This window comes from Nonlabens sp. YIK11 (assembly GCF_001413925.1).
Taxonomy (GTDB): domain Bacteria; phylum Bacteroidota; class Bacteroidia; order Flavobacteriales; family Flavobacteriaceae; genus Nonlabens.
The window spans coordinates 1,763,015-1,820,685 of the sequence record NZ_LBMJ01000001.1 but is presented as its reverse complement, the minus strand read 5'-3'; the positions used below and the strand labels follow the sequence as shown (position 1 = coordinate 1,820,685).

Below are 57,671 nucleotides of genomic sequence, written 5' to 3'. Positions count from 1 at the left end.
ACAGCAAGGAGCCCATTGGTTCCATGGGTAGCGATACTCCTATTGCCGTGCTTTCACAGCGATCACAACTCATCTATAATTATTTCAAGCAGCTGTTCGCACAGGTGACAAATCCGCCGTTGGATGGTATAAGAGAGCAACTCATTACAGACATAAGTTTGACCTTAGGGAAGGACGCTAACATCTTTGAAATTAGTGAAGCACACTGTAAAAAATTAAAGATTCAGAATCCCGTAATTTCTAAGCAGGATCTGGACAAAATAAAAAGTTACCAAAATCCAGATATCAAGATCACCGAGATCCCAATGTTGTACGACATCAAACGTGGCCACAATGGATTGGAAGATGCCCTTGAAGAGATGTTGCAGACCGCTTCCGCGAAAGCGAAAAAAGGATACAACATTATCATTTTATCAGACCGTAATACAAGCAAAGAACTTGCACCTATTCCTGCCCTACTTGCTTGTTCCCATATCAACAGTGGATTACAACGATTGGGGCTTAGGTCAAAGATTAGCATCATCATCGAATCTGCAGAACCTCGAGAAGTACACCATTTTGCATTATTGTTTGGTTATGGTGCGAGCGCTGTCAATCCTTATATGGTCAATGAAATTATTGAAGAGCAGCTTGAGGAATTGAACGATACTTCCATCACACCTCTTGAAGCAATAGAAAATTACAATAAAGCCGTTGGTAAAGGAATCTTGAAGGTGATGAACAAGATTGGGATATCCACTCTCAATTCTTATCGTGGTGCGCAATTGTTTGAATGTATAGGTATTAACACTGAGGTTGTGAATGCCTATTTCCCTAAAACCACCACGAGAATTCAAGGTGTAGGATTGCACCAGCTGGAAAAGGAGATCAACAAACGCTATAAACAAGCTTATGAGCGTCAAGAAATCGATGGAAGTCTAGACCTAGAAATGGGCGGTGAGTATCGCTGGAGACGTAATGGCGAGCACCACATGTTCAATCCTTTGTCCGTGGCTAAACTGCAGGAAGCCGTTCGTACGAACAAGGCAACTACCTACAAGGAATATTCTGAAATTATCAACGATCAATCCAGACGATTGATGACGATACGTGGTCTTTTTGAATTTACAAATTTTGATCCCATACCATTAGAAGAAGTAGAGCCTTGGACCAATATTGTGAAGCGATTCAAAACAGGCGCGATGTCCTACGGATCTATTAGTGCAGAGGCTCATGAAAATCTAGCCGTAGCCATGAACCGTATAGGTGGTAAAAGCAACAGCGGTGAAGGCGGTGAAGATGAATCACGCTTCTATAAAGATGCCACTGGTGACTGGAAAAACAGTGCGATCAAGCAAGTGGCTTCTGGTAGATTTGGAGTAACCTCTAACTACTTAACCAATGCCTCAGAGATTCAAATCAAAATGGCGCAAGGTGCAAAACCTGGAGAAGGTGGCCAGTTGCCTGGACCTAAAGTAAATCCACAAATTGCCAAAACTAGGAATTCAACACCTTACGTTGGTTTGATATCTCCACCACCACACCACGATATTTACTCGATTGAGGACTTATCCCAATTGATTTACGATTTGAAATCGGCTAACCGTGAAGCTCGTATTAATGTGAAGTTGGTAAGCGAGGTTGGTGTCGGAACTGTTGCAGCTGGTGTGGCAAAAGCTAAGGCCGATGTGGTTTTGATCTCTGGTTTTGATGGTGGTACTGGTGCATCGCCGCTTACGTCACTCAAACACTGTGGTTTGCCTTGGGAACTCGGACTAGCTGAAGCTCAACAGACTCTAGCCATGAATGATTTACGCAACCGCATCGTTGTAGAATGTGATGGTCAAATGAAAACTGGACGTGACGTTGCCGTCGCATGTTTGCTGGGCGCCGAAGAGTTTGGGTTTGCTACCGCACCGCTGGTAGCTTCGGGCTGTATCATGATGCGCGTTTGTCACTTGAACACTTGTCCTGTTGGTATCGCCACACAGAATCCAGAATTACGCAAAAAATTCAAAGGAAAACCAGAGCACGTGGTGAACTACATGTATTTCATTGCACAGGAATTGCGTGAGATTATGGCTCAACTAGGATTTAGAACAGTAGATGAAATGGTGGGTCAGGTAGGAAAGCTAGATCGAAACAAAGCTATAGATTTTTATAAAACCCGTGGTATAGACCTCTCACCTATTCTGCACAAAATTGATGTTCCAGCTGGAACTAAACTTTACAATACAGAAAAGCAGGATCACCAGATGGAGGATGCGTTGGATTTAGAAATCATAAGTAAAGCGCACCCAGCATTGTTTAGAAAAGAGAAAACCATTTTAGATTTTAAGATAACGAATGAAGACCGTGCGGTTGGAGCAATCCTTAGCAACGAGATCTCTAAGATCTACGGCTCTCAAGGATTACCAGAAAACACCTTGAAAATCAATTTTTCAGGATCTGCAGGACAAAGTTTTGGAGCATTTGCGACGCATGGCCTTACCTTATCAGTTACTGGAAACACAAATGATTATATAGGTAAAGGATTGTCAGGTGCAAAACTGATTGTGAAGGTACATGAGGAAGCTACCATCAAGCCAGAAGAAAATGTCATTATTGGAAATGTGGCCTTATATGGCGCGACAGCTGGTGAAGCCTACATCAATGGTAAGGCCGGCGAGCGATTCTGTGTACGTAATTCGGGTGCTACAGCGGTTGTGGAAGGAATTGGTGATCATGGTTGTGAATACATGACTGGTGGTGTTGCCGTTGTTCTGGGACCTGTTGGTCGAAACTTTGGAGCAGGAATGAGTGGCGGTATTGCTTTCATATATGATAAAGAAAAAACCTTTGAGCGTCAAGTGAATGCCGAAGGATTAAATATCGATCCAGTAACTGATGCTGAAGACATCAATAAGTTAAGGGACTTGATAGAACAGCATTACAATGCTACATTCAGTCCGCTAGCTCAACGATTACTTGAAAACTGGAAGCAGGAACTACCACATTTCCTTAAAGTATTGCCAGAAGAATATCGACAAGCCTTGCTGAGATTGGAAGAAGAAAATTTAATAACTACGTAGAAGGAGAACATGGGAAAGATCACAGGATTTTTAGAGTACGAACGTATTGATGAGCCAGCGGTGCAGCCGGATGAGCGTGTCAAAAATTACAAGGAATTTAAAATACCACTTGAAGAAGAAAAATTAAAGAGCCAAGGAGCTCGCTGTATGGATTGTGGGATACCATTTTGCCATAGTGGTTGCCCCTTAGGAAACCTCATTCCAGATTTTAACGATGCCGTATATAAGGGTAAATGGAAAGAGGCATCGCGCATATTACATTCCACAAACAATTTTCCAGAATTTACGGGACGACTTTGCCCTGCACCTTGTGAGGAAGCTTGCGTATTAGGTATCAATGAAGACCCTGTAAGTATTGAAAATATTGAGAAAAATATTGTTGAAACAGCCTTTAAGGAAGGTTGGATTGAAGCCCATCCACCAAAAAATAGAACTGACAAAAAAGTGGCTGTCATAGGTTCTGGTCCTGCAGGACTTGCTGCCGCACAGCAATTGAATCGTGCTGGACACGATGTCACCGTTTATGAGCGTGATGCTAAAGTGGGTGGTCTATTGAGGTACGGTATTCCAGATTTTAAAATGGAGAAGCACGTGATCGACAGACGTATTGCGGTGATGAAGGATGAAGGCATCAAGTTTAAAGTCAATGCGCATGTTGGTGACAACGTTAGTGTAGAAACTTTAAAAGCAGATTACGACTCCATCGTTCTTTGTGGTGGAGCCACAGTAAGAAGAAATATTCCCATTCCTGGTAGCCATCTTAAAGGTGTGGTTCAGGCTATGGACTTCTTAAAAGCTAATAACCAATATGTGGACAATTTGTGCGACTTTGAAGGCATCATTCAAGCGACAGGTAAAAATGTCATCGTTATAGGTGGTGGTGATACCGGATCTGATTGTATAGGTACCAGTAACCGCCATGGTGCTAAAAGCGTGACCAACTTTGAAATTCTAGACAAGCCTACTGAAGGTCGCCCTGCAAACCAACCTTGGCCCTATTGGCCCATGCGCCTGCGCACCTCTTCTTCTCATAAAGAAGGTGTAGAACGTGTTTTTAGTGTTTCTACCAAAGAATTTATAGGTAACAAAGATGGAGAGCTTACGGGATTAAAAACCGTTGAGGTCGAATGGATTTTCAAAGATGGTGAACGACCTGAATTGAAAGAATTGCCTGGAACCGAAAAACTATGGGATTGTGATCTTGCTTTATTGGCTTTAGGTTTCACTGGCTCAGAAAAAACTCTGGCAGATCAATTTGGTCTCGAGATGGATTTTAGAACCAACATCAAGGCTACCGTCAAAGATTATGCGACTAACGTTCCTGGAATATTTACCGCTGGAGATATGCGTAGAGGTCAATCATTGATCGTATGGGCCATTTCTGAAGGCCGTCAGGCAGCACATCACGTAGATAAGTATTTGATGGGAAGTTCTAGCTTACCGCTTAAAGATGACAACGATTTACCACGCGTTTAGACTAGAGCAAAAACGTGAGTTTTGATTTCTTAGAATTTTTATAATGGCGATCACACGTATTTAAATTTGATGCATATTTGATTCTTAATTCAACAGGTTTCGATGTACATCGCAATTATTATCGTTTTTGTTTTAGGCTATTTGGGAATTGCCATGGAGCATTCCCTTAAAATTGATAAAGCCGCCATTGCACTGCTTACAGGCACCCTTTGTTGGGTGCTTTTCGTTTATGGGGCAGATTCCCTGATCCCTCAAATAGAAGCTTCAGAATCTACCAGCTGGATTGATGAGCAACTTAAAGAGCACCTGGGAGAAATAGGTGAAATACTTTTCTTCCTGATGGGTGCGATGACTATTGTAGAGATCATCGATGCTCATGAAGGTTTCTCTATTATTACAGATAGAATCACAACCACGCACAGGGTGAAGCTATTGTGGATATTGGGAATACTAACTTTTTTCCTTTCGGCAGCGTTGGACAATTTGACAACAGCCATTGTCATGGCCGCCTTGCTGCGCAAAATGATCAAAGACAAAAAAGATCTTTGGATGTTTGCTGGAATACTCATCATCGCCGCTAATGCTGGTGGCGCCTGGTCACCTATTGGTGATGTCACCACGATCATGTTATGGATAGGTGGTCAAGTAACAGCTTCTAACATCATAACCCAAATCTTTATACCTAGTATGGTTTGTTTGCTGGTTCCATTATTGATCATGTCCTTTAGATTTAAGGGGAACATTGAATCTGCTCACAAAACCTCTCATGAGGTCGTGCCAGTGACCAATTATGAAAAGAAAGTGGTTTTCTTCGTTGGAATAGGCGTTCTCTTATTTGTTCCGGTTTTTAAAAGTCTAACGGGACTACCACCGTTTTTGGGAATATTATTCGGTTTAGGGATTGTGTGGATTCTAACGGAGCTTATTCATAAATCCAAAGCAGCAAAACACAAACATTCTCTAACCATTGCTGGTGTCTTGCGCAGGATCGATACGCCTAGCATCCTGTTTTTCCTAGGGATTTTGATCGCGGTAGGCAGTTTACAGTCTGCTGGGCATCTGGTAGATCTGGCAACGGTTCTGGATGAGAATTTCAACAATATCTATGCGGTGAACGCAGCTATAGGCGTGCTGTCCTCTATTGTGGATAACGTCCCATTAGTAGCCGCAGCCATGGGAATGTATTCTCTGGAGACCTATCCTGTGGACAACACCTTTTGGGAACTTCTTGCCTATTGTGCCGGTACCGGTGGCAGTATTTTGATTATAGGATCTGCGGCTGGCGTGGCGATTATGGGAATTCTTAAGATCGATTTTATGTGGTATCTCAAGAACATTAGTTTACTAGCGTTAGTTGGTTATATCGCTGGTATTCTTGCTTTTATGCTTTTGAATTAGAGAGAAGCTGGAGTAGGTTTTCGCTTTCGCGAAAGCGAACTCCTAACAATTTCAAGATTTACATCGATCTAAGTCGTTTTAGAGTTTTTGGGATGATGGACCTCGATCTCGACCACTTCCTCGCGATATTTTAGGGCTTTGCTGTTGGGGAAAATGCCTTGATCGTAGCGCTGCGCATAGATTTTGACAAACTCTGCGCCAAAGAAAAGTATAAGCGCACTATAGGAGACCCAAAGCAATAGCAGGACGATAATACCTGCGGCTCCATATGCACTTGCTGGTGAGGAATTGGTAAAATAAAGCTCCAACATGAATTTACCCAGCTCAAAAAGCAAACCTGTGATAATGGCTCCAGGCCAGATCATCTTCCACTTGACATTGGCATCTGGCAGGTATCTAAACATCAACCCAAAAAGCACAGAAATGATACCCAGCGCAATAAAAAAGTTGAGTATGTAGGCGACATACACGAGGTAATCTGCAAAGTTGTCCTGGATCACATCCTGCAGCACACCTATCATCGCAGAGAGTATAAAACTTATCAAAATGAGGAATCCCACGACGAGTATGAAACCAAAACTTTTCGCACGGTCCGTCAGGATCTTCCACCATGGCGTTTTAGGATTGATTTTAAGTCTCCAGATCTTGTTGAGTGAGATTTGTAATTGATAAAAAAGACCTGTGGCACCAAAAAGTAAGGTCGCTAGACCAACAAGTGAGGCGACCAGTCCATTATCCTTTTCCGTTGCCTTGAGCATCTCGTTGATATATTCTGCCGCGTCCCAACCTATAAGTGCAGAAAGGTTACTGGTCAATCTACCGGTAGCAATATCTTGATCCCAGATCAAACCTACCAGACTGATTAATATGATAAGCAATCCCGGCAAGGAAAGAATGGCATAATAAGCGATACTGGCAGAAAGTTGCCACACATCATCTTGATTCCATTGTTTGGCACTTTCCCAAAGTAATTTAGGCAAATGCTTAAAGGAGAATTTTTCTTCTGAAACGGTCTCGGTATTCATGTGGGCTAAGAAAATGAAAACCTAAAGATTGACCACCACAATTGAATCAATATTAACGATAGAAGGTCGTTTGTTAGGTGTCTAACTCACGTGCTACTCTTGGTCACGAAATAGTTCAGGCTTGATGCCGTCCTTTATTCTTGCAGCCAGAATGGCTTCTTCCAGGTTTTGATACTTGATAATAGGCTTATTGAGAAACATGCGTTCAAAATCAAGATTGGTTTTACCGCTCTGTCCATAAAGAATTACAGAGTAACTTTTAAATAGATCAATGCGCGGTTTCAATTCTTTGAGCTCAACGGGTTTCAAGGAGTAAGCTTCCGTACGATTGGAGACATAATGAATGTTGCTTAGATCTTTGTATTGATCTTCAATGGCATCCAAAATGGGCGACATCACCGTTTTTCCAAGAATCGTATGCTGCATGATTTCTACAATAGCGATATTGTCAATGAAGTAAATGCTAGCAGAATCAGTGTGGCGTTCGTTTGCTATCTTTAGACCTGACTGTGGTGTTTTCATAGGGCAATTTGTGCGAAATAATATCACTTGAAACCATGGTCTTACGGCACAGATTTCAACAATGCAATTTCAAATTTTAGGGCGCACAAATATATAATTAATTAACAAATGTGAAGGTTTAAGTGTGCTAAATTTTAGACTTTAAACCTTTAATGGAAAAAGAAGTTCTTTTATGAAGTCATTACAGCCATCATCCTTTTCAAACGAACTCACAGCAGACCCGTCTAGGGTTTTAGAACCTAGAAAAGTTTCTCAATCGCACTATAGCCTTGTCGATTGCCAGCAATTCAAAAATCCTGAATTGATTCATGTGAGCAAAGAATTGTCTCAGGAATTAGGTTACAATAAAAGCGATCTGGAAACCGAAGAATTTAAGAATTTGGTGGTTGGTAAAGGCGACTACCATGACAAGTCCTTTGCCATGAATTATGGTGGTCATCAATTTGGGAATTGGGCTGGACAATTGGGTGACGGTAGAGCCATCAACATAGGCGAGATAGAAAATGACCAAAAGATCTGGCAACTGCAGCTCAAAGGCGCTGGACCTACACCTTATTCCAGGCGTGGTGATGGTTATGCCGTCCTTAGATCCAGCATACGTGAGCATTTGTGTAGCGAGGCCATGCATTATCTGGGTATTCCTACCACGAGATCCCTTTCTCTTGCCGTTACCGGCGAGCAGGTATATAGAGACATGTTTTATGATGGCAATGCCGCCTATGAGAAAGGTGCAGTAGTCTGTCGTGTGGCTCCATCATTTATACGTTTTGGAAATTTTCAGATTTTTGCTGCAAATGGTGAGATCAAGGAACTGCAGCAGCTGGTGGATTATACGATCCGTCATCACTTCCCTCATATTGATGCTAAAGATCCCGATAAATACATCACATTTTTTCAGGAAGTTGCTACATCCACATTGACCACCATCATGCACTGGCAACGCGTTGGTTTTGTGCATGGCGTCATGAATACGGACAATCTATCCATTCTGGGATTGACAATTGATTATGGGCCATACGGCTGGCTGGATGATTATGATCCCAACTGGACGCCCAACACTACAGATAATCAGCATAAACGCTATCGATATGGCGCACAGCCAGAAATCGGTCTCTGGAATCTATGGCAGTTGGCTAATGCCTTATTTCCGCTTATTGAGGATGCAAAAGCGCTGGAGCGTGTGCTGGATTCCTATAAAGTGTCTTATCCTATTCAACGTAGGCAAATGATGCAGGCAAAGCTTGGTTTGCAAACCTATGAGCCACAGGATGAGAGCCTTTTTGAGGAATTATTGGAACTGCTCGTGGCACACGAGACTGACATGACCCTTTTCTATAGAGAACTCATCACAGTAGATCATACTACAAACGCTGACGGCGCCTGGCAAACCATTTCCAAAAGCTATTACGACATTGAGGATATGCCTGCACCTATCCAAAACCGTTGGATGGACTGGTTGAATTTATATGTAAAACGCCTTGAAAAAGAGTCCGCTTTCGCGAAAGCGAGAACAAAACAAATGCAGCAAACGAATCCTAAGTATGTGCTGCGCAACTACATCGCGCAAATGGTCATCGATCAAGCCGAAGCTGGGAATTATAAAATGTTGAATAAAGTTAATGAGATGCTCAAAAACCCTTATGACGACCAGCCATCAATGGATCACTGGTATGTGAAACGACCCGATTGGGCAAGAAAAAAACCAGGATCATCGCAATTGAGTTGCAGTAGTTAGCAGACTGTAACTGTTCTTTTTATTAAAATTTACATCTATTGAAGGTCATTTTATAATATGATTTTTAATGCATACATTTGGTTTTGCAGATTGGTTAACCAGTTTGTCATGACACAAATTTATGAGATCCTACCTTTCTCCTAGCCTTATTCTATTTCTAATTCTTTGTTTTCCATCCTGCGAATCTGTTACAGATTCACCAGTGGTGCATAATATGGAAGAATTTGAGAAAAGGCCGTCTACCGTCAAGCCTGGTGTTATACAGCGTAAATCAACTACCAAAGAAGCCGTTTTTGCCATGGCGATTGAAGCTCACGGCAGTTATGATCCCGTATCAAAATTGAGCAGTGGTGCTTATGGCAGATTAAGCAACCTAGAGGTCGTGTCCAGCAATGAGGATTATGTCGGTTTGATAATAACCACTAAAAAAAAAGGTATCTAGCAAATGCTCATCGTGACATTGAGAGATCATGAAAAGGACACCGATCACGATATGACAGTTAATAACAAAAATTATAAATGGACCGGACCCTATTGGTATGGTCAAATCAATTCATATGAAGATGAAATCATTCGGAACAAGTAAAGAGTTTCTTTTTGACGCAGATCAAGAATGGGAAACCGTAGGTGAAGGCGTGAAACGCAAAATAATGGGTTATGACGACAAGATCATGCTTGTAAAAGTGCACTTTGAAAAAGGCGGTGTAGGTGCGATGCACCAGCATCATCATTCTCAAGTGACCTATGTCGAGAGTGGCGCTTTTGAAATGACCATAGATGGCGAGACTAAAAAATTGAAAACTGGCGACAGTTTTTACATTCCAACTAACGTCATGCACGGCGCTTTATGCCTTGAGGCTGGTATGTTGATCGATGTATTCTCGCCAATACGAGAAGATTTTATGTAATAAAACCAATATTGTGAGAGTAGACAAATTCATAATCAATGAGAAGGCCAGCATCCAGAAATTGATCATTGCAGATATCAAGCAATTGATCAACAATAAAAATCTGGAGCCTGGAGATAAATTGCCGTCTGAAAGAGTACTTGCAGACAAGTTTCGGGTACCCAGAAATATTGTTAGGGAAGCCATTCAAAAATTGGAATTCTATGGACTTGTCTATAGCGTCCCTCAAAGCGGAACCTTTGTAGCAAACATAGGCGTGACCGCGATGAATGGAATGATAGATGATATCATGGACCTGGAAACACCTGATTTCAAATCGCTGGTGGAAACCAGAATTCTGTTGGAGCTTAAAACGGTCTGTCTTGCAGCTAAAAATAGATCGCAGGAAGAATTGAAGAACATCAAAGCAGCGATGGAAGCCTATCAAGAAAAGGTACTCAATGGTGAGAGCGCCGTACAGGAAGACCTGCTTTTCCATCTGGCCATTGCGAGAGCTAGTGGGAACACGACCTTGAGAACCTTGATGTTATTCATAACTCCAGGAATCATTACAAACTTTGAGAAACACCACTTTTGCGGCAAAGACCAGGCGATCAAAGATATAAGCCAGCATGAAGCGATTTATAAGACCATCAAAGAACAAGATGCGGTTGCGGCAAATGCAATGATGAAAACACACTTTTTAGAGCTTTATAAATACTGCAACCAGAACGAAAATAACCAAAACTAAAAATTAGAACTTTAAAGAATCAAACAGAAAAATAGCCGTCATAACCGGAGCTACTGGCGGTATAGGATTTGCCATAGCAAAAAGGTTAGGTAATTATGGTTATACTGTAGTATTGAACGGTATCGATGATCAAGCTCGAGCAGATCGCGTGTCTGAATTAAAAGCTGAATGAATTACAGCAGAGTATGTAGGCTTTGACGTTACTAAAGATGAACTTGTAACGGACCACATTAAAAAATAGGTGAGAAATACGGTAAGATAGATGTGCTGGTCAACAATGCTGGTGGTCTAGGTGGCCGTTCAAGATTTGAAGAAATGACAACGGAATTCTATCGGTCTGTGATGGCTTTGAATCTGGACTCTGTTTTTTTGCCTCTAGAGCTGCGATTCCGTTTCTTAAAAAGGCGAAGATCCTACCATTATCAACTACACCTCTAATACTGGATGGAATGCCGGTGGACCTGGCGCTGGTATTTATGGAACTCCTAAGGCTGGAGTTCACACGATTACAAGAGCTCTTGCAAAAGATCTTGCAGAATATGGAATACGCGTCAATGCGGTATCTCCAGGAACCATAGATACGCCTTTCCACGCGCAGATAAAATCAACTAAACCTGAAGTCTTTGCATCCTGGGCCAATAACATCATGCTAGGTAGGCTTGGTCAACCTGAAGATGTGGCTGGAGTCGTATCATTTCTAGCCAGTAAAGATGCAGCATTCCTCACTGCAGAAACCATTCAAGTAGGCGGCGGTCAAGCCTTAGGAATCTAATGACAGCTTGATAAGGCATCATAGCCTTAGAAAAGCATTGGATAAAAAAAGCCCGATCAATTCGATCGGGCTTTTCTAATTCTTTGTTTCAATTATTTTAAAGCGTCATGTCCCCAATTTTTAAGGGCATAGTACCATGGGCTGGTTTCCACATCACTGCTTGGCTTTTGGGATTCATGCAAGTTCTGATGATAGTAACCTACAGTTTCATTGATCTTATCCCAGTTCGCCCTAGTCAGGTCAGATTTGTTTTTACTCTTGATTTTCAAAATACTACGACCACTAGAATGACCTATGGTCTCACCATTGTCCATTTCCTTTCCAGCGTTTTTAGACTCGTCAGTTTCCAACCAGTCTTCCAACTCTTTACTCGTCATATTTTGTTTGGTTTGAAATTCATCCCAAACTTCTTCTTTATCGTAATCTGCCATCTGTACTTGTCACTCCTGTTTAGTAATTGAAAAAACTTAATCTTCTAGATCACTTGATCTACTAGATATTATCAAGACTACCAGATTCACCTACATCCATTTTTTCACCAGTGATGGCGCCATAGCCCATTTTGAATAAGCTCACCAAAGCATTGGATTTTGAATCCCAATAGTGACCTTCTTCTGGGTGGAACGTAATCACCGTAATATTAGGATCATCGTTACCATCAAACCAATTGTCATCACTTGAAGAATATAAATCATGAATCAAAGCCTTGTCACGTGTTATCACGGCCTTTCCATAGACACTTAAAAATTCCATGGAGTGCTTTTCAGAATACAGCAATTGACATCTGGAATCGCTTTCAATATTGGCATTGTGTTCACTGTCTGCATTGCTCAGGAAATATGTGGTTCCATTGTCATCCACTCGCTTGGTACTCATAGGTATCGCGTGCAGTGGTGTCTGGTCTAAATGTGTTAGCATCATGGCAAAATCGATGCTTTCTACCATTTTTTTATATTTCTGTTGTGCCTCGTCGTTGGATAAATTTTTTGTGCTCATATCTTTTTATTTTAAAGATATTGAGGTTTACAACGCACGATAGCCAACTAAATATCAATTTTATCTGGATACTGCCAAAATATGTTAACGAGCGACGATATTTATGAAGAGCTCGCTTTCGCGAAAGCGAACTCTTTAACATACCCATTCACTGTAAAAAGACTTGTCGAACTATCAATTATCTGAAACTGCTGGTCTTATTTTTTTACAAATTGCTTCTTAGATACTCCTTGATCTGTATGGATTTCCATGAAGTAATTACCGGTGGCAAGATCTCCAAGATTTAGAGTCACACTAGAATCATTACTAGGTACGGTTTTCAATACTCTCGCAGCTATGTCGTAAATTCTGACCTTCTGAATAATTCCCACGCTTGAGTTGATGTAAAGCTGGTTGTTTACTGGATTAGGATAAAAGCTGATGATCAGATCTGTCGAGTCTATGCTTGCCGTACCACATGTTGCATTGAAACTGGTTGTCGCGTCAATATTGGACCCAAAATTGTTTCTCATATAATCCACGTTGCTCACTTTGGCACAACTTAGACCGCTGTTGTTTTTGGCATTGAAATACCACAGGTCTTCGTTAGCTGGTTCTTGTGGATTATTGGGCAAGAGTAGTTCATTTGCACCATTATCCAGATTCAAAGAAGTAAGTGCATTGTCATTTACAATGATTTTCCTCAAATTGGAATTTGCACTAAGGTCCAGACTCACTATTTGATTCGAATCTGCCTCTAAAACGTCGAGGTTTGAAAGGTTTGAAGTGGTGAGATCAGTCAAGTTGTTAGAGCTAACTTTTATGGTTTCCAATAGCGCGTTATTCTCCAGATTGAGTTCTGTGATCTGATTATTTGAAACCAGAAGATCTTTGAGCTTACCGTTGCTTGAAACATCTAGAGCTGTGAGCATTGTATTAGGAGCAGAAACAACCTCTAGATTAGTATTTGCAGTTATGTCTAATTCGCTAATCGGATTGTTGTCCACATACAGTTCTTTAAGTGCTTCTAGAGCAGTGGCGCTAAAAGATGTTTTCAACTCACCAGTGGCTGACTTCAATGTCAATCCTGTGAGAGCATTATTCTGTAAGTTGAGGGTTTGTAATTCCTGGTTGTTGGTTAAGTCAATTGTGGTTAGGTTATTATCACTCAAATCAACTTCTATTAAATTAGGGTTACCACTCAAATCGATCGTGGTGATCATATTTCCTGAAGCTTCTAAGTTTTCCAGCGCCGGAAATTTCCCAAGATCATTGAATGTTCCCAAATTTCCATTGGACAGGACAAGGCTCTTTAGATTATTTGCTGTTGAACTATCAATCTCACCATCCACAGAATCGTCTAGTCCCAATTCTACCAGCAACTGCTCAAGCCCATCATCAGATAATGGTGTAGAGCCTATATCATCACAATCGAGAGAATAACTTGCAGCTCCTACGTTATTTGGGAAATTATTGTTCATATAGGCAAGATCGCTCACTGTAACACAGGTGAGATCTGGATTTTCAATAGCAGTAAACCGGAAGAGATCAGGGTTAGGATCGTTTGGATCGTTTAAACGTAGTAACTCGTTTGCTCCGTTAGCTATATTAAGGCTTACCAATTGATTGCGATCTAAATACACGATCTCTAGCTTAGGATTATTACTTAAATCCATAGTGGTCAGATTATTACTCGCTGCACCTATAAAAAATAATTGCGTTAGGTTATCTACCAGAAGTTCTGAAATAGCATTTCTGCTCACATCTAGATTTGTAAGCTTATCGTTGTTGGAGACATCTACTTGGGTCATTAAGTTGCTAGCAGCATAAAATTCGAGCAATTCTGTGTTTTGACTAATATCCAGCTCGCTTATGGAGTTTCTGCTCACATTTAAATAGGTAAGTAACTGATTCTGGGTCACATCTATGGCACTTAATCTAGCGTTATCCATCCATAGGGTTTCAAGTTCCAATAGATTAGTGGGGTCAAATGATGTGATACCACTACCAGTAAAGATTATCTGTTTCATTTTAGGATTGTTGGAAAAATCTAATGACTGAATACCGGTAGAAGGATCTCCATTTTGTCCATAACCAGCCCTAAAATAATTGAGTTCTGGATTATTGGTAAAATCGACACTAGTTACATTGGGGCAAAATAAAACATCGAAGTATTCAAGATTAGGGTTTTGTGAAACATCTAAAGAAGCAAGCGAGGAGTTTCCTCCAGCAAGAATCTGTTTTAACGCCACGGCACCACTCAAATCAAGCGAAGTAATTCGATTTGCCTGAATCCTGAAAAGTTCCAGATTACTATTTGCACTTAAGTCTATCTGAGATATTGTATTAAAGTCGAGGTTTAATTTTAAAAGTCCAGTATTATTGGTTAAATCAATGGATGACAAAGAGCTACCTGATGCAAACAATAACTTCAAATTAGGCTTATCACTAACGTCAAGCCTGTCCAGAGGATTATTGCTTATATATAAAGAGTCTAATGAAGTAAAGCTTTCTAGACCTCTTAGGTTTGAAATTCCTTTTTGGTTTAGGTTTAGAATGGTAACACCTTGTGCGGTTTCGGTTGATATGTAGTTGTCAAGTGTATCATCAAGGCCAAGATCTATAAGAGCTTGTTCAAAATTATCATCGGGAACAAAAGTCAGGTTTGTATTGGTACAACTGAAAGTATAATTCACACCTTCATCAAGCGCGCTAGGAAAAGTCGTCGTCATATAATCCACGTCGCTAACAGAGACACAAGCTAAAGACACATTATCCACAGCACTAAAGTTGGAAAGGCTAGCGTTGTTATTATTACGCAAATCGATTTCCAACAAATTTAAGTTTCCATCTGCCTTCAAGTCAGTTAGTGATGTGGTGCTTGAAACATCTAAAGCAGTAAAGCCATTACGGCTCACATCAAGAACTTCCAAATTTGAAGGAAAAACAGGATTAGCACTAATCGCATTGTCAGATATGATAAGCGTAGTCAAGTTTACATACTGAGAATAATCTGACTGTGTAGTTCCATTATTCTGTAATTCCAGTAATTGAAGTGAGTTGGGCAAGGTAAAATTATCGCCTATGTTATTATTTGCGGCAATTAAAGTGGTTAAAGCTGCATTTTCCTGTAAATCCAATTGACTTATAGCATTTGAATTAACGTCAAGCAATTCAAGAGCTGTAAATGCTTTGATACCAGTTAAATCGGTAATTCCTTTTTCCACCATCTCAAGACTGGTAACGGTTTCTATATTAGTGGTAAGTACATAATCATCAAGAACATCATCTAGACCTATATCTATAAGGTGTTGTTCAAATGCGTCATCAACAACAACTGTCACATCATCAGGAACTGCGGTAAACGTTAGCGTTACGGGTTGCGGTTGAGCAATACAGCTACTGTTCGCATCTTCAAGTATCACGATTTCAAAACTCTCATCGCCATCACTTTCATTATAAGGATTCGTTCCATTTTGCGCAGGCCCCAACAAGACGCTTGGGTTACCGCCGCATTGAACACCAGTATCTGTCAATGGTATTCTTATTTCGTTATCGATCAAATCGAGGGTCAGTACGATACCTGACTGTGCAAATCCTGGGTATGGCTGTAATTGTATGTAGCGAAATCTCGAGTTGGACAATTCAATCACTTCAACAAAACCTTCATCAAAGACAGGTTGACCTGTCAACGCGCTAGAGCTGCTGCTCAAACGATAAGCTCCAGTAAAAAAACCAGTTGATTGTGCGCTCGAAAAAAAGCCTACAAAAGATAGAATTGCGGTGTAAAGTAAAGTTTTAGACATAATGATCGTTTTGGTTCAGACCAAATATGACTAAAATAAAAGCGCGAGTAAATACCCCAAAAAGGGGATTTTGCTATGAGATAAAGATAGAATGATAAGCTCGCTTTCGCGAAAGCGAACTCTTAAGACAACAGAGATCTATTTGAGAGATTCGATGAGCACGACACCATTTTGGGCCATTACTTCTACTCTACCGTTTTTGATTTCAAGGGTTTGATCCGTATAAGCATTATTGAGCTGTTTTTGATCTTTGAAAACTTTGGAAACATCTATCGTTGTGTTACCATCAGGCAATCCAACACCTATGATGACGTCGTCTTTGTAGTCATTTTTTTCATAAAGCCTGGCGGTCACATATCCAGGCCCATCATGAGCTAAATCATATGACTTACCAGCACCAACCGCTGGATGCTTACTACGAAAGGTTCCCAGTTTTTGCCAATGCCTTAAAGTATTTTGATCAATACCATCCCAATTCATGTTGGTACGCAAATTAGCGTCACCTTGTGCGTTTTCTGCCATAAGAACTCTTGCGGTTTCATCACCATAATAGACTTGTGACATTCCCGTGGTTAGCAAAAGTTTAGTGCCAGTTTCCAGTGAATTTTCTCTCATGGGATCCAATGGCTGGCCATCATCATGGGAACTGATGTAGTTCATAAATGCCACATCACTAGTGGTAGTAGAAGCATTAAGACTGTCAATGATAGACTGATATTGGGTGAACAGTGATTTATAATCTTTTTTGGCATCTTCTTTAAAGCCAAAATTGATCATCGCATCGTATCCAGAATCAAAGTAATTGACTGGATTGCCGTTAAAATAATAATCCCGACCACCTGCAGCATAGTAACCGTAGAGTTCGCCAAGAATAAAGAACTCATCATCATGAATCATCTCATCAGGATTATTGTCTTTCCATTCTTCATATGCGATCCTGGATTGCTCTATGAAAGTGGTCCATACTTCTTCTTCGACATGTTTAACGGTATCAATTCTAAAGCCATCCACACCGGTCTCGCGAGCATAGTCAGTCACCCATTTGATGATGTAGTTGACAGGTGTTCTTGCCAGTCCAGAGTTTTTGAAGAATGTGTCCAACTCTTCCTTCTCTTGTTCATAACGGCCTTCCTGCTTCCATTTTTCGGCTAGTAGTTGTGGTAGCTCAACTTCGGTAGTGCTATCTGTTCTTATGTCTGGTAAATTATTGGTTAGCGTACAGCTTACCGCAGTTTCTTGATCCTGATAGGTACAGGTAGGTCCAGTGCGTACCCAATCGTCAGGCCACTGTGGATCTTGCGCTGTTACAGGTCCTGTGTGATTTATTACCACGTCGAGTAAGATTCTGATGTTCTTACCATGAGCAGCTTTCACAAGTTCCTTAAATTCTTCCATGGTACCATAGGATGGCTCTACTGCCGTCCAGTCTTTAGCCCAATATCCATGATACGCATATGTAAAGCCGGTGCCTTCATCAACGCCACCTTTTACTTGTTCAAAAATGGGCGTGAGCCAGATGGCATTCACACCTAGATCTGTAAAGTAATCTTCTTCTATTTTTTGCTGTATTCCTGCAAAATCTCCGCCTTCAAAGCCTCTTAAAACCGCAGTTTCTTCATCTCTTTTGACTATAGTATCGTTTGCAGTGTCCCCATTGTTAAATCGATCTGTCAAGAGAAAATATACATTTGCTGCATCCCAATCAAAGTAAGTCTCAGCTTGCACTGTTGGAACAGTATCTGGGTTTTTATTAGAGTTACAACTTGCACATAAAGCGACAATGCATATGGATAATAAGAAGTTCTTCATTTTGTACTTTTAGATCTTCTCAAAAATAGGAAAGTATAGCTTCTATACTAAGTCCCAATGGGTAAGAAATACCGTTAAAAACCGACTCAACTGTTCATGGAAATCTATCTAGATATACTACTCAACTCATTTACTGATTATGGTAATTACCTGTGGAGCGAGATAACACAGCCTGCTTGGGATAACTATTTCTATTGGTTGGTAGGTTTGTCGCTTTTAGTGTTTGGGCTGGAAATCTGGTTGCCGTGGAGAAAAGACCAGAAGATTTTCCGCAAGGATTTTTGGTTGGATCTATTCTACCTCTTCTTCAATTTTTTCCTGTTCTCGTTAATAGGTTATAATGCACTATCAAACGTAGGTGTTCAATTGTTCAACGACTTGCTGCATTATGTTGGGTTAGAGAATGTGGTCGCATTTGAAGTACGCAGCTGGCCAGCCTGGTCACAACTGCTTCTTATGTTTATAGTCGCAGATTTTATCCAGTGGAACATTCACAGATTATTACATAGAGTTCAGTGGTTGTGGGAATTTCATAAGGTGCACCACAGCGTCAAGGAAATGGGTTTTGCAGCACAATTTAGATTCCATTTTATGGAAACCATCATTTATAAGACCTTACAATACGTGCCACTCGCAATGATAGGTTTTGGGATCCAACAGTTTTTTGTGGTCCACATGTTGGGCGTATTCATTGGTCATTTAAATCACGCAAACCTCAACTGGGATTATGGGCCATTCAAATATATTTTGAACAATCCCAAAATGCACTTGTGGCACCACGCTAGAGAACTTCCTGAAAACCATAAATACGGGATGAATTATGGTTTGTCGCTCAGCGTCTGGGACTATCTTTTTGGAACGGCGCATGTTCCCTATCACGACCCCAATCTAGAATTGGGATTTGCGGGAGACGAAGATTTTCCTGAGGATTTAGGTGGGCAAATGACCCGACCTTTTAAGAGTAAATAAGCCTGTCGATATATCGCTTTCGCGAAAGCGAACTCAAGCAAAAAAGTGGAACGATTCTCAACGTACCCTACGTTTGTTGATCATCGGTTCCACTTCGAAATAAATCCTTTTTCCTTGACTATTACTTTATAATGTAAACTTATGCTGCTAAGGGAAATTATGGAAAAAATGATAGGGTAGTAAATGGGTAGTGTGCCGCTATCACTGAACAATTACCTCATTTTCAATAGTCAAAAAAAACTCTCATCGCTATAAGATTTCTCCATTTGAGGACTTTACGATTTGATAAGCTTCTTTACGATTGGAAACTTCCAGCTTTTCATAAACCTTCTTGACGTGAAATTTTACCGTGTTGATGGATATGTAGAGTTCATCTGCGATTTCCTTATTGGTTTTTCCAGCGGCAATTAGATCCAGGACTTCGCTCTCTCGCGATGTGAGGTCAAATTTTGTAAAGATGTTGTCCTGACCCAATTGGTTTTTTTCAAGCTCTTCATTCAAAAAAGAAATTTGTGAGAGATAAAATTTCATTTCTTCACGCATCTGGTTTTGGCTGCGTTCCATCACCCTAAGTCTATAAAGAATGGCGAGCGTGATGATGACCATTTCTACCAAGGCGCCCACTTTAAGGTAGCTTTTCTTCATCTCAAAAAACTGCAGGTCAAACGCCGGACCTAAATAGAATAAGATGGCAAGGATCATCATGAAGAAATAGGCCACACAAAACACGATGGCAAAACTTTGAACCCGAATAAGTAAAAGAGATGAGATCCATGAGCTTAAAAAAATGTACAGGCACACAAAATAGATCCCAACCATAAAAAGATAGTCCTGGGTTGAGAAATACAGAGCCAACAAAACCATGCTTAAAACGGCTAGTACCCAATAACTGTAAACCAAGAATGGGAAATAATTCTTGATCTTAACACTCTCGTTAGCAAAAACAGCGCACATTAAACCACCTATGGAAATGGAAAGTGGTTCCGTTATTTCTTTCATGTCATCTGACAAACCCAAAATTTCTACCAGACCATCCCGATGCGCAATGACTGATAGAATCAAAAACAAGAAAATGGAATAAAATAGAAATGAAAAATCCTTTGAATTATAGAACAAGCCCATATTCAAAAGAAAGCAAACGGTCGCAAAACCATAAAAAAGACCCATTCCTATGTGGTTGATGACCGTTGCCCGTCTAAAGTCCTCTCTAGTCTTAATAGTATAAGGGAAATAAGCCTCTTTATCAATAAGCATTTTAACATAGGTAGGCGCTTCCTGATTTAAATAAAAGCTTGTAAAACCAGTAAACCTATCCAGCTTTATCGGGTTAGAATTGGAAAAGGCTTCTATCTTTTTAATGTGATTGTTTTCAATCTGGAAAATGGTTTCCCTTGCAGGTGAGATTTTCAACCAGTAGATTCCTCGTTGCAAACCATTGGAATAACCGCTAGATATAGGCTTGAAATCTTGAACCTCCATTTGAGGTAGTGTAAGATCGCCGGTCTGATCGTAATATATACCTACCTCTTGAGCCTTGACGGTCCAAGTAAAGAGTATTAAAAAACACAGATAGAAGAAACGGAACAACCTTGAAAATTTTGAACCCAACAAATTAAGGTAAAATTCCTACAATCCGTAATGCTTTTTAAGCATGCGTTCATATCGTTTTTCTGGAAGTATCTTTTTAAGCACGATAGAAAACTTTTGTAAAAAGCTACCTACTTTATAATGAATGCCTGGGTTTTTCATTTCGATGATCTCCTTGATTTTTTTGGCCACCTCAATAGGGTCGCTACCATCGTCTACATGGTCGTCGATCAATTTTAAAGTATGGGAATAGCCAGCAGCGTAGTCACTTCCTTCCTTAACTGGTGAATGAAACCTACCTGCAGCAATATTAGTGGCAAAATCACCTGGAGCAACGTTGCTAAAGTGTATATTAAGATGCGCACATTCCATACGGTAAGCCTCTGTAGTAATTTCAAGAGCTCCTTTACTGGCGCTGTAAATACCGCGATATGGTAATCCCATATAACCTGCGATACTGGTAATATTAATGACGCGACCACTTCGTTGCTGGCGCATGATGGGCAAGACGGCCTGTAGCACTCGTAAGGGACCGTAAAAGTTGGTTTCCATGGCATTCTTAACCTCTTCTATAGGTGTCTCTTCCATAGGTCCAGTGATTCCAACGCCAGCATTGTTGATTAGAATATCAACGGTTTTTTCTTTCTCGATGATGGTAGAAACGGCTGTAGAGATAGATGCTTCATCCTGCACGTCCATGGCAACTAACGGGACTGGAGATTCTGGATATCGGTCAGGATTGCGACTGGTGCCGTAGACAGTGTATCCGGCTTGTTGTAAATAAATGGCAATGGCCTTTCCTATTCCAGACGAGCCGCCGGTAATCAAAACTACTTTTTTCATAAACACTTAATATTCAGATGTTTATATTTCGGTATAAAGCACAAAAAAAGGCAAGCTACCTACATCACACCGCTACGACCGCTTACCTTTGCTGCGTTCCCGCCCTGGAGGAGTTCAGCAGGAGCTGGTTGTGTAGGACTTGCCCGGTGCAAATATAAGGTCTCCTTTGAGCTGTGCAAAGGTTTTTAAGCATCATTTTTCTCACTATATTTCGGCAACATAACAAGTCCATGATGAACTGGAAATATTGCGTTTTAGTTGCCTTTGTAGCACTCTCATTATCAAGTTGTAAAACCGAGTTAGACCGATTCAAGTCCAATTATTCTCTGGAAATAACCAATGAAAAAAATAACTGGAGTGATGATGATACCGTGCAAATTTCTTTGGTGGACGACGCTTCCATGGGTGCAGACAGCATCGTGTGGTACCAAAATGCCCGTAAATTAGAGGATGTTGAGGGTAATACGCTTTCGCGAAAGCTAATTAACCAACCTTTAGGTACACTTACCTACAAGGCTGTGGTCTACCGCAATAATATGGTGGCCACCGCTGCTACGAGCATAAACCGAATGAATCCTGCAGCACCAAAGATTTATAATTACAATATTATAAACACTTACCCTCATGATGAGTCGGCTTACACGCAAGGACTTGAGTTCCACAATGGGAAATTATACGAAAGTACTGGGCAATATGGTGAATCTGACGTGCGCATCACACAAGTGGAAACTGGCGAGGTACTGGAGAAAAATGAATTGGGCAAGGACATATTTGCAGAAGGCCTTACCATTCTAGATGACAAGGTGTATCAATTGACCTGGAGAAGTCGTTTTGGGTACGTTTATGACATTAATCTTAATGAAACTGATACATTTAAATATAATCAAAGTAAGGAAGGTTGGGGCTTGTGCAACGACGGTGAGTTTCTTTATAAGAGCGATGGTAGCGACAAGATCTGGAAACTGGATCCTGATACCTATGAAGAATTGGAGTATATCCAGATAGTTTCCAATAAAAAGACGTTTGAAAAAATCAATGAACTGGAATATGTTGACGGTAAAATATATGCAAACATCTATCAGGAGAACGCTGTCTTTATTCTAGACCCTAAGACGGGTGCGCTGGAAGGTGTTTTAAACATGACTACCTTAAAAGATCAAATCCCTAATTGGGACAAAGAAGATAATGTCCTTAATGGTATCGCTTATGACAAGTCTACCAACCGTTTATTTGTGACTGGAAAACGCTGGCCTAAAATGTTTGAAATAGAAATCACACAATAGATTGGACCACAGCCTTCCCATTTTTGAAGATCAACGCACGGTTTCTCATGACGAGATTGATGACCTAGACCATGTCAATAATGTCGTTTATGTCCAATGGGCTAATGATATTGCCATGAAACACTGGATGACGGTGGCACCTCAAGAAATTCTTGACAAATATGATTGGGTCATGATCAAACATTGTATCGAATATAAAAGATCTGCCGTATTAAATGATCTTATCAAGATCAAGACTCAAGTAGGACGAGCAACAAACGTTAGGTACGAGCGTTTTATAGAGATCTACCATGCAGCGACCAATACATTACTGGCCAAAACGGTATCTGACTGGTGCGCTATCGACAAAGAAGGAAAACCGGTGCGCATCTCCCAAGAATTGCGAGACCTTTTTGAAATAAAGGAATGAAAAAACAGCTACTTACCGGATTGATCTTAATCCTCATTATAGGACTATCGTCTTGCCGTAATGATTTTGAATTTGCCCAAAGCTCTGGTAATCTAGGGTTCTCTCAAGACACTATTTTTCTGGATACTATTTTTAGCAACATAGGCAGTAGCACCAGGACTTTTAAAGTGTACAATCGTAGCGATGATGATATCGTGATTCCAAGAGTAGCGTTATCAAGAGGAAATGATTCCAGATATCGACTGGCAGTAGATGGTGTCCCTGGACAGATATTTGAAAACGTAGAATTATTGGCAAACGATTCTCTTTATGTTTTTGTAGAAACCACGGTGGATATAAATGACTTTTCTAATGGTAATGAATTCCTTTATGAGGACGTCATTGAATTTGATAGTGGTGCAAAGCAGCAGGATGTTCAACTCATTACATTGGTCAAGGATGCCATATTTTTATTTCCAGAGCGTGATGCGACTGGAATAGAGGAAACTCTATTGTTAGGAACAGATGATGAGAATAATGAGATTAGAATTTCAGGGTTTTTCCTGGAAGACGATCAACTCAACTTCACCAATGAAAAACCTTATGTAATCTATGGGTTTGCCGCTGTGCCACCAGATAAGACCATGACCATAGAAGCTGGTGCACGTTTATTTTTTCATAATCAAAGTGGCATTATTGCCGCAAATGAATCCAGTGTAAAAATCAACGGTGCCCTGTCCACCACAGAGGCCATGGAAAATGAGGTCATTTTTGAAGGTGATCGGTTGGAGCCTTCTTTTGAAAATGTCACTGGGCAGTGGTTTGGAATCTGGTTGACGGATGGTAGCAAAAATCACGAGATATCTTATGCCACCATCAAAAATGCAAGTATCGGTATTATCATGGACAACCAGAGCCCAGAATCTGACGGAGCAACTTTAAAAATTGATAATTCAAAGATTTTCAACTCTTCTAATGTTGGTTTATTGGCAACAACCGCAAACATAGGAGCCGAAAATCTAATCATTCACAATGCTGGGCAATCAGCTCTTGTAGCTAGATTAGGTGGTACCTATGCGTTCAATAATTGCACGATCTCAAACTACTGGAATAAAGGTTTTAGACAAGACCCAGCACTCTTTGTTTCCAATACCATCCCGAATACAGAACTTACTGAGCCTTTGACACAATTCAGTTTTACAAACGGTATCGTTTATGGCGATCGTAATATTGAATTCATCTTAGGTGCCATTGATGGTGTGGATTTCAATTATTCCTTTGAGAACAGCCTATTGCGTTTCAATGATTTATTTGATGACTTTGCCCAAAATGCGCTATACGATTTTAATAATCCAGCCATTTTCTCTCAAGTCATTCTAAATCAAGAGCCTCTTTTTGAAGATGTTGATCGTAATCTACTACGAATAGACGATGAGAGCGGCGCAAATGCGATCGCAAACTCCAGTACTGCTACCACGATAGACATTAGTGGTGCTTTGCGCGGCAATGCTCCAGATGCCGGTGCGTTTGAAAGTGTGGATTTAGAGTTTTAAAGCTCACGATAATTTTATCTATAGACGTAGGAAATCTGCCAATAGCTCAAAATACCAAGTTAAAATCACTCTACTTTTACCCAATTATCGATCGATAAACTGTTTATCGACCCAATTAAACGTTATTTGAAAGAATAATTCGTTGATTAAACATTATAGTTCTTATATTGAACACATATTTAGAATAAATAAAAAGCCAAGTAAAAGATTCCCTAAATCTTGAACTTGGCTTTCTTTTTGTACTCATATTTGTACCAGTAAGGGAATAGCAACATAAATATTGATGCGCGTAAGTATCATATTCGGTTATCTGAAATTTCTTGAATCTTGCTCAGAGATTCATATTTCTTAAGAAGAGATTACGCATCTCTTCATAGATAAAAGGATGCTATTCCCAGTCTGGCATAAAGGCATTATCTATTAAATTTTCGCGAGGGTTAACGATTGCAGGATTAATTGTTTGAAGTGAACCAGATGTATTTTGATTATTGGGCCGATTGGTCACAATTACCTGAGCGTCTGTAGGTGAAAATCGAGGATCCATATCGTTTGTTCCAGCGGGTTTGTTGACGGTGTATTGAGTGCTGGCTGCAGTGGCAAACCCATAAAGGAAAACCCTAGAATCCAGCTGTCGATAACTACTACTTACAAAACCCGACACATCACGACTATAGAGCAATTGCCTGTTGTCTATACTTAATTGAATGCCTCCAGCAGCACCAGGCATACCGCTTAAAACGGTACTTAATTCTTGACCATTTTCATTAATGGTAAAGATTTCAACATTGTAGCCGTCAAAGTCATTTGTCTTTAACGCAATAACACCACTGTTGAAATCTACTTCTGTAATTAGGTTACCATTAGTAGTTTGATAAACAAGTGTAAGTCCACTGCCATCAGTAGCTATTCTGTAAAGCTTGTCTAAAGATGGATAGTAAATAAAGCTCCCATTATTGGACCAAGAAATATCCACCTCATCCAGATTAAATCCTACTACGGGAACATCATTACTAATTTGACGCACATTGCTGCCGTCTAGGTCCATCGTAAACAGCTGCGCATTGGCACCAACATTTCTTAAAAATGCAACTTTTGAAACCGTTCTATTCACTCGTGGGCGCCAGCTATTGGTATTGCTGTTAGTCAGTGCGACTTCATTTTCTTCATCATCTGCTCCATAAATAACGTTGTTCGCACCATTTTTACGAACAAAATGATATGTGTTTATAGGAAAATCTACTGTAGTGAAACTATTCAAGGTGCTTAAAACTGGCGGATTGATACCATCTTCCACAATGACTTGCCAGAAGTAAGTCGTTTGATATTGAAGAGATACTTCTAATTCACTGGTTTCTATATCTGTAAATACCTCTACCGTGTTAGAGTTTGCATTGCGTAATTCTACCGTGTAGGTCAAATCATCTTCATCAACATCAGTAGCTTCCCAGTCCAGCGTGGTTTCCACTGGCACATCCATGGCATCGTCCACAGGAGTTGTAAGTGTAGGCGATGATGGTGGTTTATTATTGGCTGTAGATACCTGCAGCTCAAACACCACTAGGGTCTCCTCTCCTATTTCAACGTCTGCAGATTCAAATTCTACTAGAAATCCATCCTTTTCTGCCTTGACGGCATAGGTGCCGCTTTCTACCTCTAGAGTAAACCTTCCGTCGGCATCAGTAAAAACGGTGTTGGAACTAGGGTTGGTAGAAATCTTGACATTAGCAAGGCTTTCAAATGTGATGTCTTGAACAACAGTTCCAGAAATGCTGCCTTTCCCATTGATCTCAATGGTTTCTTCGGTACATCCTGAAAAGATCAAGAAGATTGCAAACGGTATATAAAATGCTATATTCCTCATGATTCCTATTGATTTATGGGATTAGTTCGCTTTCGCGAAAGCGTATCCACGACAGATACTGGTGTTTCTTGTTCAAGTCTTTGTTGTCTTTTGAGTTCTTTGGTCTCGCGACGTTTAAGATATCGAGGTGAATTCTCCTTGGCTTGATTATTTCCTATGTAAATGTTGATGCCAGCGCCAAATTTGTAAAAATGGTCATCCCTTTTTCCAGAAATTGCATAATCCAATTCATCTGAAAAAGTGGCATTGTACTCACCATATACTTTCAATCCCATGCTGGGAGAAATGAGATATTCAAGACTTACTCCAGCTTGTAGCTTGAAATCGATCACGTTAAAATTGCTGGCGTAATTGAGCCCAGGTCCCGCATAAATAGTCGGGCTAAATTTTTCATAGGGCAATGCGGTAAACTCAAGGTTGAAATCTGTACTGGCAAATTCTCTATTCAACACTCCAAAGTTGTTGATACGGTACTTGTTAGCTGTTCCATAGATTCCCAAAAAAGGTGTGAAACTGTATTTTAAACCACCTGTGATGGAATATTCATAATCTGCGTTAGGTAGATCGTTGTTTGCAAAAGTTCCACCTGCACCTACATCAAATCGCCACTTACTGCGTCGATCCAAAAATTCACGCTGGTAAACATCGGTACGTTCTGCGACCTCTTTCTCATTATTATAGTCCTGAAGCATTTTGGTAGCTACTGCATCACCACCTTTAGGATACCACAAACCGGCCTCCATTCCTTCTACTATAAGGGCTTCAACCGCTTTTTCAATAGCTTCTTTTACAGCGAGTTGTCCTGGTTCATTTCTCGTGAATCCAGTCTCGGCTTCAAGGAGTCTTTTAAAATTGACATACCTAAAGAGACTCGCGTCGATCGCCTGGGAATAGATCGATTTTGAAACATAGACTGTTTTTAAAATCTCTCCATTTTTTGTAGAAACGGCCCTAAGGTATATCGTCACTCTATCCTGACGGTATTTAGTAGAACCACCGGCTCCAAAATATCGAGCACCAGCGCCACCAGTCAAGACATTAGTATCATAAGAAACGATGCCGCCTTCTATAAGTACACCAGCATACAATAGTGATGGCAAAGGCTGTTGTTGCGTGTTGGTCTGTTGCGCATAATCCTTCCTGGTAGAGTTTATGATTTGACGTTCGTTGATAAGGTTGTCAAGGTTTTCTCTTTCAATAGGTGTAAACCATTTAGAATCCTGCAGTGCTTTGACAAGGATGGTGGTACCACCTTGGGTAACCGCATTACTAAAGGTTGAACCATTTTCTGTCTGTTTGAATTGACCAGTTTGATCTTCAAACTTATATACGCCTACTACGGCCGGAGCCATAGGTTGCGGTAAGTTTCTTAGCTTGTAGGTCGCGTCTGTGGTTTCTCCTATTCTTGCATTTTGTGTGTCCAGTGGTTGACTAAAATAGGAACCACACGAAGTAATAATGACAAGCAAGGTCAACAGTCCAGCGAACCGGAATATATTTTGGGATGTGATCATCATTTAGTTATTTGGTATGATCACTTGGGTCGTGTCTCCAGTGCTTGTATCTAGAATGTTAACGATTAAACCATCTAACCCATCGAGTATTTCCACCTCAAGATTTCCAAAAGAAAAGGTTCCAGGACGTAAATCTTCATTAATACCTATTTGTGAGGTGATTAATGCTCTGGACAGTTGACTTAATAACTGCCTATTGAGTCCATCTGCAAAAGAATCTAGATCAGACAAGTCTTCCCTTCTATCAACCGCATCAGGATCCTTGAATTTGTTTTGGGATTCTGCGCTTGACAATAACCATTGATAATTGAAGGTATCACCTCCAAATGCAGGATTTATAGGTTTGTAAGTAAGCTGTTGAGCATTAAGATCTGTCGTGAAACAGAGAGCAATTAACAACATGAGCGGTGTTGATAGTTTCTTGAGCATTATTTGAATATTTAGTTATTGATAGCTGCTTCTATAGCTTTAAGTTTTTGAAATTGTTGATAAACGAGTCTAATGGTGTAATCTCCCATTTGTTTGATAAAATCATCAGTTGGATTTAGAAAGAATTGATAGATTACCTCTGTACCCACCAATATCTCAATTCGGGTACTACGACCTTGCCCGAATTTCTCATTAATGGTAACTACTTTATCACCGTTAATTTGGTATCTCTTGTACTGTTTGAAAAAATAATCGTAAAACTTACGTGCTGGTGCGGTACGCAAATTTCTTGTGACCAGACCTCTTATTTCCACGCCATCATAAGTGTTTACTTCCTTTTTTTCTAACTGAAAGGTATTGGGTTCAATGCGCTTAAGATCCTTTCCTATGAGCTTATCGTCATCATCATAAATCAACAACATGATGGTCAGTATATCTGGAATATTAAGATTCACCCCAGTAGTAGAAAGTATGGCTTGTGATTTTGCCTTGAGCACACCACGACCTGTTTGTTTATTTTTTGAGCTATTATTAGTTGCGGTGTCTTTTTTGATAACCGCAAGTTCATAGCGTATTCCTTGCTCCGAGTCTGTCAGGTTGGAAGCAACACCTGTAACATTTAAAAATCCTCCTTGATCTTCCATCAAGATTTCTGCCTCGACTTCTTGATTATAGAGTGATTGTTGCGCTTGAATAACGCCAGTAATCATAATGAATATGTAGCTTAAATAGTTCATTAATTATGAATGATATAAGCTTCTCTACCTATTCCTTTCTGTATAATTTGAATTTTTTCTGAAAGGCTATTTTGTCCTGTACTGATAATAGTATTGTAGCTACCGCCTTGAAGTACATCTGCCTTGTGCAACTGTGCACCATGAATGCTGTAATCTTGGAAGACATTATTTGTTCCAATTTGGACAACATTTTCTCTAATGGTTGCGGCTCTCAAATTGATTTCAGCCACATTTTTGTAACCTATTTGAAGAAGATTGACTGAACTGTCATCAGAAATGATATCAACAGTTCCTTCGTTTTTAAAGCCCACTTGCTTTATAAAAACAGAATTTCCTTGATTTAATTGGTTATTGCTAAATCTATTTAAACTTTGGTTTTGAAGAACATTCAACTGCTTATTCTCCGTATCCAAAGATTTTTGTGTAATAATGCTAGAGTCGCTGTTGTAGGTCTGAGATAAAACAATCGATGCGTTTATCAAACATAATAGAATAATATTTGATTGTTTCATGATAGATATTTTATACTCTTTGATTAATGCTTCTTCCAAAAATCATTTTGATTTGAAAAAGCAGATATTTTTTTTTAATAAGTAGGATCGAGAAGCCAACTTCTCGATCCTACTCTATTTAATTTAATAAATGGTATAGACCGTTTACTAGTTTTGTTGAACTACAGAGTCACTTTGAGTAACGTTTGCAACGTTAAAAGAACCTGTTTGAAGAACAGTACTAATATGTCCCAATCCATTTTGAGTAACCGTGCTCATTTGAGTGTCACCATACTGTCTAACCGTACTCATATTTGCATCTCCTAATTGCATAATAGTACTTACAGAGTTCATGCTCATTGTGTTATCTGGTGATTGGTTCCCTTGATCAACAAAATTAATGTTACCATCACCAACACTTGAAATAGTAGATGTATTACCAGCTCCGAACTGTTCAACATTTGAACGGTTGCTGCTTCCATCTTGATCCAAATCAGAAGTATTACCGTCACCGCCAAATTGTCTTACATCACCATGGTTGGAATCACCACCAATTTGGGTGATAAAGCTTTCGTTATCAGAACTAAGTTGTCTTGATCTAGCCCAGTTGCTGTTCCCTTCTTGTAACGTGTTTGATTCATTATCATCACCACGTTGTATAATCGTCGAAGTGTTTAGATCGCCTCTTTGTGAAACATCAGCATCATTATCGTTAGCACCAGAAGCTAATGAACTTGTTTGATCAATCGTAGAGGTGTTGGTAAGACCAGCTTGGAACGTATCTGCATCATTGTCATCACCAATAACAGTTACAGTAGATGTGTTTCCGCCACCATCTCCTCTTGCAGGACCGAAAGTTTGTGCAGTGTAAGATTTATTACCATTACCATCTTGAGATATGGTTGACGTATTATCATCGCTAAATGTGACTGTTGATTTAGCTCTATTATCATCACCATCTTGATCAATAGTACTGGCATTGCGACTACCAATCTGCTTTACATAAGCCCAGTTGTCATTACCAATGGAAGTTGTAAAGATGTCATTATCCTCACCATCTTGAGATCTGGCAAAAGACACGTTGTTATCACCTGTCTGTACAATGATAGCTTCGTTTCTTTTCACTCTAAATGGCTGTGATCCAGCTTGTTCTACCTTTGACTCGTTGTTGACACCTGTTTGAGTAACTGTTGCCTCGTTATTACCACCACCTTTTTGGAGAACATCAGAATCATTAATGTTTCCTGTTTGAACTACATCTGCAGTGTTAGCGGTACCTGACTGGTTAATGTCACTGTTGTTTGTTTGGGCAAATCCAATTGCTCCAATCATTAGTGCTGCTGCACTTAAAACTACTTTTTTCATAATTAAAATATTTAGAATTAATAAATACACAACTATGAGCAACTAACAACAGAACTTACGCTTCCGTTCCTAGTTAGGGGAAAAATTTTGATTTTATTTTAGGGATAAATAAAATGGTAATCAGGGATATTACCGTCTCAGAAACCGAAGAGGGATTGTTTCTTTGATGCCCAAATATATGTAGGAATCAAAGTAAGAAGCAATAATTCGACGAACTTCATATGTAAAAATCGTACTACAAATTCGTCTGGAACGGCAGGCGCAAAGCGAAATGTTAACGGTTGTTAATTAAATGTTAATGCAAAAAAATCAGTTGAATTGCTTGAGTACTAGTCGCTAGAATAAACAAATGATAAGCGCTGAACTACGCTTTTTGGAGATATTTCAAAGATGAATCAATAAAAGAAGTTTATAGATACCATTTTAATAAAATAAGAAGTCAAAATTCAAGGATTTGTCATAACAAATTACTCAAGCTCATTTATTTGCTTCAAAGAGTGAATACAACACAAATGGTGAACCTCTAAAAAAATCAAGACTACAAAGTATTCAATGTGCAAAGGACTACTATGTACTTAGTCAACGAATTTGCTTTGTAGAATTCAATTAACAGACTCAATCTTATCAAAGAAATTGAGATAAATCGACATTCATAGAGAACACGAAATAAAAAATCTCCCATTCTTGGGAGGTTTGAAATTTGAAGAAAATGGATGTACTAATTGTTTTGAGTAGCTGTTGCTGTATTACCTGATCCATTTTGACTAATTGTACTAATATGGTTGTTCCCTAGTTGCGAAACGATGCTCGTGTTTCCGTCTCCTAATTGAGTAACATAGGACTCATTAAATTGAGAGTTGTTATTTCCAGAGAAGTCTCCTTGATCAACTATGGTGATATTAAAATCACCATTTTGAAAGACCATGGATTTGTTCTCTGTTCCTACCTGGTCAATGTCAGATGTATTAACATCTCCCATTTGATCAACATCAGAATTGTTACCACTAAATTCTTGTTGTAAAATAACTAGGTTCGCGTCTCCTGATTGATCAACGGCAGAGTAGTTATTAGATCCTGACAATTGATCTAACTGATAAACGAATGATCGATTATCCTTCCCATTTTGATTCACATAACTTTTATTATTCTGAACACCATCACCACCAGCAGTAAATCCTTGATCTGTATACGCGTAGTTAGACGTTCCTACCTGATTGATACTCGAAATATTTGTTTCTCCCACCTGATTAGTAATAGATGTGTTCGATAAACCAGATTGCGTAGAAAGAGCTTCGTTAAAATCACCATTTTGATAAATGTCTGCTGTATTTAGATCACCTCCTAAAACAAAAGATTCTGAAGAATTATCATCTCCAATTTGAGAGGTTGTAAAAGTATTTGCGCTAGAGAAAAAGCTTGTTGCGCCTTCTCTCGCGTCGGCATTTGCATAATTATCATTTCCTAATTGATCTATATCTACATCATTATCGTCACCCCTAACAAAGGATACAGCCTCATTGTCATCGCCATCTTGGAACATGTCCGCCGTATTACGAAGTCCAAACTGTTCGATCCCTGCAGAATTTAAATCACCTTCAGAAGATATTGCTGCATTGTTAACTTCTCCTCTTTGAAATATGCTAGCTAGATTGTGATTTCCAACCTGGTCGATGACTGCACCTTGAAAAGCTCCTTGTTGATCGACAGAAGCTTCATTGACATCTCCAGTTTGATTCACCACCGAGGTGTTTATAAAACCTAGTTGAATTACATCGGCACTATTCCTGTCACCGGTTTGAACAATGTCGGAATCATTTCTGGTTTCAGTTTGTGAAACAGTTGCTGTGTTACCATTCCCTGCGGAAACAATTTCACTGTTGTTGGTTTGGGCAAATCCAATTGCTCCAATCATTAGTGCTGATGCACTGAGAATTACTCTTTTCATAATATATATTTAGAATTAATAAATACGTAATTATGAGCAAATACCAACAGATCTTACGCATCCAGTCAGCTTTCTAATTTTCTATGGTTATTAGGGAGTCTTACAAACAGAAAGGGCTATCTGTTACATCAAGTTTGAAAGGGAATAAAACTCTTAATGCTTTCTAAAGATAGGCATGATTTTCTCAATAGTACAGAATCCCATTATCGGTTCATCAGGGAAACGAGAATATATTCTCTTGAAAACCAACGGAATCAAGCACTTCTGACAAATGTTAACAATTTGTTAATATGCAGCTCTGTAGGAGTGGACATACAAGATTTTTATCAGGTTTTTCAAAAATGACCACATTAGAGACATGAATATTCTAATGATTAGAATAATTCTTTAAAATTCAGCGTATCAAAAAAGCCCTCAAAATGAGGGCTTTTCATTAAAATAAAATGAGTGCAATTATTTAATCAACTCATAGCTTCTGTTCACAAATTCTGTCAAGGCTTCACCTTTCAATAATCCTTGGGAAAGCTTTGCAAGATCAACAGATTGTTTGATCAATCGCTCTTTTTTCTTGGCAGTTTTTGTTGCCATGATCTCTTGAATCAATTCGTGATTTGCATTTACGACAAGGTTATACATGTCTGGCATGTTACCAAAGCCCATCATACCGCCACCACCAGTAGCCTGCATCTCTTTCATACGGCGCATGAATTCTGGTTGCGTAATCATGAATGGCGCACTATCACTACTCATAGCTTCTACCTGCACGTTATAGCTGGTGTCTGCAATGGTTTCTGTAATGCTCTTCTTCAAGTTTTCTTTCTCCTCGTCAGAAAGCTTAGAAATTTGCTCTTCTTCTTTCTTGATCAGATTATCAACACTATCTGCATCAACTCGGGCAAAAGTGACGTTCTCTTTAGATTGCTCCAGCTTTTGCATCAAGTGTGATACAATAGGTGAATCTAGCAATAAGACTTCATATCCTTTCGCTTTCGCGGAAGCAAGATAACTATGCTGTGCCTCTTTATTAGAAGCATATAGAACAACCGTCTTACCATCCTTATCCGTCTGGGCTGGCTTGATTTTCTCCATCAACTCATCCCAAGTGTAGAAGGAACCATCAACTATTGGGTACAAAGCAAAAGCATCAGACTTTTCAAAGAATTTGTCCTCGCTCAACATACCGTATTCAATAACGATCTTGATGTCGTTCCATTTCTCCTCAAATGCAGCACGGTCTTCATTAAATAAAGACTTCAACTTGTCTGCTACTTTGCGGGTAATGTAGCTGGAAATCTTTTTCACAGCGCCGTCTGCTTGTAAGTAAGATCGAGAAACATTCAGTGGAATGTCTGGGCTATCGATCACACCGCGCAACATGGTCAGGAATTCTGGGACGATGCCTTCCACGTTATCTGTGACAAAAACCTGGTTTTGATATAACTGGATGCGATCCTTTTGCACGTTAAGATCTGCGGTCATTTTAGGGAAATATAGAATTCCCGTCAGGTTGAATGGATAGTCAACATTCAAGTGAATGTGGAATAACGGCTCTTCAAACTGCATAGGGTACAACTCGCGGTAGAAGTCTTTGTAGTCTTTATTTTCTAGTTCCGTAGGTTGTTTTGTCCAGGCTGGATTTGGATTGTTGATGATGTTGTCCACTTCCTTGGTAGGTGCTGGATCATCCTTTTTGGCTCCTTCTGGCTTTTCAAGGGTTTCGGTTTTTGTACCAAACTTGATAGGCACTGGCATGAACTTGTTGTACTTGGTCAACAGCTCGCGTATCTTACTCTCTTCAAGAAACTCCTTCTCGTCATCGCTTATGTGCAAGATGATCTCTGTACCAAAGTGTTCTTTCTCTGCCGGTTCAATCGTGTAATTAGGAGATCCATCACAGCTCCAGTGTACCGCTGGCTCGTCTTTATAGGACTTCGTGATGATTTCTACTTTATCAGCCACCATAAAAGCAGAATAGAATCCTAGACCAAAGTGTCCTATGATCCCACTATCCTTGGCGCTGTCCTTATATTTTTCAAGAAACTCCTCGGCACCAGAAAATGCAATGTCGTTGATATACTTCTGCACCTCATCTTCAGTCATACCTAGACCTTGGTCTATGATATGTAGCGTTCCATCTTCTTTGTTGATTTTCACCTCAATCTGTTGGTCGCCCAACTCTACGTTAGCCTCACCTATCATGGCCAGGTGCTTCAGTTTAAGGGTCGCATCCGTGGCGTTAGAAACCAGCTCGCGCAGGAAAATCTCGTGATCGCTGTATAAGAACTTTTTGATGAGCGGGAAAATATTCTCCACCGCTACATTAATCTTTCCTTGTTGTGACATATAATGTATTGTGTTTTAAAGTTTGTGTTTAAGTACGCTTTCGCGAAAGCGAGAACGCATTCATCCTCAATGGTCAAATCGAGTACCAAAGCAATACAAATGACAACCTGACATTTTTTTGCCGAAGATGGCAGAAGCATCCAGTAAAACGACTAGCGTTTGCTCACAAATTTTGAAGTGTTGAGATAGAATCGCCACGGCAAATCCTTGTCCTCCTCGGCATAATCAATCCCTATTCTTTTGCTTACAGTAATCTGCTCACTGCGGTCACTGAGCGGATTCGAAGCGAGGTCACTGAGCGGAGTCGAAGTGAGCGGACTCGAAGCAAGGTTGCTGAGCGGAGTCGAAGCAATCCATACCGTATCACCGGTCAGATCTGCTCCGTAATGCGATCGATCCAGTCCAAAGGCCTTACTGAAATTTCCAGGTCCTGAGGTCAAAGTCTTATCCACAGTTGACTTGCCACGACGCGCCAGCATCACATCAATACCATCGACGGGTTCCACAGCGCGAATGAGAATCGCGTCTGCCTGCTCGTCGGTATTTGTAATAATGTTGAAAAGGTTGTGAATGCCATAGCATAGATACACGTATGCCACGCCGCCGGTTTCATACATGATTTTAGTGCGATCTGTAAATCTACCCAGATGCGCATGGCAAGCCTTGTCTCCTACACCTCGATAGGCTTCGGTTTCTGTAATGATGCCGCTGGTACGTTGATCGTCCACCATGGAGACGATGGTTTTGCCTATCAGGTCTTTGGCAAGGAATACCACATCGTCGTGCTGGTAATAGCTGCCAGGAAGTTTTGTAGTGGACATAAATCTAAATTACAACGGATCTTCAAGCCGTCTGGCTTGAGGCTACGATCTTAATAAAGGTTTAGCATCTTAAGGCTGTACCTTTGCAGCTTTACCTTATTATGACTTTCCAAGATCTCAAGCTTTCCAGTGCGTTACTAAGCCAACTGGAGAAAAACCAATTTGCCAGTCCAACTCCTATTCAAGAACAGGCCATCACGCCTATTCTGGAAGGAAAGGACGTGATGGGAATTGCCAAAACAGGTTCTGGAAAGACTCTAGCCTACGTGCTGCCACTACTCGACCGCTTACAGAATAAGCGATCAGAAAACAGAGAGATTCAAGCGCTGGTGATGGTGCCTACTCGCGAGCTTGCCGTACAGGTAAGTGAGACGATCATTTTATTTTCAAAAGCTTTGAAAAACCCATTGATCACGATGGCGGTTTATGGTGGTGTGAGCATCAACCCGCAAATGATGAAGATGAATACGGTAGACATTCTGGTGGCTACTCCAGGACGTTTATTGGAATTGATCGAGAAGAATGCGGTGAAGATTGCCAAGACTAAAATACTTGTGTTGGATGAGGCAGACAAAATGCTGTCTGCTGGATTTCAAGCAGAAATGGATCTTATTTTTAATAGGCTTCCTACACAAAAGCAAACCTTATTATTCTCTGCGACACTTTGCAATCAGGTCACAGAAATAAAAGAGAACCTGCTTCAGAATCCAGTAGTCATCGATGTTCAAGTTCCTGAAGAGGATCTTTCCAACATCAAACAATTGGGATATCGAGTCACCGAAGAAAAGAAAGGAGTTTTATTAAGACATCTAATTGAGAAGCACGAGATGCAGCAAGTGTTGATATTCTGCTCCTCTACCTATCAAGTAGAACACGTCAACGACAAACTCAACACAAACGGTATTACTTCTAAGGCAATTCACGGTAAAAAAGCTCAAGGAACAAGACAATCACACCTCAACGAATTCAAAGATGCTGATAGCGAGGTGCGCTGCCTGGTCACTACCGATTTGCTTTCTCGTGGTATTGATATAGAGTTCTTACCATACGTCATCAATTACGAATTGCCTAGATCCCCTAAGGATTATATCCACCGCATTGGAAGAACCGGCCGCGCAGAAAACCCAGGAACGGTCATCTCGCTAGTCACTCCAGACGAAGCACACCACATGCGAGTCATCCAGAAAAAGACCAAGATGAAAGTCTGGATGGAAGATTTACCAGAGTGGAATTCTTGATTTAGTTTTCAGCCTTGGTTTATTACATGGGTAGTTATATATCCGCTCGTTCTCGACTGTCGCTCGAACCGGCTATCATCGAATTATTAAAAATTTAATAAACCAGTATCGAGCGGCAGTCGAGATATGGTTTGAGTAGTCCTGCTTACTAAAACTTTAGCAAAGCTAGTAATTGGTCTCTTGTCTTTTTTCCATTGCCAAGAATGCGTCCGTAAATTTTTTGATTATGGATCGAGCTTTAAGTCTAAAAATTATTAACGATAAAAACCCAAATATTAAGACAATAGTAGCGCCTTGCCAATGAGTAATTATTAGCATGAGAACAGAAATCGCAAGCCAGATTAGAAACAAAGTATATGATCCAACAGGGAATAACCAATCGAGTTTGACTGACAATTCGAATGATTTTTCGTCTTTTGATGTTCCGACAATCATGAAATTCGAAGGGAATTTTGGCTCCTTTAAATAAAAACTTCTAATGTTTACTGAACCACGATAATATCCATTTTTAATCAAACAATTCAATACGTTTTGAGAATTGTCGTTATTGAATATGGTGTTTTTCAAACAGTTTGATTTAAGTTCTGATGGTTGTTGTGCGATGGTTAAGACAAATATAAAGATTCAATTTATCGACTAGCTAAAAACAATTTGGGACGTCAGTGCTTAAAAACCAGTATCGAGCGACAGTCGAGATATGGTTTGAATTACAATCCATGCTCAGAACGAATTGCTTTTCTCAACACTTCAAAGAACTCAGTGCAACGCTGCCGCTGGAAAAAGGAATCACGTAATTCATAACATTCCTAATTGTAACAAAAAAAGCCCCGACGAATTGAGACTTTTAAATTTGATTTCAGCTTAGGCTTTAGTTTGATTACTTCTTCTCAAAGTCCAGACTCAAGCTATTCACACAATGTCTGATTCCAGTATTTGTCGGTCCATCGTTAAAAACATGACCCAAATGGCTACCACAGTTGGCGCATAAGATTTCCGTACGTATCATGCCGTGAGTGGTATCGCGTTTACGTTCAATAGCTCCTTCTATCTCATCATCAAATGATGGCCAGCCGCAACCGCTGTCAAATTTGGCTTCAGATTTATATAGTTCGTTACCACACGCAGCACAACTATAAACACCGTTTTCGTAATGAGTATTGTATTCTCCAGTAAAAGGACGCTCAGTACCTTTCTCACGTAAAACATGATATTGCTCTGGCGTCAATTTGCTTTTATATTCTTCTTCAGTCATCGTTATTGATTATTTTCTAAGTTCTGGTAGTGGTTGTCCTTCTGGCACAAAATCCAAAGCCACACCATTGATACAATGTCTCTTTCCAGTGGTTTCTTGAGGTCCATCATTAAAAATATGACCTAAGTGACTACCACAGGTAGCACATTTAGCTTCATCTCTTTTGTACCCTATTTTCATATCACTGTCTAGAACAATAGCACCGTCTATCGCGCGGTCATAACTAGGCCATCCTGTACCTGATTTAAATTTATGCGCATTATCATATAGTGGCGCATAACAAGCTGCACAAATTAAGGTTCCTGGACTGGTTTCATCATTTAGTGGACTAGTAAAGGGTCGCTCAGTTCCTGCTTTACGCAAGACTTCAAACTCTTCTGGAGTTAATATAGCTTCCCATTGAGCCTCAGTTTTGGATACTTTATAATCCTGTTGTTCATTGGACGCCATTGCGGTTTCTTCCGCTGGCTTGTCTTGTGCATTTGATTTACAGGAAACTGCTGCAATGGCGAGCATTCCTAAAATTACGTTCTTGATCATTATTAATATTTTTTATAAAGTTAATCCACAACTGTTCCATACACTGTTGGCACAATGTTAATCTGCCTTAACTTGGGGCGAGCTCAAATCTGCTGTGGTAACCTAGTAAAATACTATTTTTGTCATATGAATCAGAAAGTTGCCATTATCATGGGATCAACGAGCGACCTGCCAGTGATGCAGGACGCCATTGACGTCCTTAAAGAGTTACAGATAGAAACGGTTGTCGATGTGGTCAGTGCCCATCGCACGCCAGAAAAAATGTTTGATTTTGGTAAAAATGCCCACAATCGCGGCATTGCCGTTATCATCGCAGGTGCTGGCGGTGCAGCACACTTGCCTGGAATGGTGGCCAGCCTGTCTCCATTACCAGTCATAGGTGTTCCTGTTAAGTCTAGTAACTCCATAGATGGTTGGGATAGTGTTCTTTCCATTTTGCAAATGCCTGGCGGCGTTCCCGTCGCGACCGTAGCGCTTAACGGTGCCAAAAACGCAGGTATTCTAGCGGCCCAAATCTTAGGCGCTACGCAAGAAGAAATCCGCGATCGCATTGTGGACTATAAGGAAACTTTGAAGAAAAAGGTGACTGACGCTGCAGCGCAGATGCGTTCTTATGAGTAAACCTTTTCTATACAGCTCGATTATCGTGATAGGTTTGACGGTGATCTGGTTGATCTATGAATTACAATTACATCACTTTGTAAAGTGGCATTTCTTGACGGTTGGTGCCGTTCATATCATCATGTCCATCATTATCAATCGCCAGTTTACCACAAAGGATATCAATTATTTAGGTTGGATTCATGCGGTGTCAGGTGTAGTATTTTTCGCATATGGTCATTTTATCCTTTAAAATTGCCAAAAAATGTGAAAGTATTTAACAAATCCCTATAAAACCTTAGACCTCTGGCTCGTACTTTTACGACCATGAGTAAAGAAAACAATCCCCTATTACAGACGTTTGAAACGCCTTTTCAAACGGCACCGTTTGCCGTGATTGAAGAGGCTCATTTTGAGTCCGCTTTCGCGAAAGCGATCTCATTAGCACAGTCAGAAATTGACACCATCACCAGTAACAGTCAACCGGCCACCTTTGCAAATACCATCGAGGCACTGGACCGAAGCGGCGATCAACTGAGCCGCATCAGTTCTATATTTTTCAACCTCAACAGCGCAGAGACCAATGACGAAATACAGCGAATTGCCCGTGAGGTGAGTCCGCAGCTTTCAAAATTTGGTAACGATGTGACTTTAAATAAAGAATTGTTTGCCAGGGTAAAAGCCGTTTATGATCAACGCGATGAACTAGCACTGGACCCAGAACAATTGACTTTGCTGGAAAAACAATACAAACGATTTTCCCGTAATGGTGCCAATCTTGCCGAAAACAAAAAAGAGCGATTGCGTGAAATCGATGCAAAACTGGCGCAACTTTCTCTAGGTTTTGGAGAGAACGTACTCGCAGCAACCCAAGAATTTGAATTACACATCACCAACAAGGACGACCTTGCCGGTCTACCAGAAACAGCGCTAGAAGCCGCTGCAGAAGAGGCAAAAAGCCGTGACAAGGAAGGTTATGTATTCACGCTGGATTATCCCAGCTACATTCCTTTCATGACTTATGCAGATAACCGTGAACTGCGTGAAACGATGTCCAAAGCTTTTGGAGCTAGAGCTTATCAAGGTAAGCATAGCAATCAAGAGAATGTGCTGGAAATAGCCAACTTGCGATTTGAAAGAGCTAATTTGCTAGGCTACAAAACTCACGCGCACTTTGTATTGGAAGAACGCATGGCGATGACGCCTAAAAAGGTGCGCAAATTCTCTGAGGAATTACTCAAAAAAGCCAAGCCCGCAGCAAGAAAGGAATTTGATGAACTTACTGATTTTGCGGTTGAATACCTGCGTGATAACCAAATGGAACCCATTAAAGAGTTGCAAAAATGGGATGCCGCCTATTTCTCTGAAAAACTCAAGAAATCACACTTCAATCTTGATGACGAACTTCTCAAACCCTATTTTAAATTGGAAAATGTCATCGACGGCGCCTTTGAAGTGGCAAATCGTCTGTATGGATTGACATTTCACAAAACTGATAACATAGACACCTATCACAAGGACGTGATGACTTATGAGGTCAAAAATGAAGACGGCTCATTGAATTCTATCTTCTATGCCGATTTTTTCCCGCGTAAGGGAAAAAGAAATGGCGCCTGGATGACCTCATTCAAAGATCAATACATTGAAAATGGTGTGAACAGCCGTCCACACATTTCCATCGTTTGTAATTTCACTAAGCCTACTGCTACTAAACCATCGTTACTCACCTTTAATGAGGTGACCACACTTTTTCATGAATTTGGACATGCGCTGCACGGCATGCTTGCAAATACCACTTACCGCAGCCTATCGGGCACATCAGTATTTTGGGATTTTGTGGAACTGCCCAGTCAGATTCTTGAGAACTGGTGTTATGAGAAAGAAGCGCTAGAACTTTTTGCCCGTCATTATGAAACGGACGAAGTAATTCCAGCAGAGTACATTGAAAAGATAAAGAATGCAGCTAGTTTCCATCAAGGGTTGCAAACGCTGCGACAGCTATCCTTTGGGATGCTGGACATGAGTTGGCATGGTATCGATCCACGTGAGATTGATGATGTAAAACTTCATGAAATGAAAACTTTTGACCAGACAGATTTATATCCAGATGTGGAAAGTAGCTGTATGAGTACCGCTTTTGCCCACATTTTTCAAGGTGGTTACAGCGCTGGATATTACTCCTATAAATGGGCAGAAGTTCTCGATGCAGATGCTTTTGAACTGTTCAAGGAAAGAGGTATTTTCAATAGGGAAATTGCCTCTAGCTTTAAGGAGAACGTTTTATCAAAAGGTGGAACAGAGAACCCAATGTTGTTGTATACCCGCTTTCGCGGAAGCGAACCTAAAATAGACGCTTTGCTTAAAAGAGCTGGATTGGTAGCGTGATAATTGAAATAAGTTCGGATTAACGATTGGTTTTTGATTTTGTTAAGAGTCCATATAGTGCCTAGAGAGCTTTTGAGGCTTAACTTTGGGAATATATCAAGCGTTTCTCTCCAGAAGGTAGGTTTGACGAATTGAAATAAATCTGAATTCATGACTTTGAATTCTGAATAGATAAAGATGCCAGAAGTAAAATTAGTTCCAGATAAATGGGTAGATCGCTACGCGGACTACTTATTCAATTATACCATTACCAGAGTAAACGATGCTGCTCTTGCCGAAGATCTGGTGTCTGAAACTTTTCTGGCTGGTTTAAAAAGCGCACACCGATTCCAAGGTAACAGTACAGAACGCACCTGGTTGGTTTCCATTCTCAAGCGCAAGATTATTGATCAATATAGAAAGCAAAACAGCAAGAAAGGAAAAGCCGAAGTACGAGTGAGCTATCTTGCCACAAGCGATCAAGAAGGCGACTGGCTGGAAGAACGTGTAGGTGATATGCGCAATCCTACAGTAGAAGATGAAATTGAACAACGCGAACTGGGCGAGGCGCTTAATGCGTGCATCGATTCACTACCAGAACGTTATGCCACGATATTTGTCCAGAAATCTATCGATAATCTGGAAACAGAAACGATCTGTAAGGAACATGATATCACGCCGTCAAATTTATGGGTAATATTGCACCGCGCAAGAGTACAGTTAATGGATTGTCTTAAGGACAAGTGGTTTAATGATGATAACTAAATGAGTAGCAGGATATTTATAAAATGTGAAGACGCGCACGTGCTTAGTACTCGTGACCAGTATAAGGATCTTAACCCTAAGGAAAGATTCCGTCTTAATTTGCACAAAAGCCATTGTCCTGGATGTCGTAAGTTTCACAAAAACAACGATAAGTTTTCCAGTAAAATGAAAAACTTGAAATGGGTCAAATTGTCTGATGAGCAAAAACAATCGATCAAGGAGCGCTTAAAAGAGCACGTCAATAACTAGTTACTGTTTATTAAAACCAGTAACAACCACAACGCCGGTATTGCTTCTACAAAAAAACTGGCATAATAATCAGATTTAACTTTATCAGAGCCTATAATTGCCATGGCCGTTATGCCTAGAATGATATATGTGATGATGCTTTGGATATTGAATCCTGGTGTCATCAAATATTCTAGCAGGGCACATATGGCGATAAGCATCAGTCCAATAATTTCAGAATTTTGAGACCCTACCAGCTGTGGCAATGTGCGCAGTTTAGGTGAGTCGTATTTAAGATCTCTTATCTCAAAAGGGATACACAGGGCTATCACAAAAAGTGAGTACTGGATGAGTCTTCCATAAATTCCCTCGTTTTTGATCACGATTAATAATTCTTCCATAGAATCGGTTTTAATGACATAAGGCAAAAGAACCGCTAGAATAGACCATGAAGCACCGATGGTAATCAATTTCAAAATCGGTATTTCTCGGAAGCTTTTTCCCAGCAATTCAGGTAATGCATACAAACTGGTGAGTATCGTACAAAAGGCAAAAAGAGCAAAAGCGCGCATTCCTAACTCAATTACCGTGATACTCGCTACCAAAGCGCATAAAAAAGTCAATAATTTTATAGCATAGTGGTATGGAAACTTCACGTTAAGCAAATGGATGTATTTGGCAACATTGTAACCTACTAAAGTTGCTGTACCTATAGCGGTGAGCTCCATCCAACCAGGCGTGAACCCAGCATGCGCAGATACTACCGCATAAAAGGCCATATAGCACAAGCTTACATGCAAGCTGCTCTTGATATAAAAGTCCAAAAAATGTTTTGCCGCTATCATTTAATCAAAGGTAGTAGGGATCGTTAACAACTTGCCATAAACCGTTGAAAAATCATTGATTCAGACCACGTCAAGCTGTTAGTTTCCATGGCTTAATCGACTACTTTTGTGTTCTCTTAAAATAGACCACCTAAGTACTATGAATACAGACCGCTTTGCACTCAGACACATTGGACCACGCCGCTCAGACCTTCCAGAAATGCTGGAAAAAATAGGTGTAGAAGATATTGATCAGTTAATCCATGAAACCATACCAGCAGGCATCAGGCTCCAGAAGGAATTGCAGCTGGATGACGCGATGAGTGAGTATGAATTTTTGTCCCATATCAACACTTTAGGGAATAAAAACAAACAATATAGATCCTACATAGGTCTAGGTTACAATGCTGGTATAACTCCAGCGGTGATTCAAAGAAATATTCTTGAAAATCCGGGCTGGTATACGGCTTACACGCCTTACCAGGCAGAGATTGCTCAAGGTCGTCTGGAAGCGCTATTGAACTACCAGACCATGGTGACCGATCTTACTGGCATGGAGCTGGCAAATGCCTCCCTACTGGATGAATCTACAGCGGCTGCCGAGGCAATGACTCTGTTACTTTCGGTTCGTGATCGCGATCAAAAGAAAAACAACCACGTCAAGTTTTTTGTGGATCAAGATGTGTTGCCACAAACTAAGGAGTTGTTGAAAACCCGTGCTATTCCGCTTGGGATTGAATTGATAGAAGGCAATCCTAAAGAAATGGATCTTAACGATTCTTATTACGCTATCCTACTTCAGTATCCAGGTGCTAGTGGTAATGTGGTGGATTATACCGCTTTCGCAAAAGAGTGCTCTGATAAAGGCATTCGCATAGCTGTGGCCGCAGATATCCTATCATTGGTATTGCTGGAAGCTCCAGGAAATTGGGGCGCAGATGTAGTTGTGGGAACTACGCAACGCTTCGGTATACCGCTAGGATACGGCGGTCCTCACGCGGCATTTTTTGCTACCAGAGAAGAATTCAAGAGACAGATTCCAGGACGTATCATAGGTGTGACAAAAGATATGGATGGCAAGCGTGCGCTGCGCATGGCATTGCAAACCAGAGAACAGCACATCAAACGCGACAAAGCGACCTCAAATATTTGTACCGCTCAAGTACTACTAGCCGTAATGGCTGGAATGTATGCTGTATATCATGGGCCAAGAGGATTGAAATACATCGCTGGAAAAGTCCACAGACATGCCGCAACTCTTGCAGATGCAGTTGAAAAACTGGGCATCTACCAGACTAACGAGAATTATTTTGACACGCTTTCTTTCAAGACTTCATCGGCTCCAGTGCGAGAAGCTGCGCTAGAAAAAGAAATCAACTTCTATTATCCAGATGCAGACACCGTGCAGGTTTCCATCAATGAGACCACGTCACTTGCAGATCTGAATGATATAGTTTCCGCTTTCGCGAAAGCGGTAAACAAAACAGTAGAACCGATTACAGAATTGTTGGATGAAACCAATCTAGGAACAGGTCGCCAAACCGACTTCCTTACCTACGAGGTGTTCAATTCCTATCACAGTGAAACGGAATTGATGCGATACATCAAGAGATTGGAACGCAAGGATCTTGCCTTGAACCACTCGATGATCGCATTGGGATCCTGTACCATGAAGCTTAACGCTGCAGCAGAGATGTTGCCATTGTCAGATCCTCAATGGGGAAATATTCACCCGTTTGTACCTATCAATCAAGCAGCTGGTTATCAGGAAATGCTTAAAAAACTTGAGCTACAATTGAATGAAGCGACTGGTTTTGCAGGTACTTCACTACAGCCCAATTCTGGTGCGCAAGGTGAGTTTGCGGGACTTATGGCTATACGTGCCTACCACATTTCACGTGGCGATACGCACAGAAATATATGTTTGATCCCATCCAGCGCACATGGAACCAATCCTGCGAGTGCCGTTATGGCCGGTATGAAGGTTGTCGTCACTAAAGCATTAGAAAACGGTAATATCGATGTGGATGATTTGCGCGAAAAAGCAGAACAATATAGAGACAGTCTTAGTGCCTTGATGGTAACCTATCCATCGACGCATGGTGTTTATGAAAGTGCCATCAAAGAAATTACCCGGCTGATCCATGATAACGGTGGACTGGTATATATGGATGGTGCAAATATGAATGCACAGGTTGGGTTGACCAATCCTGGAAACATTGGTGCAGACGTTTGTCACTTGAACCTACATAAAACATTTGCCATACCTCATGGTGGTGGTGGACCTGGCGTTGGACCTATTTGTGTGGCTGAGCGTTTGGTTCCGTTTCTGCCTACCAATCCAATTATTCCAACTGGTGGCGATCAAGCGATTACTCCTATTAGTGCAGCACCATTTGGTAGTGCATTGGCTTGTTTGATTTCTTACGGATATATCTGCATGCTAGGTGCTGATGGATTGAAAAGATCTACAGAATATGCCATCGTGAACGCCAACTACATCAAAGAACGTCTTAAAGGAAGTTTTGAATGTTTGTATTCTGGAGAACAAGGACGCGCTGCCCACGAGATGATTATTGACTGCCGTCCGTTTAAAGATCATGGAATTGAAGTTGTGGATATCGCAAAACGATTAATGGATTATGGATTCCACGCTCCTACCGTTTCTTTCCCAGTTGCAGGAACCATGATGATCGAGCCGACAGAATCAGAAAGCAAAGCCGAAATAGATCGTTTTTGCGATGCTATGATCTCGATAAGAAAAGAGATAGCAGAATGTGATAAGGATGAACCCAACAACCTTCTTAAGAATGCACCTCATACCATGATGATGCTTACTTCAAATGATTGGGATTTCCCGTACACTAGAGAGCAGGCTGCATATCCATTGGAATGGGTAGCGCTCAACAAATTTTGGCCATCAGTTCGTCGTGCAGACGACGCCTATGGCGATCGTAATTTGATGTGTACTTGTGCCCCTATGGAAGAATATTTATAGTGAAACCATCACCAGCGATTAATCAATCGCTGGTGTTTTTTATTATGCACGCATAGAAAAATTGGTCTAGAAATAGGATTATCAATTATTTATCACTTTTTTTACAGATTATATCATCTTTATGAGAGCTAAAATTACTGGTGTAGGAAGTTATATTCCTGATGTGGTGAGAAAGAATGAGGAGTTCATGAACCACGAGTTCCTGAACAATGATGGTACCTCTTTTGGCAGTGATAATGCCACCATTATTGAAAAGTTTGTTGCTATAACTGGTATTGAAGAAAGACGTTACATCAGTAATGAAATGTTCACCAGTGATATTGCTACCAGCGCAGCTCGCAACGCGATTGCAGATGCAAAAGCAGATCCCGAAACCATAGATTTTATCATTGTAGCTCATAACTATGGTGATGTAAAACCAGATGGCGGCAGTAGTGACATGGTACCAAGTTTAGGTACTAGAGTGAAGCAAAAGTTAGGTATCAAAAATCCTAAATGCGTTGCTTATGATGTCTTGTTTGGTTGTCCTGGATGGATCTTAGGTTTGACTCAAGCCGATTCGTTCATTAAATCTGGACTGGCCAAAAAAGTTTTGGTCATCGGTGCAGAAGCCTTATCACGAGTCGTCGATCCTCATGACAGAGACAGCATGATCTATTCTGATGGTGCTGGAGCGGTTTTGGTAGAGCCAAGCAATGACGATCACGGAATCATAGGACAAGCCACAGCAACTTATACTGAAGATGAAGCTTATTTTATTTTCAATCAGAAATCTTATAACGTCAATCTGGAAAATAAGACCCAATACATTAAAATGTACGGGCGTCGCATCTATAATTTTGCACTTTCAAAGGTTCCTGAAGGAATGAAAGCGGCACTAGATCAGTCTGGAGTGGATATCAAAGACTTGAAAAAGATTTTTATCCATCAAGCCAATGAAAAAATGGATGAGGCCATCGTGACCCGATTCTATAAGTTATACGACATGGATATGCCTAAGCATATTATGCCTATGATCATTCACAAATTGGGTAATAGTAGTGTAGCTACCGTTCCTACCGTAATGGATCTAGTGGTAAAAGGTAAAATGAAAGATCACAAAGTTGAAAAAGGTGACGTCGTAATGTTTGCCAGTGTAGGTGCTGGGATGAACATCAACGCCATAGTTTATAGATACTAAAAAGAATCTTTTCCATTTGTAAAAGCGTTCAAACTTATTAGTTGAACACTGTTTCATTTAATACACACTCATATCAAGATACACATCAACGATGGGCCAGTCGCCTTCATCGGTTTCTACTTGTGAAATTTTCTCTGCGACTTCCATTCCTGAAGTCACTCGGCCAAAAATGGTATGCTCGCCATCTAGGTGATCTGTTGCTCTTAAAGAGATAAAAAAGTCAAATGGATTGTGCCACATTTCTGGGTTGTCTTCCCATTCCTTGGCACTACTTACCGTTCCATAAGCATGCTTCACGTTAGGTAGAAAGTGTGGCGCTAACTTATAATTACCGGCACTGCTGCGCATGGTTGCTGTAAAGGGATCATCGCTGTCACCGGCTTGAACGATGAATCGCGGCACCACTCTATGCGCTACCGTACCATCATAGTAACCGTTTTTTATGAGGTACACAAAGCTTGCTCTATAAATAGGCGTTTCCTCAAAAAGCTCCATCTCAATCGTGCCAAATTTTGTTTTCATGCGCACTCTAGTCTCTGGATTCTTCTTACCATATCTGGTAAAAAACGGAATGACACTGTCTTGAGGTATAAAACTGAGTAGTGTGTCACCATCTGCGGTGATGGGCGGCGCATAAAATTCTGCAAGAGTGATTTCTTCCTTTTCTTCTTTGGAAAGTTCGGGCTGCGGTTCAGGTGTATCTTGTTTTGATTTGTCCGTAGTATCTTTACAAGAGAAGAAAATGACTATTAGTAAAAGCAAACACCATTTTGAATTCATTCAGTGATTTTTTAGATCTAGTTCCAAAATTAACCAAAATGCCGTTGCCAGGTGCCACGGCACAGATGGAAATGGCCGCCGTGGAGCGACTGGAAGAATTACAAAAAGCCCAGATGGCTTCAAAAACTCCCAAGGAGGCAGCGACCATGATGCTGGTGTACCCTAAACATGATGTTCCCTACTTCGTGCTTATCGAGCGCATGATCTCCAAAGGAAAGCACAGTGGACAGATCGCGTTCCCTGGTGGCCGGTCAGAAGAAGAAGACGATTCCCATGCCATCACAGCTCTACGAGAAACTGAGGAAGAAGTAGGTATATTGATGAGCCATCAGGAAGTCATCACAGCAGGTACTCCAGTTTACATACCGCCCAGTAACTACCTAGTTCGTCCTTTTCTCGCTTTCGCGAAAGCGAATTTATCCTTCACACCGCAACCCAGCGAGGTGAAATCTATCATAGAAGTACCGTTGCAGGAATTGCTGGACCCAGCAAATGTTTCTACCCATAATCTGTCGACCAGCTACATGGCCAATGTCGATGTGCCTTGTTTCTTATTGAAGGATCATATTGTTTGGGGTGCTACCGCCATGATGCTCAACGAGTTCAAAAGCCTGTTCACGCTAGCGATGGATCACTGAGATTCAAAATTCCCGCCAGCTGAATTTAACAACTGATAATGGTGTGATTTTGTATCTTGCTCTTTCGTTCAAATTTGAAATACTTCATGGGATTATTTAAAAAAAATCCTTTTGGTCATATACTTTTTTTGAAGCTTTGGTTAATTCGCATTTTAGGTGTGTTATCCCATAGACGCTATCGTGGCTTTAATGAATTGCAGATTGATGGTAGCGAGATCATTAAGGATTTACCACCACAAGGCGTATTATTTGTATCTAATCACCAGACCTATTTTGCAGATGTCGTGAGCATGTTTCATGTCTTTAATGCGTCCCTATCTGGTCGTAATGACAGTATCAAAAATGTAGGCTACCTGTGGAAACCTAAACTCAACGTATACTACGTCGCCGCAAAAGAAACCATGCAAAGTGGTTTGTTGCCCAAGATCCTGGCCTATGCCGGTGCTATCACTGTAGAGCGCACCTGGCGCGCTAAAGGTGAGGAAGTATCGAGAGCAGTCAATCCAGACGATACCAAAAACATAGGCGTGGCACTGGATGATGGATGGGTCATCACCTTCCCACAGGGAACTACAAAACCCTTCAAACCTATACGCAAGGGAACGGCTCACATTATAAAACAATACAAACCCATCGTGGTGCCTATTGTCATCGATGGTTTCCGTCGTAGTTTTGACAAGAAAGGCCTGCGCATCAAGAAACGCAACATTCTACAATCGATGGAGATCAAGGCGCCCCTAGAGATTGATTATGAAAATGACAGCGTAGAAAAGATTGTCGAGCAACTGGAGTTTGCCATTGAGCAACATCCTTCTTTCTTAAAAGTGATCCCAGAAGAAGCCCTCAAAGACATGGAAGATCTCAATAAAATGAGACGCTGGGAATATTAATTACACTCTTCTTGAACCCTATACTATACTAACATCATAGCAGGTGGTTTGTAGGATTTCCGCTTTCGCGAAAGCGTGCTTACCACTATCTTTGCCCTCTTAATCGACCCTATATGAAAATTTCCTACAACTGGCTCAAACAGTTCATCAATGTAGCAGATGATCTTGACAAACACACGGCACTACTCACCTCACTAGGTCTTGAAGTAGAAGGTGTAACGCCATTTGAAAGTGTCAAGGGCGGCCTGAAAGGTGTTGTTGTAGGTCACATTCTGGAATGTGTAAAACATTCCAATGCCGACAAACTTAATCTTACCAAAGTTGACATAGGTAACGAAGTGGTACAGATCGTTTGTGGCGCGTCAAACGTTGCTGCTGGTCAAAAAGTTCCTGTAGCGACTGTGGGAACGACTCTTTATGATGCTAAAGGTGAAGCCTGGAAAATCAAAAAAGGAAAGATACGCGGCGAGGAAAGTCATGGAATGATCTGTGCCGAGGATGAGTTGGGTCTAGGAACATCTCACGCAGGAATCATGGTACTGGATGATGATCTAGAAGTGGGAACACCACTTGCAGATGTTTTTGAAATTGAAAGCGACCATGTCATTGAAATAGGTCTCACACCTAATCGCGCAGATGCGATGTCCCATATGGGTGTCGCCAGAGATTTAAGAGCAGGCCTTGCAGTTCATGAAGATGCACCAGCTTTTATAACACCATCGCTAAGCAGTTTTCACGTAGATTCTCGCGCCAATAGATTTGATATAGAAGTGGTCAATAATGATTTGGCTCCTAGATATTGTGGTGTATCCATCAATGGATTGAAAATAGAAGCATCACCCGACTGGCTACAAAATCGATTGAAAGCCATAGGCATTGCACCAAAGAACAATGTGGTAGATATCACCAATTATGTGATGCACGAATTGGGACAACCGCTTCATGCCTTTGATGCGACTAAAATTGAAGGAAATAAGGTCATCGTTCAAACCTTACCTGCTGGTACACCGTTTACCACGCTGGATGGTATCGTCCATGAGTTGCACGAGGAAGATCTCATGATTTGCGATACCGAAAAGCCTTTATGTATCGCTGGAGTTTATGGTGGTCAAAACAGCGGAGTCACAGACGGAACCACTAGCATATTTTTGGAAAGTGCTTATTTCAATCCAGTAAGCATCCGCAAAACGGCAAAACGACATGGGTTCAATACAGATGCGTCCTTTAGATTTGAGAGAGGCATCGACCCCAACATTACTGAAGATGCACTGAAACGTGCAGCGATCTTAATCAAAGAAATTGCTGGTGGCGAAATTACCAGTGATATTACAGACCTATATCCCAATAAGATCGAGGACTATGAAGTCTTCTTGCCCTTTGCAAAAATCGACTCACTTATAGGACAAGAAATTGACCGTGCAGAAATCAAAGAGATTCTAAGAACTCTTGACATCAATGTAAAAAATGTTACGGAAACAGGCCTAGGGCTAAGCATTCCAGCATACCGCAATGATGTAAGCCGTCCCGTAGATGTCATTGAGGAAATCTTACGTGTTTATGGATATGATCGCATTGAAACGTCTTCCAAACTCAATGCTTCCATAGCGCCGAGTTCGAGACTGGACAGTTTTAAAATTGAGAATATTGTAGCTCAACAGTTAATAGGCCAAGGCTTTATCGAGATGATGGCGAACAGCTTAACAGCTGCTAAATATCACGAACTTACGGAGCAGATTTCAGTAAAGAATGAGGTTAAAATATTGAATCCGTTAAGTAATGACTTATCGGTGATGCGCCAGAGTTTGCTTTATGGCGGATTGGAATCTATCGCGTATAATCTCAATAGAAAACAGAACAATCTTAAATTCTTTGAATTTGGTAACAGCTATCACCAGTTCAAGGAACGCAGCTATACAGAGCAAAAACATTTATCCATCCTAACCGTAGGTAATGTACAGCCCAACTCCTGGAACTCCAGCAATGTAAAAGCAGATTTCTTCTTTCTTAAGGGTGCTGTCATTTCAATTTTAAAGAGATTGGGAATTGACACTATCAACGAGAAGGATACTAAGATGGACTTTTTAAGTGAAGGGCTAGCCTTAAGTTCTGGAAGTAAGTTGGTAGATATCGGATTGGTTAAAAAGAAGATCGCTAGAACTTTTGGTATCGATGAGCCTGTATTTTATGCTAATGTTTATTGGAGTGAGGTTTTGAAATTGGTAAGTAAAGACCATAAATCCATTCAGGAAATTGCAAAATCACCTGTAGTCAATCGAGACCTGGCTTTACTTGTCGACGATAAAACTACCTTTAAAGAACTACAAACAGTTGCATTTCAAGCAGAGCGTAAATTGCTGAAGTCCGTAGATCTATTTGATGTGTATGAAGGCAAGGAATTGCCAGAAGGCAAAAAGTCCTATGCATTGAGCTTCAAATTGCAGGACCTTGAGAAGACCTTGACAGATAAGCAAATTGACAAAGTAATGGATAAGGTTCAGAGTCAGCTGGAAAAACAGTCAGGTGCCATAGTTCGCTGATACCGTGCGTTTAAAATAATTCTTACGCAGTTGTTGATAGTTTTAAAGGTCCTCTACGACCTAAAGAAGGAAGCTAGGATTTTACAAGCTTAATTTCTAACTTTCATACTTAATAAATTTCTATATGCTGCGCAGGACTAACATTGAGCAAAAATTACAGCAATCCCGTAATAAAACGATCAAGGAATCAGATATCCTAGATCAAGTAAGGGAAATTCTGAAACAAGATGACCTTGTGGAAGATGCCATCATTGCCAGGATGAAAAGCCCGCAAAAGCCAACACCTCGCAACTCGTTTGATTTTGATTTATTAGACAGTGATAAAATTTATCACGTAGATCAGATACGTGACATATGTGTGAATTATAGATTGCGGTTTCTAGATACTCGATATTTTAAAAACGAGATACCGCAGGAAGCGCTCAACAAAATCAAAAGATTAGAAAAAGAGCACGATACAACCTTAAGAGGTTTCAAAATCGTGGCGCCATCCAAAATGTTTAAACTGGAGAATGCAGACGATCCTTTATTGTTTGCTCCTATAGGTAACGGTTACTTTTATTTGATTCACAAATGGGGAAATGATTTAAATGCTTTTAGAAGAGCATGGGCATGGCCTTTCAAATCTTTGGAGAACTTGATTATTTGCACCTTACTGGTTAGTTTGTTAGCTGCCTACGCGGTTCCGAATGGGATCTTCTCCAAGGACACCAGTGGCGTACAGTTTGTGCTCATTTTCTTTTTTACATTCAAGTCCATTGCTAGTATGGTACTGTATTATTCATTTGCCGCAGGTAAGAATTTCAATACAGCCATCTGGAACAGTAAATACTTTAACGCATAATTGCTTTCTTTATAATAGTAGATTAATGTTGGAAACGTCTCTTTACAGAGACGTTTTTTTTATCTTGTCCATCTAATAATAAACTATGGCAGCACGCAGGCGCAACCCATTACTGGGCGGTATTTTCGCATTGATCATGATTGGTTTTGGAAGCTACAGATTGTTCATTCACTTTTCAGGAAGAGCGACTCTGGCCACCTGGCAACTAGTGATCACTGCAGCAGTGATCTTGTATGGATTATTTGTTGCATACAGCGTGCTCACCCAAAAGTCAGAAAATCCAGAAGATTAATGGCCGATTCAAAATCAAATTACAATCTATTATTGGCGATCGCTTTTGTAGGGATAGGTTCTTGGAAAACTTATGATTTTTTCAACGGTGATGAGAGTATGGCCACCTATCAGGTAGTTCTGTCCATTCTTTTGATCGTATTAGGAATCTATCAACTGTTGCGCTGGAATGCCATGCGCCAAAAAAGCAATAATGGATAAAGAAAAGTTGGAGAAATCTAATTATTAGCTTGCCTTCAAGGCAGCCATCTTGATTGCAGCTATCGCTGCTTCAGAACCTTTATTTCCATGAATACCACCGCTACGAGCTACAGATTGAGCGTGAGTATCATCTGTTAACACACAGAATATCACTGGAATTCTAGTCTTGTTTAGGTTCAAGTCTTTGATACCGCTGGTAACGCCTTGACAAACAAAATCAAAATGAGCCGTCTCACCACGTATCACGCTACCTATCGCAATTACTGCATCTAAAACGCGCTTTTGTCTTTTACCAGGAACGCTAAAAGTGGATTCCTGCATCTTCCTGCAACCGTATATCAATTCAAACGATCCTGGAACATCGTACCTATAGATGGCATCTTTATGCATACCACAATCCAGTAGTGTATCCAGAGCGCCTTTGTATAGGTTCTCTGTAATGTCGTCGTTCCATTCAGACACAACGATACCTATACGCATTTTTGATGCGTCGGGTAATTTGCACTTATCGTAATGGGATAAATCCTTACCGGCAGTAGCCATGATCTAGTTAGAAGCTGCTTGAGCCTGACCTAAAAGAATTTTAGCGGTTTGTGCTTCTGGAGTAGTTTCATACTCTTCTTCAATTCGCTCAAGATTCTTAATGGCCGTGCTGTTATCTCCAGTTAAAAGCGCCGCTTGAGCACCTTTTAAAAGATATTTAGGCGTGGTAAATTCATTAGGAACAATATCTGCTGCCTCATTGTAATATTTGATGGCATCTGCAGCTTGATCAACTTGCATAAGTGCATCACCTATACCAGCTTTTGCGTATGCTTCCATGATCGATCCATCGCCATCATAAGCAGTTAGGTAATCAATCGCATTTTGATAGTTGGTACCACCTAAATTAAGGTAAGCCATACCTGCTTGATAGTTGGCAATATTTCCAGCATCTGTACCGCTATAGTTTTCGGCAAGTTTGATAAGTCCGTATTTACCTTCACCACCTTCTAAGGCTAGGTTGTAAAGAGAATCTTGCTCCTCGCCTGTTGCGTTAACTGCTTGCTCATAAAAACTGAATGCTTGAGTGGATTCTTCGAGAGCTTCTTCAGCTTTTGGGCCTAGAATGAAAGCTGTGTACGCCCATATGGCCGCAGCGATTACCGCGATGGCAATAACAGTATAAAGAATAACGTTTTGATTCTTGGCAACCCATTCTTCGGTTTTGCCTGCGCCTTCATCAAGTGTTTCAAAAATCTCAGCCGTTGTCGACTCTTGCTCTTCAATTACTTCTTTCTCCTTCTGCGTTTTAGGCTTGTAACCTCTTTTATTGTATGTGGCCATTATCAAATTTATTGAACGCGCAAAAATATAATTTTTATCGGTATTAAAAAACGCGTTGTTACTTATTCTTCTAGAAGGCAATCCTTAAATTTGACGTCGCGTCGAGGTTGAAATTTTTATTTCGCTTTCGCGAAAGCGAACTCACCACAACCTTTTGTTTTTCAAATAATTACAACACAAATCATATGCATCTCAAATCCTTAAGTCTGGTCAACTACAAAAGTTTTGACAGCGCTGATTTTGAGATGGATGAAAAAATCAACTGCTTTGTGGGTAATAATGGCGTAGGAAAAACCAACGTGCTGGACGCAATCTACCATCTTGCCTTTGCCAAAAGCTATTTCAATCCTATCACGATTCAAAACATCAAACATGAAACTGATTTTTTTGTCATTAATGGGAGGTTTGAAAAGGATGATCGAGAAGAGAATGTCGTGATAAGCGCCAAACGTGGTAATAAGCGAATTGCAAAGCGTAATGGTAAGGTCTATGAAAAGATTAGTGACCACATAGGCTTGCTGCCACTGGTCATCATATCACCAGCAGATCGCGACCTTATCATAGAAGGCAGTGAGACCAGACGTAAATTTCTAGATGGCGTTCTCTCACTGGACAATCAAAAATATCTGGAGCGACTTATCAACTACAACAAGTTGTTATCGCAGCGCAATGCCTTGCTCAAGTACTTTGCGGCAAACCGTAAGTTTGATAGCGATGCACTTGCCGTTTATGATGAACAAATGGTAGCGCTGGGCGCATATATCCATAAGTGCAGGGTGGAATTTTTAGAACGCTTCACTCCTATTTTTAAGGATTTTTATGCAAAGATTTCCAGAAAGGCAGATGAAAAGGTGGACATTTATTACAAGTCTGATTTTCTTGATGCCGACCCTACTACGGTTTTTAAAGATGCCCAGCAAAAGGATTTGCAGATTCAATACAGCACCGTAGGTATTCACAAGGACGATCTGTTGTTTTCTTTAGATGATTATCCCGTAAAAAAATATGGTAGTCAAGGACAACAAAAGAGCTTTTTGACCGCTTTGAAATTGGCTCAATTTGAGTTCATAAAAAGTGAAAGCGGGACCGTTCCCATTTTATTGCTGGATGATATTTTTGATAAGCTGGATGAGAGTCGCGTATCGCAATTGATTGAAATGGTCAATGATGAACAATTTGGGCAACTATTCATAAGCGATACAAACAGCGAGCGTACTGAAGCTGTTATAAAGAATGTGAATCAGTCCTATAAAATGTTTGAGTTATGAAGAATTTAATCCTTGCAGTTTTTACGGTTTTGCTGGTAAGTTGCGCTAATGATAGCAACAGTGAAAAAATAAAAAACCTTAACGGCTACTGGAATATTGATCTAGTTGAGAAGCCAGATGGCAGCCAGAAGGAATTCCCGTTTACCAATCACATGGATTTTTTTGAAGTGAATGGCAATAGCGGCACTAAGAGTCGAGTAAGCCCTACTTATGACGGCACCTTTATTTCTTATGGCGATGCTGTAAAGTTTGAATGGGTGGACAATGAAAATCAAGTAGTCCTCAACTTTGCCAGCGGTGAACAAGCTTATTCACAAATACTAAGAAAAGCTACCAAAGACGAAATGGAACTGGTTCATGAAGATGGAACCGTATATTACTATAAAGCCTACCAACCCGATGCGGAACAATAAAAAAGAGGAATTTGTGAGTATGAGCGACGTCTTGAAAGATTTCAAGTCGCAAAACAAACTATCCAAAGGTTTTTTAAAAGTGGACGTGGATGCCGCATGGAAGGAAGTTATGGGCCCTGGAGTCATGACATACACGACGGGCATCAAGCTATCTGAAGA

Annotated in this window: 51 protein-coding genes, 1 other RNA gene and 1 pseudogene (2 of these 53 running past the window's edge); 29 read left to right on the top strand and 24 right to left on the bottom strand. The window is 40.5% G+C overall.

The features are described 5' to 3' along the window. The 3 genes from gltB to nhaD form a co-directional block, all read left to right on the top strand. On the top strand, nucleotides 1-3,050 hold the 3' portion of the coding sequence (gltB, locus tag AAU57_RS08305) for a glutamate synthase large subunit (protein WP_055412466.1). Its footprint begins 1,453 nt before the window's first position; only the last 3,050 of its 4,503 coding nucleotides appear in the window; its start codon lies off the left edge, out of view; it ends in the stop codon at nucleotides 3,048-3,050. Between the two features lie 9 nt (nucleotides 3,051-3,059). Next, nucleotides 3,060-4,526, top strand: coding sequence for a glutamate synthase subunit beta (locus tag AAU57_RS08300; protein ID WP_055412465.1), 1,467 nt, complete (start codon nucleotides 3,060-3,062; stop codon nucleotides 4,524-4,526). 102 nt (nucleotides 4,527-4,628) lie between these two features. After that, nucleotides 4,629-5,924, top strand: coding sequence for a sodium:proton antiporter NhaD (gene nhaD / locus AAU57_RS08295; protein ID WP_055412464.1), 1,296 nt, complete (start codon nucleotides 4,629-4,631; stop codon nucleotides 5,922-5,924). Between the two features lie 68 nt (nucleotides 5,925-5,992). Here nhaD and AAU57_RS08290 read toward each other — a convergent pair whose 3' ends face one another. Together AAU57_RS08290 and AAU57_RS08285 are read right to left on the bottom strand one after the other, a co-directional pair. Next, on the bottom strand, nucleotides 5,993-6,949 hold the full coding sequence (locus tag AAU57_RS08290) for a YihY/virulence factor BrkB family protein (RefSeq protein ID WP_055412463.1): 957 nt from the start codon (nucleotides 6,947-6,949) through the stop codon (nucleotides 5,993-5,995). 93 nt (nucleotides 6,950-7,042) lie between these two features. After that, nucleotides 7,043-7,471: a hypothetical protein gene (locus tag AAU57_RS08285; RefSeq protein ID WP_055412462.1), complete on the bottom strand. Its 429-nt coding sequence runs from the start codon at nucleotides 7,469-7,471 to the stop codon at nucleotides 7,043-7,045. A gap of 172 nt (nucleotides 7,472-7,643) precedes the next feature. On the opposite strand from AAU57_RS08285, the gene AAU57_RS08280 reads away from it, so the two are divergent. The 5 genes and pseudogenes from AAU57_RS08280 (at nucleotide 7,644) to AAU57_RS08260 (ending at nucleotide 11,616) form a co-directional block, all read left to right on the top strand. Beyond that, nucleotides 7,644-9,206: a protein adenylyltransferase SelO gene (locus tag AAU57_RS08280; protein WP_055412461.1), complete on the top strand. Its 1,563-nt coding sequence runs from the start codon at nucleotides 7,644-7,646 to the stop codon at nucleotides 9,204-9,206. A 121-nt stretch (nucleotides 9,207-9,327) separates the two neighbouring features. Then, on the top strand, nucleotides 9,328-9,648 hold the full coding sequence (locus AAU57_RS08275) for a hypothetical protein (RefSeq protein WP_055412460.1): 321 nt from the start codon (nucleotides 9,328-9,330) through the stop codon (nucleotides 9,646-9,648). Between the two features lie 121 nt (nucleotides 9,649-9,769). Further along, a complete protein-coding gene (locus AAU57_RS08270) occupies nucleotides 9,770-10,114 on the top strand; it encodes a cupin domain-containing protein (RefSeq protein WP_055413715.1) in 345 nt (114 codons plus the stop codon). Between the two features lie 13 nt (nucleotides 10,115-10,127). Next, nucleotides 10,128-10,844: a FadR/GntR family transcriptional regulator gene (locus AAU57_RS08265; protein WP_055413714.1), complete on the top strand. Its 717-nt coding sequence runs from the start codon at nucleotides 10,128-10,130 to the stop codon at nucleotides 10,842-10,844. Between the two features lie 31 nt (nucleotides 10,845-10,875). Beyond that, nucleotides 10,876-11,616 (top strand): annotated as a pseudogene (locus AAU57_RS08260) (SDR family NAD(P)-dependent oxidoreductase). A gap of 92 nt (nucleotides 11,617-11,708) precedes the next feature. On the opposite strand, the gene AAU57_RS08255 reads toward AAU57_RS08260, so the two are convergent. The 4 genes from AAU57_RS08255 to AAU57_RS08240 form a co-directional block, all read right to left on the bottom strand. Next, on the bottom strand, nucleotides 11,709-12,047 hold the full coding sequence (locus AAU57_RS08255) for a DUF3140 domain-containing protein (protein WP_055412459.1): 339 nt from the start codon (nucleotides 12,045-12,047) through the stop codon (nucleotides 11,709-11,711). Between the two features lie 61 nt (nucleotides 12,048-12,108). Beyond that, nucleotides 12,109-12,612 (bottom strand): pyridoxamine 5'-phosphate oxidase family protein, encoded by a 504-nt coding sequence (locus AAU57_RS08250; RefSeq protein ID WP_055412458.1) that lies wholly within the window; start codon nucleotides 12,610-12,612, stop codon nucleotides 12,109-12,111. 197 nt (nucleotides 12,613-12,809) lie between these two features. Beyond that, nucleotides 12,810-16,397 carry a T9SS type A sorting domain-containing protein gene (locus AAU57_RS08245; protein ID WP_055412457.1) on the bottom strand — a complete coding sequence of 1,196 codons (3,588 nt, stop codon included), beginning with the start codon at nucleotides 16,395-16,397 and terminating at the stop codon, nucleotides 12,810-12,812. Nucleotides 16,398-16,535: 138 nt separating this feature from the next. Then, complete coding sequence (locus tag AAU57_RS08240) at nucleotides 16,536-18,206, bottom strand: alpha-amylase family glycosyl hydrolase (RefSeq protein ID WP_055412456.1); 1,671 nt, start codon at nucleotides 18,204-18,206, stop codon at nucleotides 16,536-16,538. 96 nt (nucleotides 18,207-18,302) lie between these two features. On the opposite strand from AAU57_RS08240, the gene AAU57_RS08235 reads away from it, so the two are divergent. Next, a complete protein-coding gene (locus tag AAU57_RS08235) occupies nucleotides 18,303-19,175 on the top strand; it encodes a sterol desaturase family protein (protein ID WP_055412455.1) in 873 nt (290 codons plus the stop codon). A 249-nt stretch (nucleotides 19,176-19,424) separates the two neighbouring features. Here AAU57_RS08235 and AAU57_RS08230 read toward each other — a convergent pair whose 3' ends face one another. From AAU57_RS08230 to ffs, 3 genes are all read right to left on the bottom strand, one after another. After that, entirely contained in the window at nucleotides 19,425-20,762 is a 1,338-nt protein-coding gene (locus AAU57_RS08230; protein ID WP_055412454.1) for a LuxR C-terminal-related transcriptional regulator, read from the bottom strand. A gap of 39 nt (nucleotides 20,763-20,801) precedes the next feature. Then, a complete protein-coding gene (locus AAU57_RS08225) occupies nucleotides 20,802-21,605 on the bottom strand; it encodes an SDR family oxidoreductase (protein ID WP_055412453.1) in 804 nt (267 codons plus the stop codon). Nucleotides 21,606-21,650: 45 nt separating this feature from the next. Further along, nucleotides 21,651-21,750, bottom strand: an RNA gene (gene ffs, locus AAU57_RS14860) — signal recognition particle sRNA small type. 85 nt (nucleotides 21,751-21,835) lie between these two features. On the opposite strand from ffs, the gene AAU57_RS08220 reads away from it, so the two are divergent. From AAU57_RS08220 to AAU57_RS08210, 3 genes are read left to right on the top strand one after another with little or no spacing between them, the layout of a single operon-like run. Then, nucleotides 21,836-22,888, top strand: a complete 1,053-nt coding sequence (locus AAU57_RS08220; RefSeq protein WP_231717789.1) for a glutaminyl-peptide cyclotransferase — start codon at nucleotides 21,836-21,838, stop codon at nucleotides 22,886-22,888. 1 nt (nucleotide 22,889) lies between these two features. Further along, the gene (locus AAU57_RS08215) at nucleotides 22,890-23,297 is read left to right on the top strand and encodes an acyl-CoA thioesterase (RefSeq protein ID WP_055412451.1); all 408 of its coding nucleotides are present in this window, start codon (nucleotides 22,890-22,892) and stop codon (nucleotides 23,295-23,297) included. Further along, on the top strand, nucleotides 23,294-24,829 hold the full coding sequence (locus AAU57_RS08210) for a hypothetical protein (protein ID WP_055412450.1): 1,536 nt from the start codon (nucleotides 23,294-23,296) through the stop codon (nucleotides 24,827-24,829). The genes AAU57_RS08215 and AAU57_RS08210 overlap by 4 nt, the downstream gene beginning before the upstream one ends. A 388-nt stretch (nucleotides 24,830-25,217) precedes the next feature. Here the strand turns inward: AAU57_RS08210 and AAU57_RS08205 are convergent, their stop codons facing one another. From AAU57_RS08205 to AAU57_RS08165, 9 genes are all read right to left on the bottom strand, one after another. Continuing rightward, entirely contained in the window at nucleotides 25,218-26,690 is a 1,473-nt protein-coding gene (locus tag AAU57_RS08205) for a carboxypeptidase-like regulatory domain-containing protein (RefSeq protein WP_055412449.1), read from the bottom strand. Nucleotides 26,691-26,695: 5 nt separating this feature from the next. Next, nucleotides 26,696-28,204 carry a CsgG/HfaB family protein gene (locus AAU57_RS08200; RefSeq protein WP_082438664.1) on the bottom strand — a complete coding sequence of 503 codons (1,509 nt, stop codon included), beginning with the start codon at nucleotides 28,202-28,204 and terminating at the stop codon, nucleotides 26,696-26,698. A 3-nt stretch (nucleotides 28,205-28,207) separates the two neighbouring features. Next, complete coding sequence (locus tag AAU57_RS08195) at nucleotides 28,208-28,633, bottom strand: curli production assembly/transport component CsgF (protein ID WP_231717788.1); 426 nt, start codon at nucleotides 28,631-28,633, stop codon at nucleotides 28,208-28,210. A gap of 11 nt (nucleotides 28,634-28,644) precedes the next feature. After that, nucleotides 28,645-29,370 (bottom strand): CsgE family curli-type amyloid fiber assembly protein, encoded by a 726-nt coding sequence (locus AAU57_RS08190; protein ID WP_082438578.1) that lies wholly within the window; start codon nucleotides 29,368-29,370, stop codon nucleotides 28,645-28,647. Then, nucleotides 29,370-29,921, bottom strand: a complete 552-nt coding sequence (locus AAU57_RS08185) for a hypothetical protein (RefSeq protein ID WP_055412447.1) — start codon at nucleotides 29,919-29,921, stop codon at nucleotides 29,370-29,372. The genes AAU57_RS08190 and AAU57_RS08185 overlap by 1 nt, the downstream gene beginning before the upstream one ends. Before the next feature lie 108 nt (nucleotides 29,922-30,029). Beyond that, nucleotides 30,030-31,226 (bottom strand): hypothetical protein, encoded by a 1,197-nt coding sequence (locus tag AAU57_RS08180; protein WP_055412446.1) that lies wholly within the window; start codon nucleotides 31,224-31,226, stop codon nucleotides 30,030-30,032. Nucleotides 31,227-31,944: 718 nt separating this feature from the next. Next, the gene (locus AAU57_RS08175) at nucleotides 31,945-33,171 is read right to left on the bottom strand and encodes a hypothetical protein (RefSeq protein WP_055412445.1); all 1,227 of its coding nucleotides are present in this window, start codon (nucleotides 33,169-33,171) and stop codon (nucleotides 31,945-31,947) included. A gap of 453 nt (nucleotides 33,172-33,624) precedes the next feature. Beyond that, nucleotides 33,625-35,514, bottom strand: coding sequence for a molecular chaperone HtpG (gene htpG, locus AAU57_RS08170; RefSeq protein ID WP_055412444.1), 1,890 nt, complete (start codon nucleotides 35,512-35,514; stop codon nucleotides 33,625-33,627). Between the two features lie 152 nt (nucleotides 35,515-35,666). Then, entirely contained in the window at nucleotides 35,667-36,335 is a 669-nt protein-coding gene (locus AAU57_RS08165) for a DNA-3-methyladenine glycosylase (RefSeq protein WP_055412443.1), read from the bottom strand. Nucleotides 36,336-36,436: 101 nt separating this feature from the next. Here AAU57_RS08165 and AAU57_RS08160 point away from each other — a divergent pair, with 101 nt between their 5' ends. Next, the gene (locus tag AAU57_RS08160) at nucleotides 36,437-37,573 is read left to right on the top strand and encodes a DEAD/DEAH box helicase (protein ID WP_055412442.1); all 1,137 of its coding nucleotides are present in this window, start codon (nucleotides 36,437-36,439) and stop codon (nucleotides 37,571-37,573) included. Between the two features lie 877 nt (nucleotides 37,574-38,450). On the opposite strand, the gene msrB (AAU57_RS08150) is transcribed toward AAU57_RS08160, so the two are convergent. Continuing rightward, entirely contained in the window at nucleotides 38,451-38,825 is a 375-nt protein-coding gene (gene msrB / locus AAU57_RS08150) for a peptide-methionine (R)-S-oxide reductase MsrB (protein WP_055412440.1), read from the bottom strand. A 9-nt stretch (nucleotides 38,826-38,834) separates the two neighbouring features. Then, on the bottom strand, nucleotides 38,835-39,365 hold the full coding sequence (msrB, locus tag AAU57_RS08145) for a peptide-methionine (R)-S-oxide reductase MsrB (RefSeq protein WP_055412439.1): 531 nt from the start codon (nucleotides 39,363-39,365) through the stop codon (nucleotides 38,835-38,837). Between the two features lie 126 nt (nucleotides 39,366-39,491). Between msrB (AAU57_RS08145) and purE the strand changes: the two genes are divergently transcribed. The 5 genes from purE (at nucleotide 39,492) to AAU57_RS08120 (ending at nucleotide 43,343) form a co-directional block, all read left to right on the top strand. After that, entirely contained in the window at nucleotides 39,492-39,986 is a 495-nt protein-coding gene (gene purE / locus AAU57_RS08140) for a 5-(carboxyamino)imidazole ribonucleotide mutase (protein WP_055412438.1), read from the top strand. Further along, the gene (locus AAU57_RS08135) at nucleotides 39,979-40,218 is read left to right on the top strand and encodes a hypothetical protein (protein ID WP_156340058.1); all 240 of its coding nucleotides are present in this window, start codon (nucleotides 39,979-39,981) and stop codon (nucleotides 40,216-40,218) included. The genes purE and AAU57_RS08135 overlap by 8 nt, the downstream gene beginning before the upstream one ends. 74 nt (nucleotides 40,219-40,292) lie before the next feature. Then, nucleotides 40,293-42,350, top strand: a complete 2,058-nt coding sequence (locus tag AAU57_RS08130; RefSeq protein ID WP_055412436.1) for a M3 family metallopeptidase — start codon at nucleotides 40,293-40,295, stop codon at nucleotides 42,348-42,350. A 177-nt stretch (nucleotides 42,351-42,527) separates the two neighbouring features. Beyond that, nucleotides 42,528-43,094 carry a sigma-70 family RNA polymerase sigma factor gene (locus AAU57_RS08125; protein ID WP_055412435.1) on the top strand — a complete coding sequence of 189 codons (567 nt, stop codon included), beginning with the start codon at nucleotides 42,528-42,530 and terminating at the stop codon, nucleotides 43,092-43,094. After that, nucleotides 43,095-43,343, top strand: coding sequence for a hypothetical protein (locus tag AAU57_RS08120; protein ID WP_055412434.1), 249 nt, complete (start codon nucleotides 43,095-43,097; stop codon nucleotides 43,341-43,343). Here the strand turns inward: AAU57_RS08120 and AAU57_RS08115 are convergent. Continuing rightward, on the bottom strand, nucleotides 43,340-44,167 hold the full coding sequence (locus AAU57_RS08115; RefSeq protein WP_055412433.1) for a hypothetical protein: 828 nt from the start codon (nucleotides 44,165-44,167) through the stop codon (nucleotides 43,340-43,342). The two genes, AAU57_RS08120 and AAU57_RS08115, sit on opposite strands and share 4 nt — an antisense overlap. 139 nt (nucleotides 44,168-44,306) lie before the next feature. Between AAU57_RS08115 and gcvP the strand changes: the two genes are divergently transcribed. Both gcvP and AAU57_RS08105 read left to right on the top strand, forming a co-directional pair. After that, entirely contained in the window at nucleotides 44,307-47,144 is a 2,838-nt protein-coding gene (gcvP, locus tag AAU57_RS08110) for an aminomethyl-transferring glycine dehydrogenase (RefSeq protein ID WP_055412432.1), read from the top strand. Nucleotides 47,145-47,265: 121 nt separating this feature from the next. Beyond that, entirely contained in the window at nucleotides 47,266-48,324 is a 1,059-nt protein-coding gene (locus tag AAU57_RS08105) for a 3-oxoacyl-ACP synthase III family protein (RefSeq protein WP_055412431.1), read from the top strand. A 57-nt stretch (nucleotides 48,325-48,381) separates the two neighbouring features. Here the strand turns inward: AAU57_RS08105 and AAU57_RS08100 are convergent, their stop codons facing one another. Beyond that, a complete protein-coding gene (locus tag AAU57_RS08100; RefSeq protein WP_055412430.1) occupies nucleotides 48,382-49,104 on the bottom strand; it encodes a peptidylprolyl isomerase in 723 nt (240 codons plus the stop codon). Nucleotides 49,105-49,142: 38 nt separating this feature from the next. Here AAU57_RS08100 and AAU57_RS08095 point away from each other — a divergent pair, with 38 nt between their 5' ends. From AAU57_RS08095 to AAU57_RS08070, 6 genes are all read left to right on the top strand, one after another. Continuing rightward, a complete protein-coding gene (locus AAU57_RS08095; RefSeq protein WP_197275401.1) occupies nucleotides 49,143-49,742 on the top strand; it encodes an NUDIX hydrolase in 600 nt (199 codons plus the stop codon). An 86-nt stretch (nucleotides 49,743-49,828) separates the two neighbouring features. After that, nucleotides 49,829-50,632 (top strand): lysophospholipid acyltransferase family protein, encoded by an 804-nt coding sequence (locus AAU57_RS08090; protein WP_055412429.1) that lies wholly within the window; start codon nucleotides 49,829-49,831, stop codon nucleotides 50,630-50,632. Between the two features lie 113 nt (nucleotides 50,633-50,745). Then, nucleotides 50,746-53,169: a phenylalanine--tRNA ligase subunit beta gene (pheT, locus tag AAU57_RS08085; protein ID WP_055412428.1), complete on the top strand. Its 2,424-nt coding sequence runs from the start codon at nucleotides 50,746-50,748 to the stop codon at nucleotides 53,167-53,169. A gap of 124 nt (nucleotides 53,170-53,293) precedes the next feature. Continuing rightward, nucleotides 53,294-54,013 carry a hypothetical protein gene (locus AAU57_RS08080; RefSeq protein ID WP_055412427.1) on the top strand — a complete coding sequence of 240 codons (720 nt, stop codon included), beginning with the start codon at nucleotides 53,294-53,296 and terminating at the stop codon, nucleotides 54,011-54,013. Nucleotides 54,014-54,098: 85 nt separating this feature from the next. After that, the gene (locus AAU57_RS08075; RefSeq protein WP_055412426.1) at nucleotides 54,099-54,305 is read left to right on the top strand and encodes a hypothetical protein; all 207 of its coding nucleotides are present in this window, start codon (nucleotides 54,099-54,101) and stop codon (nucleotides 54,303-54,305) included. Further along, the gene (locus AAU57_RS08070; protein ID WP_055412425.1) at nucleotides 54,305-54,505 is read left to right on the top strand and encodes a hypothetical protein; all 201 of its coding nucleotides are present in this window, start codon (nucleotides 54,305-54,307) and stop codon (nucleotides 54,503-54,505) included. Before AAU57_RS08075 ends, AAU57_RS08070 begins: the two co-directional genes overlap by 1 nt. A gap of 24 nt (nucleotides 54,506-54,529) precedes the next feature. Here AAU57_RS08070 and ribH read toward each other — a convergent pair whose 3' ends face one another. Together ribH and AAU57_RS08060 are read right to left on the bottom strand one after the other, a co-directional pair. Further along, nucleotides 54,530-55,048 carry a 6,7-dimethyl-8-ribityllumazine synthase gene (gene ribH, locus AAU57_RS08065; RefSeq protein WP_055412424.1) on the bottom strand — a complete coding sequence of 173 codons (519 nt, stop codon included), beginning with the start codon at nucleotides 55,046-55,048 and terminating at the stop codon, nucleotides 54,530-54,532. A 3-nt stretch (nucleotides 55,049-55,051) separates the two neighbouring features. Further along, nucleotides 55,052-55,831: a tetratricopeptide repeat protein gene (locus AAU57_RS08060; RefSeq protein ID WP_055412423.1), complete on the bottom strand. Its 780-nt coding sequence runs from the start codon at nucleotides 55,829-55,831 to the stop codon at nucleotides 55,052-55,054. Nucleotides 55,832-56,016: 185 nt separating this feature from the next. On the opposite strand from AAU57_RS08060, the gene recF reads away from it, so the two are divergent. The 3 genes in view from recF to AAU57_RS08045 are tightly spaced (each overlapping or abutting the next) and all read left to right on the top strand, a layout consistent with a single transcriptional unit that may run on beyond the window. Beyond that, on the top strand, nucleotides 56,017-57,099 hold the full coding sequence (gene recF, locus AAU57_RS08055) for a DNA replication/repair protein RecF (protein ID WP_055412422.1): 1,083 nt from the start codon (nucleotides 56,017-56,019) through the stop codon (nucleotides 57,097-57,099). Beyond that, nucleotides 57,096-57,512: a lipocalin family protein gene (locus tag AAU57_RS08050; protein ID WP_055412421.1), complete on the top strand. Its 417-nt coding sequence runs from the start codon at nucleotides 57,096-57,098 to the stop codon at nucleotides 57,510-57,512. Before recF ends, AAU57_RS08050 begins: the two co-directional genes overlap by 4 nt. Beyond that, on the top strand, nucleotides 57,499-57,671 hold the 5' portion of the coding sequence (locus AAU57_RS08045) for a DUF721 domain-containing protein (RefSeq protein ID WP_055412420.1). 127 nt of this gene lie beyond the right edge of the window; the window shows 173 of its 300 coding nt (coding positions 1-173); the start codon lies at nucleotides 57,499-57,501; the stop codon falls past the right edge of the window. The genes AAU57_RS08050 and AAU57_RS08045 overlap by 14 nt, the downstream gene beginning before the upstream one ends.

What these genes read in the sequence shown, in the direction of transcription:
- AAU57_RS08300 (WP_055412465.1), top strand. Translation starts at nt 3,060, where the DNA reads ATGGGAAAGATCACAGGATTTTTAGAGTACGAACGTATTGATGAGCCA.
- nhaD (WP_055412464.1), top strand. Translation starts at nt 4,629, where the DNA reads ATGTACATCGCAATTATTATCGTTTTTGTTTTAGGCTATTTGGGAATT.
- AAU57_RS08290 (WP_055412463.1), bottom strand. Translation starts at nt 6,949, where the DNA reads ATGAATACCGAGACCGTTTCAGAAGAAAAATTCTCCTTTAAGCATTTG.
- AAU57_RS08285 (WP_055412462.1), bottom strand. Translation starts at nt 7,471, where the DNA reads ATGAAAACACCACAGTCAGGTCTAAAGATAGCAAACGAACGCCACACT.
- AAU57_RS08280 (WP_055412461.1), top strand. Translation starts at nt 7,644, where the DNA reads ATGAAGTCATTACAGCCATCATCCTTTTCAAACGAACTCACAGCAGAC.
- AAU57_RS08275 (WP_055412460.1), top strand. Translation starts at nt 9,328, where the DNA reads ATGAGATCCTACCTTTCTCCTAGCCTTATTCTATTTCTAATTCTTTGT.
- AAU57_RS08270 (WP_055413715.1), top strand. Translation starts at nt 9,770, where the DNA reads ATGAAATCATTCGGAACAAGTAAAGAGTTTCTTTTTGACGCAGATCAA.
- AAU57_RS08255 (WP_055412459.1), bottom strand. Translation starts at nt 12,047, where the DNA reads ATGGCAGATTACGATAAAGAAGAAGTTTGGGATGAATTTCAAACCAAA.
- AAU57_RS08250 (WP_055412458.1), bottom strand. Translation starts at nt 12,612, where the DNA reads ATGAGCACAAAAAATTTATCCAACGACGAGGCACAACAGAAATATAAA.
- AAU57_RS08245 (WP_055412457.1), bottom strand. Translation starts at nt 16,397, where the DNA reads ATGTCTAAAACTTTACTTTACACCGCAATTCTATCTTTTGTAGGCTTT.
- AAU57_RS08240 (WP_055412456.1), bottom strand. Translation starts at nt 18,206, where the DNA reads ATGAAGAACTTCTTATTATCCATATGCATTGTCGCTTTATGTGCAAGT.
- AAU57_RS08235 (WP_055412455.1), top strand. Translation starts at nt 18,303, where the DNA reads ATGGAAATCTATCTAGATATACTACTCAACTCATTTACTGATTATGGT.
- AAU57_RS08225 (WP_055412453.1), bottom strand. Translation starts at nt 21,605, where the DNA reads ATGAAAAAAGTAGTTTTGATTACCGGCGGCTCGTCTGGAATAGGAAAG.
- AAU57_RS08220 (WP_231717789.1), top strand. Translation starts at nt 21,836, where the DNA reads ATGATGAACTGGAAATATTGCGTTTTAGTTGCCTTTGTAGCACTCTCA.
- AAU57_RS08210 (WP_055412450.1), top strand. Translation starts at nt 23,294, where the DNA reads ATGAAAAAACAGCTACTTACCGGATTGATCTTAATCCTCATTATAGGA.
- AAU57_RS08205 (WP_055412449.1), bottom strand. Translation starts at nt 26,690, where the DNA reads ATGAGGAATATAGCATTTTATATACCGTTTGCAATCTTCTTGATCTTT.
- AAU57_RS08200 (WP_082438664.1), bottom strand. Translation starts at nt 28,204, where the DNA reads ATGATCACATCCCAAAATATATTCCGGTTCGCTGGACTGTTGACCTTG.
- AAU57_RS08195 (WP_231717788.1), bottom strand. Translation starts at nt 28,633, where the DNA reads ATGCTCAAGAAACTATCAACACCGCTCATGTTGTTAATTGCTCTCTGT.
- AAU57_RS08190 (WP_082438578.1), bottom strand. Translation starts at nt 29,370, where the DNA reads ATGAACTATTTAAGCTACATATTCATTATGATTACTGGCGTTATTCAA.
- AAU57_RS08180 (WP_055412446.1), bottom strand. Translation starts at nt 31,226, where the DNA reads ATGAAAAAAGTAGTTTTAAGTGCAGCAGCACTAATGATTGGAGCAATT.
- AAU57_RS08175 (WP_055412445.1), bottom strand. Translation starts at nt 33,171, where the DNA reads ATGAAAAGAGTAATTCTCAGTGCATCAGCACTAATGATTGGAGCAATT.
- htpG (WP_055412444.1), bottom strand. Translation starts at nt 35,514, where the DNA reads ATGTCACAACAAGGAAAGATTAATGTAGCGGTGGAGAATATTTTCCCG.
- AAU57_RS08165 (WP_055412443.1), bottom strand. Translation starts at nt 36,335, where the DNA reads ATGTCCACTACAAAACTTCCTGGCAGCTATTACCAGCACGACGATGTG.
- AAU57_RS08160 (WP_055412442.1), top strand. Translation starts at nt 36,437, where the DNA reads ATGACTTTCCAAGATCTCAAGCTTTCCAGTGCGTTACTAAGCCAACTG.
- msrB (WP_055412440.1), bottom strand. Translation starts at nt 38,825, where the DNA reads ATGACTGAAGAAGAATATAAAAGCAAATTGACGCCAGAGCAATATCAT.
- msrB (WP_055412439.1), bottom strand. Translation starts at nt 39,365, where the DNA reads ATGATCAAGAACGTAATTTTAGGAATGCTCGCCATTGCAGCAGTTTCC.
- purE (WP_055412438.1), top strand. Translation starts at nt 39,492, where the DNA reads ATGAATCAGAAAGTTGCCATTATCATGGGATCAACGAGCGACCTGCCA.
- AAU57_RS08135 (WP_156340058.1), top strand. Translation starts at nt 39,979, where the DNA reads ATGAGTAAACCTTTTCTATACAGCTCGATTATCGTGATAGGTTTGACG.
- AAU57_RS08130 (WP_055412436.1), top strand. Translation starts at nt 40,293, where the DNA reads ATGAGTAAAGAAAACAATCCCCTATTACAGACGTTTGAAACGCCTTTT.
- AAU57_RS08125 (WP_055412435.1), top strand. Translation starts at nt 42,528, where the DNA reads ATGCCAGAAGTAAAATTAGTTCCAGATAAATGGGTAGATCGCTACGCG.
- AAU57_RS08120 (WP_055412434.1), top strand. Translation starts at nt 43,095, where the DNA reads ATGAGTAGCAGGATATTTATAAAATGTGAAGACGCGCACGTGCTTAGT.
- AAU57_RS08115 (WP_055412433.1), bottom strand. Translation starts at nt 44,167, where the DNA reads ATGATAGCGGCAAAACATTTTTTGGACTTTTATATCAAGAGCAGCTTG.
- gcvP (WP_055412432.1), top strand. Translation starts at nt 44,307, where the DNA reads ATGAATACAGACCGCTTTGCACTCAGACACATTGGACCACGCCGCTCA.
- AAU57_RS08105 (WP_055412431.1), top strand. Translation starts at nt 47,266, where the DNA reads ATGAGAGCTAAAATTACTGGTGTAGGAAGTTATATTCCTGATGTGGTG.
- AAU57_RS08100 (WP_055412430.1), bottom strand. Translation starts at nt 49,104, where the DNA reads ATGAATTCAAAATGGTGTTTGCTTTTACTAATAGTCATTTTCTTCTCT.
- AAU57_RS08095 (WP_197275401.1), top strand. Translation starts at nt 49,143, where the DNA reads ATGCCGTTGCCAGGTGCCACGGCACAGATGGAAATGGCCGCCGTGGAG.
- AAU57_RS08090 (WP_055412429.1), top strand. Translation starts at nt 49,829, where the DNA reads ATGGGATTATTTAAAAAAAATCCTTTTGGTCATATACTTTTTTTGAAG.
- pheT (WP_055412428.1), top strand. Translation starts at nt 50,746, where the DNA reads ATGAAAATTTCCTACAACTGGCTCAAACAGTTCATCAATGTAGCAGAT.
- AAU57_RS08080 (WP_055412427.1), top strand. Translation starts at nt 53,294, where the DNA reads ATGCTGCGCAGGACTAACATTGAGCAAAAATTACAGCAATCCCGTAAT.
- AAU57_RS08075 (WP_055412426.1), top strand. Translation starts at nt 54,099, where the DNA reads ATGGCAGCACGCAGGCGCAACCCATTACTGGGCGGTATTTTCGCATTG.
- AAU57_RS08070 (WP_055412425.1), top strand. Translation starts at nt 54,305, where the DNA reads ATGGCCGATTCAAAATCAAATTACAATCTATTATTGGCGATCGCTTTT.
- ribH (WP_055412424.1), bottom strand. Translation starts at nt 55,048, where the DNA reads ATGGCTACTGCCGGTAAGGATTTATCCCATTACGATAAGTGCAAATTA.
- AAU57_RS08060 (WP_055412423.1), bottom strand. Translation starts at nt 55,831, where the DNA reads ATGGCCACATACAATAAAAGAGGTTACAAGCCTAAAACGCAGAAGGAG.
- recF (WP_055412422.1), top strand. Translation starts at nt 56,017, where the DNA reads ATGCATCTCAAATCCTTAAGTCTGGTCAACTACAAAAGTTTTGACAGC.
- AAU57_RS08050 (WP_055412421.1), top strand. Translation starts at nt 57,096, where the DNA reads ATGAAGAATTTAATCCTTGCAGTTTTTACGGTTTTGCTGGTAAGTTGC.